The sequence below is a fragment of the Halorubrum sp. GN12_10-3_MGM genome, assembly GCF_005435235.1.
GTDB classification, from domain to species: Archaea; Halobacteriota; Halobacteria; order Halobacteriales; family Haloferacaceae; genus Halorubrum; species Halorubrum ezzemoulense.
In genome coordinates, this window is sequence record NZ_SGUB01000004.1 from 114,329 (window position 1) to 168,005 (window position 53,677).

Below are 53,677 nucleotides of genomic sequence, written 5' to 3' on the forward strand. Positions count from 1 at the left end.
CCGTGAGGAGCGCGTGCGAGGTCGCCGGCGCCACGCGCCGGCTGCCAGAGGGACCTTCGGTCCCTCGTTGGAGTCGCTGGCTCCCGGAGCGAAGCGGAGGGCGCCAGCGACGAGGCTGGGGAGGCGCGAGGTGCGGTGCTGTGCGGTGCGGGACTCAAAGGGGCAGCCCTGAGTGCGAAGCACGGAGACGCAAGTAGCGGGGCGCTACGCGCCGCGGGAAGCCGGCGGCGAAGCCACCGGCGACACCGCAGCGAAGGGGCGGTAGCGACCGACCGAGGAACACAGCGAGCCGCGCGAGCCCTCACGACTGGGGCTTTGGAGATGTTATCCGCGGTTCCGTCGGCAGCTGTTTATAAACGAGCGACCGAGCCACCCACCGCTATCGCCACACTGACGATCCCTCCGGTGAAACGCGCGGTTCCGTATTACTCGAACCGGTACGTCGCGCCGTCCGGGCCGTCCTCGATCTCGACGCCGACCTCGCCGAGCGCGTCGCGGAGCTCGTCCGCGCGCTCGTAGTTGCCCGCCTCGCGCTCGGCCTCACGGACGTTCAACACGAGTTCGACCAGCTCGCCGGCGAGGTCGACGTCGCCGTCGCTCGGCGACTCGAACTGGAGGCCCAACACGTCGCCGCCGAGCTCTTCGAACGCTTCGACCGCCTCGCGGAGGCCCCGGTAGTCGTAGGCGGCGTCTACGTCACGGGTCTCGTTCCCGTCATCGTCCCCCTCGTCGACCGCGTCCACGTGCCGGTTCACCGCGTCGGTGAGATCGAGGAGCGCCGCGGTCGCCTCCCGGAGATTGAGGTCGTCGTTCATCGCGGCCGCGAAGTCGTCGCGCGCGGTCGCAACCGCCTCGCGGAGGTCGTCGTCTTCGGCTTTCGCTCGGGCCTCGGTCGAGTCGAGCGCCTCGACGGCGCGGTCGTACGTGCGGGAGAGCCGCTCCCAGCGCTCCTCGGCCTCCCCGATCGTCTCCTCGGTGAGCGCCTGCTCGGAGCGGTAGGCGGCGCCGGCGTAGAACGTGCGGACGACGTTGACGCCGAGTTCGTCGAGGGCGTCCGGAACGGTCCAGAAGTTGCCGATCGACGAGGACATCTTCTCGCCGTCCATCTCCAGCAGGCCGACGTGGAGCCAGTGGCGCGCGAACGCCTCGCCGGTCGCCGCCTCGGACTGCGCGATCTCGTTCTCGTGGTGCGGGAAGACGAGGTCGCGCCCGCCCATGTGGATGTCGAGGGTGTCCCCGAGGTGCGTCGTCGACATCGCCGAGCACTCCACGTGCCACCCGGGCCGCCCCTCGCTCCACGGCGACGCCCACGTCTCGCCCTCGGGCGTCTCCGCGCCGTGGTCGTGTTTCGCGTGTTCGCGCGCCGCGGTCTCGCTCACGCCGTCGGCCTTCCACAGCGCGAAGTCGGCCGGATTCCGCTTCTCCGAGCGCTCGTCCGGCTCGCCCTGCGCTTCGAGCGCGTCCAACTCCTGGTTCGAGAGCTTCCCGTACTCGTCGAAGCGGGTCACGTCGAAGTAGACGGAGCCGTTCGACTCGTAGGCGTACCCCTCCTCGATCAGGGTCTCGACGAGGTCGACGATCTCCGGCACGTGCTCGGTGACGCGGGGGTACACCTCCGCCCGCCTGAGGTTGAGTCCGCGCATCGCGTCGAACGTCGTGGCGGTGAACGCCTCGGCCACGTCGCGTTCCTCGGTCCAGTCGTCGCGCTCGCCGACGCGGGCCGTGATCTTCTCGTTGACGTCGGTGACGTTCTCGACGTGGCGTACGTCGTAGCCGAGGTGTTCGAGCCACCGGTGGAGCACGTCCGCGTGGAACCACAGGCGGGCGTGCCCGAGGTGCGGGTCGTCCGACACCGTCAGGCCGCAGACGTACAGCGTGACGTCGCCGTCGGCCGTGAACTCGACGCGCTCGTCTTCCAGGGTGTCGGTAACGACGAGACTCATTACGAGACGGTTGCCGAGGTGAGCGTTTCAAATCGTCGGATCGCGCGAGACGACGACCACCCGCCCGACGCGGTCGGCGGGTCGATCGTGGACGCCTTCGGTGACTTGGCGGTGAACACCTCCAAAGCCCCAGTCGCGAGGCCGAAGTACGCTCGCTGTGCTCCTCACTCGGTCGCTCCGCTCCCTCGTTCCGGTGCTTGCGTCGCCTACGGCGGCCTCGCGACTGCCCCTTTGAGTCCCGCCCCACACCGCAACCGCACCTCACGCCTCCCCAGCCTCGTCGGCCTCCCTGCGGTCGGCCGACTCCCTCGCACGCGCTCCTCACGGCCGCCGCAGGCGGCCGCTCGGAGGCGCGCGCCACCGTAGTTCAATTTATACATCGACGACATTCTCCCTCACGCCTCCCGCGTCGTCCACTCCACCTCGTACCCCGCCTCGCGTACCGCCTTGAGGACGCGGTCGACGTGGGCAGGGCCGTTCGTCTCCACCTCGAAGACGAGGTCGGCGTCGCCGACCGGCAGGTCAGGTCGGCTGCGCTCGTGGCGCACGGTCCGGATGTTCGCGCGCTCCGCGCCGATCAGGGTGCTGATCTCCCCCATCGTCCCGGGCGTGTCGTCGATCCGGACGGAGAGCTCGATCAGCTGGTGGCGGTCGACGAGGGCGTGCGTCACCACCTCCTTCAGCGTCGTCACGTCGATGTTGCCGCCGCAGAGAAGCGGGACGACGGTCTCGCCGCCGAGGTCGAGATCGTCGACCGCCTCGTCGTTCAACAGGGCGGCCGCGGCGGTCGCGCCCGCGCCCTCGACCATCTGCTTCGCGCGCTCCAAGAGCAGGAGGATCGCGTTCGCCACGTCGTCGTCGCTCACGACGACCGCCTCGTCGAGGTGTTCGTCGAGGAGTTCGAAGGTGAGGTCGCTCAGCCCGCCGGTCGCGATCCCGTCCGCGATCGTGTCGGGTTCGTCGCGCGTCACGAGTTCGCCGGCCGCGAGGCTCTCCGAGAGCGTCGACGCGCCCTCGGTCTGAACGCCGACGACCCGCGTCTCGGGCGACCGGGCCTTGACCGCGGTTGCGACCCCGCCCGCGAGCCCGCCGCCCCCTACGGGGACGAGGACGGTGTCGACGTCGGGCACCTGGTCGAGCACTTCCAGGCCGAGCGTCCCCTGTCCCGCGACCACGTCGGGGTCGTCGAACGCGTGGACGAACCGCGTCCCGGGGTCGTCGGTCAGCGTCCGAGCGTGCGCCATCGCCTCGGGGAACGCGCTGCCCCGGAGGACGACCTCGGCGCCGTAGGCGCGGGTCGCCTCGATCTTCGCCGCGGGCGCTGCCTCCGGCATCACGATCGTCGCTTCGATCCCGGCGTCGGCCGCCGCGAGCGCGACCCCCTGTGCGTGGTTGCCCGCGCTCGCGGCCACGACGCGCTCGATCGGGACCTCCGCGGCGCGCTCTCCGGACCCGTCTATCGCCAGCGAGATCGCGTTGTACGCGCCGCGCGTCTTGAACGAGCCGGTGCGCTGGAGGTGTTCCATCTTGAGACGCACGTCGGCGCCGCACCGATCGCTCAGCGAGCGACTCCGCTCGACGGGCGTCCGCTGGACGATGTCGGTGCCGGCGAGCCGCTCGGCGGCGGCCTCGACGTCGTCGATCGCGACTGGGGACATAGCGGAGCCGTTCTCGGGGCCCCACGAAAAGGACTCGGTTACGGAACGCCGGTACCACCCACGGGTCCGCACCGCTTCGCGCCGACCCGCGCCCGCTATCGCTTCCCGAGCGCCTCCTCGAAGACGCGCTGCGCGCGCTCGTACCCTTCGTTCCGGTCGACGATCGGGTGCGCGTAGTCGGGCGCGAGCTCCTCGCGCTCCGCCCGCGAGAGGGTCGGCCAGTCGACCACCTTCCCGGACGGCACGTCCGAGAGCTCCGGGACGTACGCCTTCACGAATCGGGCGCCGTCGTCGTACTTCGACATTTGGCTCACCGGGTCGAAGATGCGCACGTCGACGGAGTCGGTGCCGGTGGAGGCGGTCCACTGCCACGCGCCGTGGTTCGAGGCGTAGTCGTGGTCGATCAGCTGCTTCGTGAAGTAGCGCGCGCCGCGCCGCCAGTCGATCAGGAGGTGCTTCGTGAGGAAGCTCGCGACCACCTGCCGCGGCCGGTTGTGGATGTACCCCTCCTCGTTCAGCTGTCGCATTCCGGCGTCGACGAGCGGGTAGCCGGTCTCGCCGCGCGTCCACGCCTCGAAGGCGTCGTCGTCGTCGCGCCACGCGATCTCGTTTGGGAACGACTTGTAGTTCGACACGGCGAGGTCCGGGTTGTAATACAGCAGGTGGTACATCTGCTCGCGCCACGACAGCTCGTACCGGTACTTGTCGACGTTGCGGCGCTCCCCGCCGGTCACGGCGTCGTACACGTCGCTCGCGCCCGCCCACAGCTCGCGGACCCCGATTGCGCCGGTCGCGAGGTACGGAGACATCCGCGAGACCGCGTGCGTCGGGGCCTCGACGGCCCGCGCGAGGTCGTCGCGGGTGTCGTTGTACGAGGTGATCCCGTAGTCGAGGAACTCGTCGAACCGCTCGCGGGCGGCCTCGTACCCCGCGTCGGGGAGGTCGATGTCGGCGTCGGGCTCGGGGACGGTCTTCCCGTCGCGCACGTCGGCCAGCGCGGCCGCGTCCGGCTCCGCGTACGGCCCGCGCTTCGGCACGGCCTCCCAGTCGCCGTGGAACTGGCTGTGGTTCGGATAGCGCGCCTCTAGCCGACCGGGGTCGACCAGCACGATGTCGGTCCGCGAGTCGGTGTCGACGCCTTCGCCGGCGAGCGCGTCCTCGACCGCCCGCTGTCGGTTCCGACGGGCCGCTCGGTACTGTTCGTTGTAGAACACCGCCTCCGCGTCGTATTCCGCGGCGAGGTCGACGAAGACCGCTTCCGGGTCGCCGGCGCGGACGATCAGGTCGCTCCCGAGTTCGCGGTACCGCTCCTCTAGTCGCTTCACGTGGCGGAGGAAGAACGCGCGCTGCCGCGCGCCGACCGTTCCGAGCAGGTCGGCGTCGTACACGAACACCGGCACGACTTCACCGTCCCGAGCCGCGGCGGCGAGCCCGGCGTTGTCCCGCGTTCGAGCGTCTCCTCGGTGCCAGAACAGGCGCATACGATCTCCAAGGGCGCCAGCGGATAGTGTCTGTCGCCGGCGTCTCGGCGCGCCGCCGTCCCCGCCTCCGCCAGTACGTTCAAGACGCTCCGTCACGAATCCTGACCTGTATGACCCGACGCGATCCCTTCGACGAGATAGAGGAACTGTTCGAGCGGATGGGCCGCGAGTTCGAGGAACTCGGCGGCACGCTGGAGGGCACCGGCCCCGAGGTCCCGCGGTTCCCGGGGGCCCGCGACGTCGACGTCGACGTGGTCGAAGACGACGAGGCGATCACCGTCGTCGCCGACCTCCCCGGATTCGACGCCGACGACGTGGATGTCGAACTGCGCGACGACGCGCTCGTTATCAGCGGGTCCCGCGAGGAGTCGAGCGAGTTCGATATCGCCGAAGAGGACGGTGCCGACGATCCGGACGACGGCGAGAGCGGTCCGGCCGACGTCCGCTACCACCGGCGCGAGCGCCGGCGCAGCTCCGTCTCCCGTCGGGTTCCGATCCCCGAACCCGTCGAGGCCGACGCGGCGGCGGCCTCCTTCGACGCCGGCGTCCTCACCGTCACGCTCCCCAAGCGCTCGCCCGACGACGACCGCGGGCACACGATCGACGTCAGCTGAGCCGCGCTCGCGTCGTCGGGTGTGACAGGGGGTGCGCCGCGGCCGGGATACCGGGATCCGCCACCGCCGCGAGATAGCACGCGTCAGTCGCTATTTAACACCTCACGGCTCCTCTCTGTCGGTATGAACACGACGAATCCCTTCGACGAGATCGAGCAGTTCCTCGGCCGCACCCCCCTCGGGGGCGAGCGGGCTCGGGGCCGCGACCTCCGGACCGCCGACATCGACGTCGCCGAGTACGCCGACGAGTTCGTCGTGATGGCCGACCTCCCGGGGTTCGATCGCGACGAGATCGATGTCCGAGTCCGCGACGACCGGCTCGCCATCGCCGCCGAGCGCGACGCGGAACGCGAGGACGCAGACCGGCGATACATCCGACGCGAGCGGCGCCACGAGTCCGTCACTCGGACCGTCGGCCTGCCGACGAACGCCCGTCTTGACGACGCCACCGCGACGTACCGGCACGGTGTCCTCACTGTAACGGTCCCGCTCGATGTCCTCGACGCGGACGAGGGACGCCGGATCGACGTGAACTGATCCGCCCGGCTCGACCCCTGCCTCTCCGCCGATGCTTTCTCCACGTACACCGTGCTATCGACTCACATGAACGACGGCGACCGCACGGCCGAACGACGCGACCTCGTGAGCGCGCTCCGACGGCGTCTCGACGTGAGCGAGCAGACGCTCTCGGCGATCGGAGCCGTCCCCCGCCACGAGTTCGTTCCCGAGGCGCATCGCGAGTCGGCGTACGCCGACCGGCCGCTCCCGATCGGCCACGACCAGACGATCAGCGCGCCGCACATGGTCGCACTGATGACGGATCTCCTCGACGTCGAGCGCGGCGACCGCGTCTTCGAGGTGGGGACTGGCTGCGGCTACCACGCCGCGGTCGTCGCCGAGGTCGTCGGCCCGGGGAACGTCCTCTCCGCCGAGCGGGTCCCGGAACTGGCCGCCGCCGCCCGCGAGCGCCTTGCCCGTCTCGGCTACGACGTGGCCGTCGCGGCCGCCGACGGCCGAGAGGCGTTCCTCGACGAGGCTCCGTTCGACGCCGCTTACCTCACCTGCGCGGCGCCCGAGGCGGTTCCGGACGCGGTTGTCGACCGTGTCCGGGCGGGCGGCCGCGTGGTCGCCCCCGTTCGCGAGGGTGGTCGCCAGCGGCTCGTCCGACTGACGCTCCGCGAAGGCGGGATCGACCGCGAGGACCACGGCGGCGTGCGGTTCGTCCCGATGCGATAGTCGGCCCGCCGAACGCACGGTTTTAGAGGACCGAGTCCCGAGACTGCGCATGGACGACGCGTCGCTCAGGGCGGACATGATCGAGGGGCTCGAACACCAGATCGGCGAGCCGATCGAGCCGCCCGTGCTGACCGCGCTTCAGCGCGTCCCGCGCGATCCCTTCGTCGACGACTCGCCTCGCGGCGGCGCCGTCGACGGCGACGACCCGCACTCGCTCTCGCTCCCGACGCTGGTCCGTCTCGTCACCGCGCTCGACGCCGCCGAGGGCGACTCGGTCCTCGTCGTCGGTGCGGGGATCGGCTACTCGGTCGCGATGCTCGCCGAGATCGCCGGCGCGCGGCGCGTCCACGCGGTCGACATCGACCGCGCCGCCGTCGCCGCCGCGCGGTCGAACCTCGACGCGGCCGGTTACGGGGCGGTCCTCGTCGACCGCGCGGACGGCGCCGACGGACTCCCCGCGTACGCGCCGTACGACCGGATCCTCCTCGAAACCGCCGTCGTCGAGCCGCCGCGTTCCCTCAGGGACCAGCTCGCGCCCGACGGGCGAATCGCCTACCCGCGCGGCGCCGGCGTCCAGACGGTCGCCGCGATCGAGCCGTCCGCCGGGGGTCCCGACGCGGGCGACGCCATCGCGTCCGGCGCCGGTACGGACGACGATCCGGCGCCTGACGGCTTCGAAACGGTCGAGACGCACGGGCCGGCGCGGCTCCAACCGATGCTCGTCGACGGCGAACAGCCCGGAACGGAACGGAACCGAACTCGGCGGGAGGACGCGGAGCGCGCCGAGCGCAGCCGGCAGCGACGGCACGGCTGGGAACAGGACTGGATCGACTGGGACAGCCGGCTTTAACCGACTCTCCTCCGCCGCTCGCGGCGTCACTCCTCGACGACGAGCACCTCGGTGTTCCCCCGCTCGTCGACGTAGTCGCCCTCCGCCGGCGGCTTGATGTCGATCGCGAGCGTCCCGTCGGCCTGATTCGGCCCGAGTTCCGGCTCGACGTCGACGGTCGCGACCCCGTCCTCGTTCGTCTTCGCGGTGACGACGCCGTCGATCTGCGCAGAGCCGCCCCGGACGATGACCGTCGCGTCCGCGATCCGAGAGCCGTCGGGGTCGACGACGGCGACGTCGACCGACTGCTCGCCGGGCGTGGTCACCTCCGGCTGGGGCTGCGCGTCGAGCTCCGTCGCGGCCAGCCCGTCGATGTCGCCGATCATCCCCATCATCACGCTGAGGCTGGCGACGCCGACGACGAGCGCGATGACGAGGCGGACCGGGAGCCCCTCGATCGCGCGGGTATCGGTGCTGAACGTCCGGCGGTTCGCGGTGCGCGAGTCGTGTGTTCGATCGGACATACGCCGCGCTGGCCGCGGTATCTGATATAAACGATCGGACGATCCGGGCGGCGCCGCGGCGGACGCCCGAGAGACGCGCCCGACGACCGGGACCCGATCCGGCTCCCGGCGCTTTTTGTCTGATGCCGAGGCCACCCGGCCGCGTGTACGTACTCGGCCGCGACGACGGGACCGACCGTACTGAGGGGGCTGACCGCGGCGACTGCGCCGACCTCCGTGACAGTGCTCACCGCGACGGTGACCGTCCGCCTCACACCGCTCGGATCGGCTCTTTCCTCGCCCGCGACGGCAGCGCCGGCGCTCCGGTCGGCGTCGACCTCGACCGCCCACACGCGGGCGTCGTGTTCGGGAAGCGCGGCACCGGGAAGTCGTACACCCTCGGCGTCCTCGCCGAGGAGCTGGCGGACGCAGGCGGTGTCGCCCCGGTCGTCGTCGACCCGATGGGCGTCTTCGCCGGCCTCGAAGCGGCCGGCGGACGGACCGTCGACCCCGCGGTCCGTCCCGCCTCGATACCGCCGTCGGCTTGGCCGAACCTCCTCGGCCTCGCCCCGGCGAGCGGCCCCGGAACCCTCGTCTGGCAAGTCGTCGCGGACGCGGTCGACGACGGATCTGGAGAGGCGACGGACCGTAACGCCGCGAGCGGAACGACCCCCTCGCCGTCGCTCGCGGCGCTCCGCGAGGCGGTCGACGCGGCCGACGCCCCGGCGGAGACGCGTCGCGCCGCCGCGAACCACCTCCGGCTGGCGGCCTCGTGGGGAGTCTTCGACGCCGATGCGCCGCCGGTCGCGTCGCTGGCGGCCGACGGCGACCCCGCGGTCCTCGATCTCGCCGGCGTGCCCGACGCCGCCGCGGCGGCCGTGGTCCGCGCTGTCGCTCGCGGGCTCTACGACGCGCGGATCGCGGGCGATCTCTCCCGGCTCCCGTGGCTGCTCGTCGACGAGGCGCACGCCTTCTTCGACGGGGTGGCCGACCCCGCGCTCCGGACGCTCCTCACGCGGGGCCGCGCGCCGGGCGTCTCGCTGGTCTGTGCGACCCAGCGTCCGGCCGCGCTCCCGAGCGTCGCCGTCTCGCAGTCCGACCTGCTCGTCTCCCACCGGCTCACGGCGGCGCGCGACGTCGAGCGACTGGCGGCGGCGGAGGCGACGTACCTCGCCGGCAACCTCGCATCGCGGCTTCCCGAGGGCGTCGGCGAGGCGCTCGTCGTCGACGACGCCACAGAGACGGCCCACACGGTCCGGATACGGGAACGCCGGACGCCGCACGAAGGCGAGAGTCCGCGCGCGAGCCGGCTATCGGACCCCGAACCGCACTGACGGGTCCAGAACGCACAAGCCGCCCCGGAAATACGCTAGCGCATGGACCGAACGCCGTACGGATTTCTCCTCGTCGCGGCCGGGGGCTTCCTCGGTGCGGTCGCCAGACACGCCGTCGACGCGGGAGTCGCCGGCGTCCTCACCGCGGCCTCGTCCGGCGACCGCCTCATCGCTCTCGGCGGCGTCCCGCCCGGCGCGGGGACGCTGGTCGCGAACGTCGTCGGCTCGTTCGCCCTCGGTCTCCTCCTGACTCGCGCGTCGAGCGACCGGGTCCGGCTGCTCGTCGGGACGGGCGCGCTCTCCTCGTTCACGACGTACAGCACGTTCGTCGCCGACGCCGTCGCGCTCGGAACGACCGCCGGCGCGGGATACGTCGCCGGTAGCTACGCGGCCGGATTCGCCGCGGCCGCACTGGGGCTCGCCGTCGGGAGGCGCCGGCGATGAGCGTCTCGCCGCTCCTCGCGACGGCGCTCGTCGGCGTCGGCGGTGCGCTCGGCGCGGCCGGCCGTCACGCCGTCGGGCTCCGTATCGAGGGGCGCCGGTCGGTCCTCCTCGTCAACACCCTCGGGAGCCTCGCCCTCGGAGCCGTCTCCGCCGCGCCGATCGGATCGGCGGCGACGCTGCTGTTCGGCGTCGGCTTCTGTGGCGCGTTCACGACGTTCTCCTCGTTCGCGGTCGGGGCCGTCCGGACGGCGAGCGAGACCGGTGTTCGCGCCGCCGCGACGCTCGCGGCCTCGAACCTCGCGGCCGCGCTGGCCGCGTTTGTCCTCGGTTCGTCTCTCGCCGTCGCGGTCGCCGGCTGACGGAGGCTCACGGCGGCCGGGCCGTTCCTCCCCGACAAGCGACAAGTACAGGCTCCCCCGGTTCCTATGCGAGTGCGTGACCGACACCGACCGCTCCGTCGACGGCGAGTCGACCGCTCCGGCCGACTCGGGTGGTCCCGCTGACGACGTTACCCCCGAGGACGTCCCCGACTTCGGCGACCTCTCGATCCTCCAGCGCGGGTTCGTCGCCGCCGCGCAGAACCCCTCGCGCGGGCTGCTGGTCGTCGGCCTCTTCGTGTTCGCGCTCGCCTTCTACGCCGCGTTCTGGCTGTCGTTCCCCGGCGCCGCCGGACTCCTCACCGCGATCGCGCTGATCGTCGTCGTCGTCGCCGCGGCCGTCTACTGGCTCCTCGACCGCCTCTCCCGCTGAGCGGCCCCTCGCCCGGATCGCTTTCGCCCGTTTCATTGGGAACGGCTCCCCTCGACGGTCTCACGGCCGCGGCTCGTAGAACCCGCGGAGCGGTCGACCGAACGCGGGGGCGAGCGTCGCCACCGCCTCGCCGACCAACACGTCGCGGTCGGCGAACGCCGGTTCCACCTGCGCGCCGAGCGCCACGTCGCCCGCGGCGTCGCTCTCTAGGTACCCGCGGACGGTGACGAACTCCCGCTCGCGCTCGACGACGTACCGGTCGCCGTCGATGAACGGCCCGTAGGTGTCCGGGTCGACGTCGTCGACGTACGACTCGTAGAAGTTCGCGGCGTGCTTCCGCACCGCGACCGGCGGCCCGTCGTGGCGCGCGACCGCCGGTCGCTCGGTCACCTCCAGTTCCGCGTACAGCGCGGCCCGCGTCGACTCGACGGCTGCGGCGCGCTCGGGCACCTCCCGGTCGCCGCTCCCCCCGTCGGCGTCGCTCCCCCCGCCGCCGTTCCTCGTTCCCGCTGCGTCGGTCATGGCGCGCGCTCGGAGCACGTCGAACCCGTGATCGTTGAGCCCGCCGACGATCCCGTCCAGCGATCGGCGGAGCTGCGGCCACAGCTGGTCGTCGACCACGTCCGGCGCGTCGAACACGACCGCGACCGGCGTCGTTCCCCGTCGGTCGAGATGCGCTCGCACTTCCTCGGGGTCGAGCGGTTCCGGTTCGTCAGGCTCGAAGAGCGCCTCGCTCGGGGCCGCGAGCAGCTCCCGCGCGTAGTGCTGGAAGCGTGCGAGGTTCGTCGCCGACAGGACCGCCGCGACGTTCCGCGTCGGGTCCGTCGGATCGACGACGACGAGGGGATCCTCGAACGTGCGCTCGGCGTGCCCCTCTGGGTCGAACTCCACCGGGGGGTGCCAGCTCCGCGCCGACTCGACGAGCGGGACGAACCCGCCGAGCTCCAAGACGAGCAACTCCGTGAGGTACCCCGAGAACCCCTCGGTGCGGAGGTCGCTGCCGTACGCGCCGATCCCCTTCAGGAACGCCTTCGCGAGCACCACGTCCGCGGCGAGGTCGTCGTCGAGCCGCGCAGAGAGGTACGCGTCGTGGAACGGGGTGCGGTCGACCGCGGAGACCAGATCCCCCGCCGTCTCCACGTCGTGACAGGGGACGAGGTCCACGTCGAACCCCTCGTAGTTCCCCTTCACGTACGGGTGTTCGGCGTACTCCTCGTGGCCGTCGGGGAGGACCGCGTGCCCGACCGCCAGCCCGTACTCCTCCAGCTCGGCGCGGTCGAGATCTGCGTCGAACCGGACGAACAGGTCGATGTCGCGGTCGCCCGCGACCCACGTGCCCCGCGCCGTCGACCCGACTTGGACCACGTCGGCGCCGACGGGGAGGTCGGCGATCGCCTCGTGGGTCCGGTCGGTCAGTGCCGTGGCCGCCGCTCGCAGTCGCTCCCGCTCTTCCGGCTCGGGAAGGACGCGCTCGCGGACCCGTGACAGCACCGCCTCCAGATCGTCCATACCGAACGGTCTCGCGGTCCGGCCGAAAACGTGTCGGTCGGATCGGCGGCGCGGCGGGCCGACGGAGCGCCGCCGCCGTCCCGCGGTCCGGCCCGTCGGCTTCCGCGCCGTCGGGCGGAAACGAAAGCCATATCAAAAGGACGCGAGTACCCGAAAACAGGCCGAAGTAGCTCAGTTGGTAGAGCGCCTCGCTGTTAACGAGGCGGTCCCAGGTTCGAGTCCTGGCTTCGGCGCCTCCCTTCGTACGTTTCTCGTCTATGCTCTCACCAGACCGTAGTCCTATTTTGCTCGTTTCCGCTCTGACTGAGTATGCCGAATCGAAGCGAGCAATTTGCTTCACTCGAGGAGCCACAGAAGCGCGGCCAAGCGGCCGAAGCGATCGTAACTGATACTTATCGAAGATGCTGGTGACACACAGATGACTATCCGGTACGAGCGGTCAAACATAACATATCAAAAACATCAATTGGCACGAGGATTACCATCTCAACGAAACATTAGCTTCGCTTGGTTCCAACCCGATAGGATAAAGAGGAACCGAGAGACAAATCGATCCGTGGCGGGCCTTTAGCTTAGTCCGGTTAAAGCGACTCGCTCATAACGAGTTGATCGCCGGTTCGAATCCGGCAAGGCCCATTCCGGTTTTTCACCGATTCCCCGCTGTATCTGGCCGTCTACTCCTGCTGGAGCGTCACGTCGGTCGCGGTCTCGTTCGCGGGGTCGTCGCTCACCGGACCCGACGTGTCCCGGATACCGGCGGTATCCGCGATCGCCGGCGAGATCCGTCACGGAGCGGTTAACGCGGGAGGGGCGCACGGTGCCCGAGCCGACGCGACGACGACTACTCCAGTAGCCCAACCAGTTCGTTCACGTCTTCGACCACGGCGTCCGCGCCGTTACCGGCGAACTTCTCGCGCCCCGCCTCGCCGGTGAGCCCGCCGGTGAGGACGCCAACCCCGTAGTAGACGCGCGTCTCGTCAGACTCGTCGGCGTTGCGTGCGGTCCGCACGTCGTCGAGGGTGTCGCCCGCGAACGCGACCCGCCCGGCGCCGAACCGCTCGGCGAGCTCGACGAGCGCCCGCGGGTGCGGCTTCCCCTCTTCCCAGTCGTCCATCGTGAACCGCCGGTCCTCGGGCACGTCGAGGCCGACGCGGTCCAAGGCGATGTCGGCCTCGGCCGCCGGCCGCCCGGTGAGGACGCCCACGTCGAACCGCCCGGTGAGGTCGGCGATCGTCTCGGGGTCGACGAGCGTCGGCTCGTCGTGGATGTACCCGTCGGCCTCGAACGGCGGCTCGCCCCCCTCTAACTCGCGGTACAGCTCGCTGCCGAGGTACAGCGCCTGAAACGTCTCGCGGAGCGCGTCCCGGTCCCACTGGTCGCGGACGCGGGCCTGTGCGACTCGCGGGAGGTCGCCGACGACCTCCTTGGCGGCGTCGAGCCCGCCCCCGAGCTCGCGGACGCGCTCGGTGAACTCGTCGACGTCCATCCGGAGCCCCTCGCGGCGGGCCAACACGAACAACGCCGCCGCGTCGGTCAGCTCCCAGTCGTTGTTGAACCCGCCGGCGTCCTTGAACGCCTGGACCGCGTCTGGGTCGATCGGCTTGCCGCAGACCCGGTCGACCGATTCGAGGATCGCCCGACGGTAGGAGTCCGCCACGTCGACCAACACCCCGTCGATGTCGAGGACGACTGCGTCGACCTGCATACGGGTACCCCCGACTGGCGCCCGAATGAACGTTCGGGTTCGCGGTCGGCGTCGCCGGTTCGAGCCGTGCGGCGTCCCGGCCGCCGGTCCGTTCCGTCACCGCGCGACGAACACGACAGTTCCCGACTCCGTCGACTTCCGAGAGACGTCCACGACCGGCTCCTCGAACCCGAGCGTGGTGAACAGGCAGGCGGCGCCGAGTCGCTCCGCGAGCGCGACGGTCGCCCGCTGTAGCTCCGCCGGGAGGTTCCGAGCGTACACGGCGTCGACGCCGCCGGGCGCGTCCGGAGCCTCGCCGGCGATCTCGTCGCCCGCGCCGATCCCGAGCGCGCTCTGCGCCGCCCGCTCGTCGTCGGCCGCGAGCGCCGTCACGTCCGCGGCGACGACGCGGAGCGTTCCCCCGCTCGGCGCCTGCCTCCCCGCCGCCGCGTCCTGCGCCGCCTCGCTCACTTCGATGTCGATCGCAACGACCTCGTGGCCCCGATCGGCGAGCGCACGGGCGACGCCCGGCCGGCGGCCGACTCCGACCTCGATCAATCGTTCGTACCGCCCGAGTGCGGCGACGAGCGCCCGCTCCGACGGGGGTGGTCGTACCACGGCGCGGCCTTTATGACCGCGGCGTTCAAAAGCGGTTCCATGCTCGTGGACATCGTCCCGGTCGGGGAGGTCACCCCCCGAGTGAAACGGGAGGCCTCCGGTGCGCTGCGTTCCGTATACGACTGCGACGTGACGGTCCACGACGATCAGCCGATCCCCGACTCCGCCTTCGAGGCAGATAGGGACCAGTACCGCGCCGAGGACCTCATCGAGACGGTCACTCGGGTCGGCGGCGGCGAGAAGAACATCGGCATCACGCCCGAGGACCTCTACTACCGCCGCCGGAACTACGTGTTCGGCCTCGCGTACCTCAACGGCAGCGGCTCCGTCATCTCCACGCACCGCCTCCGCACCTCCTCCGACGGCGGCGTCTCCACCAAGCCCGCGGTCGACGTGTTTGGCGACCGCGTCCGCAAGGAGGTCGTCCACGAGATCGGTCACACTCTCGGCCTGGAGCACTGCGACAACAGCAAGTGCGTGATGTCGTTTTCCCCGACCGTCCGCGAGGTCGACGTGAAAGAGGAGAACCTCTGTGGCACCTGTTCGCGGATCGTCCGCTGACGCGGCGCGACCGGCGTACCTTCCCCACGATCTGTCGCCCGATACCTCTCCGGTCGCCAATCCCTCTCCGATCGCCGGTAGACGTAAAGTCCGGCCCGCACAAGGGACGGGTATGGCCGCAAAGCCGGAATACCGCGACCGGCCGGACGTCGAGGTCGCGCTGCTCGACGCGCTCGTCGACCGCGGCGACGAGGGAATGACCGTCCTCGAACTGCGCGCGGCCGTCGACGCAGACATCGACGCCGTCGAGGAGGCCCTCTCGACGCTGAAGGAGGACTCGCTGATCACCGTCGAGTCCGAGGAGCACGTTCGGGTGTACGCCCACGAGAAGGTCGTTCCGGACCCGGAGGCGCCCGACGACGACCCCTCCGAGAGCCTCGTCGACGCGATCCGGGACCGACTCGGACTGTAGCCGTCGGAGACGGCGGCCTTTTGCCCCTCGATCGCCACCGTTCGACCATGACGCTCGTCTCCGGTACCCACGACGCGCACGGCGCCGCGTACCGCGACCGCGGCGGTCGCGAGGTCGTCGACCACTACGGGAAGCCCGTCCGCGTCGGCAAGGCGGTCCGAAACGTCGCGGGCGTGATCGAGATGGGGTACGGCGTCCTCGCCGTCAGGGGGAGCGACCGCGTCGAGTTCGTGGACAACGCCGTCTCGAACCGCGTCCCCGCCGAGGACGGCGAGGGAACGTACGCCCTCCTGCTCGATCCTCAAGGCGGGATCGAGACGGACATGTACGTGTACAACGCCGACGAGCGGCTGCTCGTCTTCCTCCCCCCGGAACGGGTCGAGTCGGTCGCCGCCGACTGGGCGGAGAACGTGTTCATTCAGGACGTCGCGATCGACGACGTGTCCGACGAGTTCGGCGTGTTCGGGGTTCACGGCCCGAAGTCGACCGAGAAGGTCGCCTCCGTCCTCGGCGGACCGGGCGCGCCGGAGGGGCCCCTCTCGTTCGTCCGCGGGTCGATGGTCGACGCCGGCGTCACCGTGATCGCGACGGACGCGCCGCTCGGCGAGGAGGGGTACGAGATCGTCTGCGCCGCCGCCGACGCGGGCGACGTGTTCGACACCCTGATCAACCGCGGGCTCAACGCCGCGCCGTTCGGGTACCGAACGTGGGACGCGCTCGCGACCGAGGCCGGAACGCCCCTCTTCGAGTACGAACTGGCGGGCACGGTCCCGAACGTCCTCGGCCTCCGGAACGCGCTCGACTTCGAGAAGGGGTGTTACGTCGGGCAGGAGGTCGTCTCGCGCGTGGAGAATCAGGGGCGACCGAGCCGACGGCTCGTCGGCCTCGAACTCGACGGCGTCGCCGAGGCGGTCGACGGCGTCGACCCGAACGCGGACCCGCAGGGGATCGACGCCGCGCTCCCCGCGTCCGGTGCGGCCGTCTTCGACGGTGACGAGGCGATCGGCGAGGTGACGCGGGCGGCCGTCGGCCCCGCGACGGACGTGCCAGTCGCGCTGGCGCTCGTCGGGTTCGACGCCGCCCTCGGCGAGGTCGCTGTCCGCGTCGACGGCGAGGAGAGTCCGGCCACCGCCGTCGACCTCCCGTTCGTCGACGGGAGCGCGCGGTCCGCGCGGCTGCCGACGTACCCCGAGGGACGCGCCTGAGGGTGAAGCGGAGCGGCGCCGCCCGTCACGCGACGAAGTCGACCGCCGAGTAGAGGCCGAACCCGAGCACGAACGCGCCGACGAGCGACCCGATCCACGCGAGGACCGTGTACCCCATCTTCTTCCGGCTCACGCCGGCGTCGCCCGCGGCGTAGCCCGCGCCGACGATCGCCGAGACGATGATCTCGTTGAACGACACGGGGATCCCGAACGCGACGGCGGTCTGCGCGATCGCGAACGACGGGATGAGCGCCGATATCGACCGTCGCGGCCCCATCGAGGCGTAGTCCTGCGCGAGCGCCTTGATCATCCGCGGCGCGCCGGTCCACGACCCGGCCAACAGCCCGACGCCGCCGCCGACGAGTAGCGCCCACAGCGGGACGCCGACCTCGCTGAAGATCGGGACGAGCGGGCCGATCGCGAGGCCGACCTGCGACCCGCCGGCCGAGAACGCGACGAGCCCGCCCATCGCGAGCAGGAACCGCCGCTGTGCCCCCTCGCGGTCGCGGCCGAGGTCCGCGTACACGGCGACCGAAACGAGCGCGGCGATCGCGACGCTCACCGCGGCGGGACCCGCGCCGCTGCCGCCCAGCCCCGCCCCGAGGACGCTCGCCACCGACGCCTGCTGGCCGGCGGGACCGAGCAGCGCGAACCCGACGTTCGCGAGGATCGCGCCGACGACGCCGGCGAGCGCGGCCGTGAGCGGTCGCTCGGGCAGCGACTCGCCGATGAGCATGCGCGCGACGCCGTAGGCGACGCCGCCGCCGACGAACGGCGTGAGCACCCACAGCGTCGCGATCTCGGCGTACTTCGGCCACGCCGGGTCGCCGCCGAGCGCGAGGCCGACGCCGACGACTGCGCCGGTGACGGTGAACGCCGTCGCGATCGGGTAGCCGGCGAACACGCCGACTGCGACCAGCGCGGCGGCCGTGACGAGCGCGACGATGGCCGCCACGGCGGTGAGCGTCACCCCGCCGATCAGTTCGGTGCCGACCGCCTCGGTCACGTTCGCGCCCTGGAGGATCGCGCCGAGGAGCCCGAGGACGCCGACGACGAGCCCGGCCCGCATCACGGAGATTGCGTTCGCCCCGACCGCGGGCGCGAACGGGGTCGAGCCCGACGACCCCGCGCCGATCGACCACGCCATGAAGAGGCTGGCGGCGGCGGCGACGAGGAGGGTCGCGGCGGTGGCGACGACCATCAGCGTCGCCCGTCGTTGTACCCCTCGTTCAGCCCCGCCACCGTGCGCCGGACGAGGAGGAACCCGAAGAAGAACAGCCCGAGAAGACCCACCAACAGGAGTACGAACAGCGGTTGGACCGGGAGCATACGCCTGAATCCGTCGGCACGCGGTTATAAGTTTCGAGCCGAACGGTCGCGTGACCCGGACGATTCCGACGCGTTCGGGCGATCGGATCCCGGTAACTAAAACGCGTTTTTGTCCCTCAGCCACGTATATGTCGATACCCCGACTACGTGTAATCGCGACCCCCCGCTTCGGCCCTCACGCTCGAACCCGCCGGCCGACCGCCGGCTGGTCGGACTCGCACCCGCTCCCTACCCAGTCCGGTATCCCCCTCCCCGGCCGACCAGCGACCGACAGCCGGCGCCCACATCCGCGTCGATCCGGGTCCTCCACCGCTGACACGACCGTCGGCCGGCCCGGCCGTCGGCGGGGCGTCGCGATCGGTCTCTGCCGACGCGACGGCGAGCCCGATCCGCTTCTCGTGATTCGCTCCCTTACTCGCGGCTCTCGGCCCCGATCCGGAACGTCTCGAAATCCTCCCCGTCCGGCGTCACCAGTCGCCCGTCCAGACCGTCTCCGGCCCCGTCGTCCACCGGACGCAATTCCGCGTGCGCCGGCCGGTTCCCGCGCGGTTGGGCGTGGCTGCCCGGATTCAGTATCGGGAGCCCGCCTGAGTCGTCGAACCGCGGCCGGTGGCTGTGGCCGCAGATCACGGCGTCGGCGTCGCGGCCGCGACCGAGCATGACGAGCCCCGTGTCGCCGCTGCGGTGTCGGTGCGTGACCGCGAACCTGACCCCCGCGTATTCGACGGTCCGAACCTCCGGGACGCGGTCGCGGATCGCGGCGTCGTCGTTGTTGCCGTAGACCGCCCGGAGGGCGGCGGTGGTCGACTGAAAAGCGTCTAAGACCGGCTCGCGGTAGAAGTCGCCCGCGTGGATCACCAGATCCGCCTCGCGGACCGCCTCCGCGGTCCGCCCCTGAAGCCTCGACTCCTCGCGTGCGTGCGTGTCGGAGACGACGACGAGCATACCGGGAGTCCGCGCCGGCGTGAGTTAAAAAGCGCGCTCGCCACGGTGGTGCGTGCCTCCGAGTGGCAGCCGAAGGCGGCCGCGAGGAGCACGCGCGAGGGAGCCGGTCGCCCGGAGCAGCGCGGAGGGCGACCGACGAGGCTGGGGAGGCGTGAGGCGCGGTTGCCGTGCGGGGCGGGGCTTCGGGGGTGTCCGTCGTCGCCCCGGACTCAACGACATGTAACCGAGCGGCTGGGCTTTGGAAGTGTTCGCCGTCGCTGGGTCGTCGGTACCGGATAAACAAGCGCCCGGAGACTCGAAACCGGTCTATCGCTACTCGTCCAGCGAGAGCGCCGCGAGCAGCGACTCCAACTGGACCTGTTCGTTGGCGCCCTCGGCGATCCGGTAGTCGGCCTCGCCGATGCGCTCCATGAGCCGCACCGCCTCGCGTTCGTTCAGGTCGAACTCCCAGACTGAGCGGTGGAGCTGGTCGATCACGTCGCCGCCGGCCATCCCCGTCTCCGTGAGCAGCGTGTCGAGCGTCGAGCGCGCGCGAGCGAAGTCGCCCTCCAGCGCGTCGGTCACCATCGACTCGATCTCCTCCGGGCGGGCGGTCGCCGTGATCGCGTACACCGCCTCCTCGTCGACCACGTCGCCCGTCGTCGCCGCCGCCTGAAGCGAGTTGATCGCGCGGCGCATGTCGCCGTCGGCCGCGTACACCAAGGCGTCGACTCCGGCGTCGGTCACCTCGATCGACTCCGCGGACGCGATCTCGCGGACCATCCCGCCGACCGCCTCGTCCGACAGCGGCGAGAACCGGAAGACGGCGCAGCGCGACTGGATCGGGTCGATGATCTTCGACGAGTAGTTACACGAGAGGATGAACCGGGTGTTGTCGGAGAACTGCTCCATCGTGCGGCGGAGCGCCGCCTGTGCATCATCTGTAAGGCTGTCGGACTCGTCGAGGAACACGATCCGGAAGTCGCCGCCGAACGACGAGCGCGCGAACCCCTTGATCCGGTCGCGGACGACGTCGATGCCGCGTTGGTCGGAGGCGTTCAGTTCGAGGAAGTTGCCGCGCCAGTTGTCCTCGCCGTAGATCTCGCGGGCGATGGCGGTGGCCGCGGTCGTCTTCCCGACGCCCGCGGGCCCCGAGAAGAGCAGGTGCGGCACGTCGTCCTGCGCGATGTAGCTCTGGAGCCGCTCGACGATCTCCGATTGCCCGTGGATGTCGTCGAGCGTCTGCGGCCGGTACTTCTCGATCCAGATCTCCCGGCCCGTCGCGGTCGCAGCCGGCTGCTCGTCGGCCTCGCTCATTGCCCGATCCGAGGGTCGGCGGGGTGATAAACGAACCGAGACCGGGCTCTCACTCCGCCCGCAGCAGCCGCTGGAGCTCGTACGCGAACACCCAGACTCCCATCAGCACGCCGACGGGGACGACCACCGCCGCGATCTCTCGCGACACCGGCAGTTCCGCGACGTCGATGAGCAGGTGCGTCGTCGTCGCCGCGATCTGCGCGAACAGCTCGTACTCCTCGCGGATCGCGTCCGTCAGCATCGACCCGACGACGAGGGTCACCATCGCGGCGACGCCGTGGACCGTCCCCCGGATATGTGGCATAGTCGTCATATCCGCGAGGACCGTCATCAGTGTTTCTCTCGTCGCTACATCCGCCGTCGGACCGCCTCGCGGAACGCGCTCGCCGCGTCGCCGCCGTCCTCCGCCTCTCGCAGGCGCCCCGTCGCGTCGGCGTCTACATCCGGCGCGAGGACGGCCGCCGCGGCGCCAGTCGCGACGGTCTCGGCGCGCCAGTCGACGTATCGCTCCCCGAGCCACGCTGGGAGGTCGGCGCGTAACACGGCGTTCCGCCAGGCGAACTCCCGAGCGCCCTTCAGGCCGAGCAGGGCCAACCGGTCGTCGAGGGGATCGAGCAGCCGGTCGACCCCGGCGATCCCGACCGCAGCGTACGCCTCGACGAGGACGTCCTGTACGGTCTGGACGAGCCGGGCGAGGATCGCGTTTATGCGGTCGTGGTCCTCGCGCTTGACATCGCGGTCCGGGTCGATTTCGACCTCACCGAGCGTGTACGTGAGGTCGTAGGTGATGTGCGCGTTGATCGCGAGCAGGGCGTCCTGCGCGACGAGCGACTCGCCGCGGACCGCGGCGGTGAAGGCGATCAGCCACGGTCGCGGGAGCGACTCGAACGCGCGGCGCTCGAACGCCGCCAGCGCCCGGCGGTAGCGCTCCGCGAAGGCGACGAGGTACGACGCGGCCCACTCCGGGTCGACGAACGCGCCGTCGTCGATCGCGGTCCGGACGGTCGCCGTCATCCGGCTGTACACCGTGAGAAACACCGCGCGCCGGTCGCCGCGCTCGCGGAGGTACGACTCGGTCCGCGCCAGCCGCTCGTCGACATCGGCGACGGACGCGAACGGGCCCGAGACGATCTCGAGGAGGCCCGGATCCGGCTCCTCGTCGGCTAGGGCCGCGGCCGCGCCGTCCGCCTCGATGTCGACTGTCCGTCGGATTCCGGCGAGCAGCGCCTCCGCTTCGTCGACGGTCGGAACGCTGGTGCGGATCGGGATCATCGTGACGGGACGGCGAACGCCGTCAGAACGTTCGGTACTCCGCCGCGATACAAGAGCGTTGCCGCCGGCTCCGGGGTCCGCCTACGCGAACTCGTCGATGAGTTCGGGCACCACGTCGAAGAGGTCGCCGACGATCCCGTAGTCGGCGATGTCGAATATCGGCGCGTTCGGGTCGGTGTTGATCGCGACGATCGTGTCCGACCCCTTCATGCCGGCGACGTGCTGGACTGCGCCGGAGATGCCGACCGCGATGTACACGTCCGGCGTGACGACCTTCCCGCTCTGTCCGACCTGCCGGTTCTTCGGCAGCCAACCGTTGTCGACGATCGGTCGAGAGGCGGACAGCGTCGCGCCGAGCGCGTCCGCGAGGTCCTCGATGAGCTCGATGTTCTCCTCCTCCTCGATGCCGCGGCCGACCGAGACGAGCACGTCGGCGTCCGCGATGTCGACGTCGCCGCCGCCGACCTCCTCGAAGCCGGTGACGCGGGCTCCCGACTCGGGGAGGTCGATGTCGGCCGTCTCGACCGTCGCGTCTCCGACGCCCTCCGCGGGCGGCCACTCGCCGCCCCGGACCGTGAGGACGAACCGGTCGCCCTCGACGTCGACCGTCGTCTCGACCTTCGAGCCGTACATCTCGCGGGTGACGGTGAGCCCGTCGTCGTACTCGATCCCGACCGCGTCGGTCACCAGCGGGACGCCGAGGCTCTCGGCGAGGGCGGGCGCGTAGTCGAGCCCGTTGACGGAGTTCGGCAGCACCACCGCCCCGGCGTCGACGCGGTCGGCCAGCGTCGAGGCCGCCGCTCGGTAGGCGTTGTGGTCGAACTCCTCGCCGTCGGCGACGGCGTGGATCGCGTCGACCCCCTCGCGGTTCAGCTCCTCCGCGAAGGCGTCGACGTCGCCCGCGACGACCGCCACGTGGAGGTCGACTCCCCGCGCGTCGGCGAGCTCTCGGCCGGCGGTGATCGCCTCGTACGAGACGTCGCGGAGCTCTCCCCGGCGGTGTTCGGCGGCGACGAGCACGCTCATTACGCGCTCACCCCCTTGTCACGGAGGACCTCGGCAAGGCGACCCGCGGACTCCCCGGCGTCCCCCTCGATGATCTCCGCGTCCGACTCGCTCTCCGGCTCGTACATCGAGGTGAGCGTCAGCGCGCTCTCGACGTCCTCGGCCGTCAGCCCGAGGTCGGACAGCGCCTTCACCGCTATCTCCTTCCGCTGTGCCTGCCGGATCCCGCGGAGGCTCGCGTACCGCGGCTCGTTGAGCCCGGTCTGGACGGTCAACACCGCCGGGAGGTCGACGTCGGTCAGCTCCTCGACCCCGCCCTCCAGCTCGCGGTGGACGTGGGCCACCCCCGCGTCCGCGTCGACGTCGAGGTCGTTGACGACCGCGGCGTGCTCGAAGCCGATCCGCTCCGCGAGCGCGACGCCGGTCGCGCCGAACCCGGTGTCGGCCGCCTGGACCCCCCCGAGGATCAGGTCCGGCTCCTCCTCCGCGACGACCGCCTCGAACAGCTCGACCTTCGAGGCGACGTCGGCGAACCCGCCGTCCAGCGCGTCGTCCCAGACGCGGACCGCGCGGTCGGCGCCCTTCGCGAGCGCCATCCGGATTGTCTCCTCCGAGCGCTCCGGCCCGACGGTGACGGTCACGACCTCGTCCGCGATCCCGGCCTCGGCCAGCTGGACCGCCGCCTCGACGGCGTAGTCGTCCCACTCGTTGAGATCGTACTCGAGGTCGGACTCGGCGATGTCGGTCCCCTCGATCGCGAAGTCGTCGTCCGCCTCCGCGACCTCCTTGACGGTCACCAGAACTTTCATGATCGTTACTCGGTCGCTCGCCCTGTAATGGTTTTCGGAACGGGCGAGGACGGACCGGCGGTTTCCGCTTCCGCGGGTCAGCGCTCGGCGCTCGAACGGGCGCTGTCGCCGCCGTCGCTGTCTCCTCGGTGTCGCCGCTTCCGCCTACTCCTCGCCGTCGCCGCCCGTCTCGTCCTCGCCGTCGGGCAGCGAAATGAGGTTCTCGCGGCCGAGTCGGAGCTTCTCGACGCGCCCCTCGTCGGCCATCGCCGAGAGCAGCTGCGAGACCTTCGCGTCCGACCACCCGGTCTCGGCGACGATGTCTGCCTGCCGCATCCGGCCGCCGTTCTCGTCGAGGAGCCGCTCGACGCGTTCCTCGTCCGAGAGCAGCGAGAGGTCCGGCCCGTCGTCGCCGTCCTCCCCCTTTCCGACGGAATCGCCGGGGTCGTCCCCCGAACCGTCGTCTTCCGGACCGCCGTCGCCGGCACCGATCGGCTTCCGGTCGGCGCCGCCGGGGTCCGCGGTCTCGGAGGTCGCGGCTGACTCGTCCGAGATGTCCTCCTCGGCGGTGATCCGGCGGTACCCGACGACGCTGCCGGCGATGAGCGTGGCCCCGAGCAGTATCGCGGCCGCCAGCATTCCCCACGGAGCGCCCGCCCCGGCGGGCTCGTACACGATCCGTACCGGGTCGCCGCTCTCGAACGTCTGGGGGCCCTCGATTATCACGTCGCCGTCGGAGAGCTGCGTCACGGCGGTGCTCGGCGTTCCGGTGACGGCGTACCCCTCCGGCGTCGCCACCTCCAGGGTCTGGCTCGCCTCGAGGCTACGCAGCCACGTCTCGTTGCCCGGCGTCGTCAGCGCGTCCCCGAGGATCAGGCTCTCGCCGTCCTGTGCGAGGAACTCGGTCCAGGTGAACCGCAGGCGGAACTCACCGACGGCGACGGCGTCTTCGGTGGCGACGTCGAACTCGCTCGGGTCCTCGTACACCTCGACCTCCCGCTCGACGCCCTCGATAGACATCGACCGGTCGACGGTGCGGCTCGCCTCCCGACGGAATCCCTCGAACAGCGCGGCGTTCGGCCCGATCTCGCCGCCGCGGAAGCGCTCGCCGGCCGTGCGGAACACGTCGGTCTCGTTCTCGTCGGCCAGCGAGTACCGCACCGCGACGGTCCAGTCGGCGCTCCGGTCCGGGTTCAACGCGAGTCGGATACGGGTCGTCGACGGCGAGGTGATCGCGTCGTCGGTCTGTTGGCGAACCGCTGATTCCCCGCCGAGAGACCCCCGAACGTCGGTCGAGCCGTCGAGCGGCCCGGCGTGGTTCGGGGCGACCTCCGCGTCGAGGGGAGAGGGGGCCGTCGTCGCGCCGGTGACCGCGCCGCCGGCGCTCGCGAGCAACGCGAGCGCGACGATCGCGACCAAGAACGCGCGCAGGGCGGGGTTCCGCATACGTCTCCGGCCACTCGCGCGCCGGGCAAAACGCTTTCCATACGCTGTTTTTCGACGGGAAACGCGGTCGAACTCCCACTCACGTCCGCGGCCGGACGCGCCGTCGACCGCGACACCGACCCGCACGGCGCCGGTGACCGACCGCAGTGGGTGGATTTTTTGTATCGCGGGGCGAACCAGCAGACGATGAGAGCCCTCCCGATCGCCGCGGTCGCGGTCCTGCTGCTCGTGGCGCCGGTCGCCGGCGTCGCCGGCCCCGGCGTCGCCGCCTCCGACGGCGCTTCGCCCGCCTCAGAGCCGGCGCGGCCCGCCGCCTCCGTCCCGCCTTCCGGCCCGGCGCAGTCCGTTGATCCCGTCTCGCCCTCCACATCCCCGTCACGGTCCGTCGATCTCGCCTCCTCGGCGGATTCCCCGTCGACCCCCAGCCAACTCGCGCCGCAGATCGAAACGGCGAACCTCACGCTCCGGACGCTCTCGACGCCGTCGGGCGCGGCGACGCGCGTCAGCACGTCCACCCGGGGCCCCGACCTCGGATCGTCGCTCGGGTTCGCGACCGCCGACGCCGACGCCGCCTTCGAGACGGCGGCCGTCGTCGACCGGATCGAGCGCACCGAGACGAACGTCGAGCGCCAACAGCAGATCCTCGCGGAGATCAACCGCGTCGAGCGCGCCGAGGTGGCGCTGTACAGCCGCCAGTCGGAGGCCTTCAGCTCGCACGCCGACGGCGAGATCACCGACCGCGAACTGCTCGACGAACTCGTCCGTGTGGCGGCGACCGCTAAGGAGTACGACGAGCGGCTCGACGCGATCGACGCGCTCGCCGACGCGACGGAGGACTTCAGCTCTCCCGGTCGGCTCGACGAGCTTCAGGTGGCGCTACAGGTGTACGAGGGGCCGGTCCGCGACCGCGCCCTCGCCATCGCCCGCGGGCAGTCCGCCCCGAGCGACATCTACGTCGCGTCGAGCCAGGGCGCCGTCGTGCTCGCGACCGTCGTCGAGGACGAGTACGTCCGCGAGGTCTTCCGCACGGGCCGCTGGGACCGCGGCGGCAGCGACATCTCGAACGACGCGGCCATCGAGATGACCGAGGCGGCCTACCCTGAGACGGCCGCGCTCCGCCAGCCCGACGCGTTCGGCGCGGGCTCGGTCCAGCGTATCACGATCCCGCACGAGTTCGGCACCCTCCAGACGTTCGTCAGCGGCGGGACGGAACAGGTGTTCGTCGAACACCAGCGGGTCGGCCTGACAGCGTTCCCCGACAGCGAACCGGTCACCGCATCCGGCGACGGGTTCAACGTCACCGTCGAGCGGACCTACCCCGGCGGCCCGGTGACCGTCACCGTCCTCGACGACGAGACGGGCGAACCGGTCCCCGATGTCACCGTCACGAAGTCCGTCGGCGGGGGAGACAGTCGGGCGATCGGCACCACCGACGGGGCCGGCGTCGTTCGGACGCTCTCGCCCGCCGAGCCGTACCGGATCACGGTCGTCGACGAGCCGTACGTCGTCGTTCTCGACGACATCGAACCCCTGACGACCCCGAGGCCGGTCGGCGACGAGTGACCGGTCGGCCGGATCGTCTCCGCCGGTCCGGACCGCCCGTTCCGGCCCGCGTTTCCGCCCCCGCTCGCCGCCGCCCGGGCCGACCCTTTTGTACGGAACCGCCGCAGGACCGCCGTGCCACCAGCCGCTCGTCGCCGCCGGGGAATGGCGCCCGTCGCGGGCGTGCTGCTCATCGCGATCACGGTCGTGCTGGCCGGCGGTGTCGCGGCCGCCGCGCTCGACGGTCCCAGCGCGACGGTGCCGCCGTCGGCGGTGCTGTCGCTGTCGGCGACCGACGATCGGATCGCGATCGATCACCGCGGCGGCGACCCGATCGACGTCTCGGCCGTGACGATCCGCGTCAGCATCGACGGCGAACCGCTCGACGAACAGCCGCCGCTCCCGTTCTTTTCGGCCGCCGGGTTTCACCCCGGGCCGACCGGTCCGTTCAACGCCGCCGGCGACGACACGCTGCGCGTCGGGGAGACGGCGACGTTCCGCGTCGCGGACACCAACGATCCGACGCTCGAACCCGGCCGGACGGTCACCGTCGACATCACGGCCGACGGGCAGCCGGTCGCGTCGCTGGAGGCGTCCGTCGAAGCGGGCTGAAGCGAGCGCGACGCGGGAACCGCGCTCTCACTCGGCGTCGGGCGCCGAGGGTTCCGCGTTGGCGGCGGTCGAACCCGACCCGTCGTCCGTTCCGTCGCCGCCGGGAACGCGAGCGACGGTCGTGATCGCTCGCGGACTCTGCGGCGTCGCCTGCTGGATGTGGTGTTCGTACTCCTCGTAGCCGGCGGCCTCGAACATCCGGTCGGCCTCGTCGGCGTCGTAGAACAGCATGATCGCGTCGGCCACCCGCTGGAGGATCGGGTTGTTCGGGTAGTCCGGACCGACGACGAGCACCTGTCCGCCGGGCTTCGCGACGCGGCGGAGCTCGCGGAGCCCCTCGACGGGATTCGGCCAGTACTCGATCGAGCCGGACGACCAGACCACGTCGAACGCGTCGTCGCGGAACGGGAGCCGCTCGGCGTCGCCGCGATAGAAGTCGACGCGGTCGTGTTTCCCGAACTTCTCGAACGCCTTCTCCATCTGGTGGACGCTCTGGTCGAGGCCGTGGACGTCGTCGGCGTGCTCTAACAGTCCCTCGGTGCCGAACCCGGTGCCGCAGCCGACGTCGAGCACCGTCGGGTCGTCGCCGAACTCCAGCCACGAGAGCGCCTCGGCGCGCATCTCCTCGTTCCAGTTGAAGCGGTTGATCTGGTCGTACACCTTCGAGAGGTACTTGTAGAAGAGCCGGGCGTTCGACTTGTCCTCGAGGATCCCCATTTACCGGTTCATTGGGCCGCCCGCCCCATAACGACACGGATCCGCGGTCGGCCGACGCCGGTTTCGGCGCCCGCTTCCGACCGTCTTTTCCGCCCGCCACCCGTTCCCTCGGGCATGAACCCGACGACGAGCGGCCGGTTCCGCGTCCACGACCGGCGCCAGCGGCCGGACATCGACGACGACGCGGCTCGGAGCGGCGTCGACGACGCCGAGGAGTTCGTCCTCGTCGAACTCGCCGACGAGCCGGTCGATCCGACGGACCCCGACGCCGCGGACCGGTACGACCCGCTGTACGCCACCGCCGAGGGATACGACGGCGACCTCGCGGACGCCGTCGACGCGCTCCGTCCCGGCTTCGTCGTCGACGCGACGCTGGCGTGGACCGACGGCTCCGCGCGATTCCGCGAGGTCGAGGTCGTCCGCGAGACCCGGTTCCGCTTCGCCGACGACGTGGAGGGGATGTTCGAGGCGGCCGTCGAGACGTGGCGACAGATCCGCGCGGACGGCGAGCCCGTCGGCTCGATCACGACCCGGTCGAACGACGGCGATCCGAACGGCGCGCTCTACCTCTTCGCCGATGCGCCCGGCAGCGACACCTTCGAGGAGGTCCGAACCGGGCGGCTCCCGATCGAACCGCTCGTCGCGCGGGTGAACGACTCGCGGGACGACGACGACCCGCGGGAGGTGTTCGTGCTGCGCCCCGCGGAGTACGAGTTCGTCGCCGTCTACGTCGTCTTCGACCGCGACGGCGTCCTCGCGCAGACGGTCCGCGACACCTACGACCTCGGGGTCGGCTTGGCCGCGGGGCTCGACGCGAACTACCCCGACGGCGACGGCGGGAGCGACTCCCCGGTTCTCGACGACGCGGGCGACTCGGACGACGACGACTTCGACGCCCTCGACCGCCTGTAGACGGAGCACCTGCGCCGTCGACGGCGCCGAACTACAGCCAGTCCGCGTCGGGGTCGACCCGGCCGGCCGGCGTCTCGCCGTTGAGGACGGCCGCCACGTCCGCCGCGCCGCTCCGGTTGAGGTCGTCCTTCGCCTCCTCGCTGTACCACGCCGCGTGCGGCGTGACGACCGTGTCGTCGCGCCCGACGAGTGGGTCGTCCTCCGGCGGTTCCTCGGCGAGCACGTCGAGGCCGGCGGCCTTGATCTCGTCCGCCTCCAGGGCGTCGAGCAGCGCGTCGGCGTCGACGACCGGACCGCGACTCACGTTGACGACGACCGAGTCCTCGTCGAGGCGCGCCAGCGCGTCAGCGTCGACGATTCCCCGGGTCGCGTCCGTCAGGGGGGCGTAGACGCCGACGTGGTCGGCCCGGTCGAACAGCGCCTCGAAATCGACCTCCTCGACGCCGTACTCGGCCATCTCGTCGGCACCGACGAACGGGTCGTACGCGACGAGGTCCGCGTCGAACCCGGAGAGCTGCTCGGCGGCGCGCTGCGCGATCGGCCCGAACGAGAGCAGCCCGATGGTCGACGCGCTCACGCGCCGGATCGGCGCGCCGGCCTCCCAGCTCCACCCGCCGCCCGCGACGGCGTCGTCGTACGGCTTCAGCGACCGCAGGCACGCGAGGAGCAGCGTCACCGAGTGCGTCGCGACCTCGTCGGTACAGTAGTCCGGGACGCGGGTGACGGTGACGCCGCGCTCCGCGGCCGCCTCCACGTCGATGTTGTCGACGCCGACCGCCGACCGGACCACGACGTCGAGGTCCGTGGCGTCGAGCGCCGCCTCCGTGACGGGCGTGTTGATGTCGGTGACAACAGCGTCGGCCCCCGAGGCCGCGTCGATCAGCCGCTCGGTCGAGCCCAGCTCCGCGACTTCGATCTCGACCGGCTCGTCGACCGCGTCCGCGAGCACCTCGCGGTACGTCTCCGGGTCTATCATCGGGAACGCGGACAGCACCAGTTTGGCCATACGCCTCCTCTCCCGCCGATCCACTTTACGACTGTCACTGACGCTGTCAGGCCTTCATACGTCCGTTTCGATCGTGTAGGATATCCTCTCCCCGTGTCGTCGAGGCTCGGTCAACGGGCCGCCCGTCCGCTTCGAATCGGCCTCGTCGCCCCCCGCTTCCGGGGGCCTCGGTCGCGTTCCGATGACTCTTTGCGGCCGCCGACCGTACGGCTACCCGTGAGCGAGGACAGTTCGAAGCCCCCGATGCTGGTTCTCCTTGAGTCGCTGTCGTTCTACCGCAACGTCCGAGTGGGGGCGGCGGCTGGCGCGCTGCTCGCGGTCCTGCTGTACCTCGTCAGGACCCTCGAACTGCTCGGCCCCGTGATCGACACGCGCGAGTACCCGCTTTTCGGACCGGACGTCTGGTTCCTCCTGCTGGCGTTCGTGCTGGCGGCGACCTCGGCGCTGTCGGTCGCGGTCGTCCTCACGATCGCGACCGCCGTCAGCGGCGCACGTGGCGCGGAGCGTCCGGAGTCATAGGGACCGCATCGGGCCGCCGCGAGAAGGGGGGCGATCGGAACCGCACCGACGATCGGAAGATCCCGTCAGTCGGCCGTACAGGAGGCCTCGTTCTCGTCGGCGGTGAACTCCTGAGCCGGCTCCGTGAGCTTGTAGAGGTTCTGCCTGGCGTCCGCGAAGTAGACGTCCTCGTCGACGACGCCGATCCCCTCGAGCCGTTCGAGCGCGTACCGGACGGTGCGGGCCGACAGCATCGACTCCTGGACGATCCCCTTCTGGGTCAACGGTCCGTTGTACTCGAGCACCTTGAAGACGAGTTTGGCGCTCGGCGGGAGGTCGTCGAGGCCCTCCGTTTGAGTTCCTTCCATCGTTACGATTCGAAACCGCACACGCTCATAAATGTTGATGGAGCATTGCCGCTGAACCGCCGCATACCGGAGATATACGCCGCTTTCCGCGGTACAAACCGGCAATATGGCCCTATTTCTCCCCGCTGGACTGACCAGTCAGTCAGCGATTCGGCTCGCGCGCGCCTCGGCCGGGGCGACGCGCGCCGGACCGACCCGGCGGATGTCCCCGCGGTACTCCCGTCGCGGTCGCGGCCGGCGGCGGGAACGAACGGCTTTTCACGGGCGCTCGCGGATCCGAAGGCATGAGCGACGACTCGGGCCTCTCCGACCACGCGCGCGGCGTGGTCGTCACGACCATCTGCTGTCTCGCCGGGATCGCCGCCGGCGTCGTTTCGGCCGTCTACGTCGGCACCGATCCGGCCTCCGCCGCGAGCACGACCGCGGTGTTCGTGCTCGGGGCGTTCGTCATCGCGCAGTACCCGATATTTAAAGCGGTCGGCGTCGGGGACTTCGGCGTCAAAGACAACCTCTACGTCGCGTTTCTCACGTTCACCCTCTGGTTCATCAGCTACACCGTCCTCCTGACGTCCGGCGTCGAACTGGGGGTCTGAGATGGCGGACGACAGTATCGCGGTCGTGGACCTCGACCGGTGTCAGCCCGACCGCTGTAACTACGAGTGTATGAAGGACTGCCCGCCCAACCGGACGGGCAAGGAGTGTATCACGGAGCGCGGCGAGGACGCCGAAGAAGGCGATCCGGACCAGATCCACATCTCCGAGGAGATCTGTCTCGGCGAGACGTGCGGCATCTGCGTCAACTCCTGCCCGTTCGACGCCATCGAGATCATCAACCTCCCCTCCGAACTCGACGACGACCCGGTCCACCGCTACGGCGACAACGCCTTCTCGCTGTACGGCCTCCCCACGCCGGAGCCGGGCAGCGTCACCGGTATCCTCGGTCCGAACGGGATCGGGAAGTCCACGGCCGTCCACGCGCTCGCCGGCGAGATGGTCCCGAACCTCGGCGACCACGCCGCCGACGGCGACTGGGAGCGCGTCCTCGACCGCTTCCGCGGCACCGGGATCCAGAGCTACCTCGAATCGCTCCGCGACGGCGACGTGACGGTCGCGCGCAAGCCGCAGTACGTCGACCAGATCCCGAACCAGTTCGACGGGAACACCCGCGAACTCCTGGAGCGGACCGACGAGCGCGGCGCGCTCGACGATCTCGTCGACCGCCTCAACATCCGCCCGGTGATGGACCAGGACATCGACTCCATCTCGGGCGGCGAGCTCCAGCGCGTCGCCATCGCGGCGTGCCTCGCACGTGACGCCGACTTCTACTTCCTCGACGAGATCACGCCGTACCTCGACATCGGCCAGCGGATGATCGTCGCCCGGCTCATCCGCGAGCTCGCCGACGACGACGCGGCCGACCGGTCGATGCTCGTCGTCGAACACGACCTCGCCATCCTCGACCTCCTCGCCGACACCCTCCACGTCGCGTACGGGGAGCCCGGCGCGTACGGGGTCATCACCGACCCGAAGTCGGTGCGGAAGGGGATCAACGAGTACCTGAAGGGGTACCTCGACAACGAGAACATGCGGATCCGCCCGTCGGCGATCACCTTCGAGGAGCACGCGCCGCGGGTCGCCTCCCGGAGCGAGACGCTGATCGAGTACCCGGACCTGCGGAAGTCGTACGGCGACGGCGAGTTCGAGCTCCGCGTCGAGGGCGGCGAGATCAACCGCTCCGAGGTGTTGGGCGTCGTCGGCCCGAACGGGATCGGGAAGTCCACGCTCGCGCAGCTGTTCACGGGTGACTTGGAGCCCGACGAGGGCGAGCTCGACTTCGCGCTCGACATCTCCTATAAGCCGCAGTACATCGACATCGACCAGCACATGCGGGTCGACGCGTTCCTCTCGTCGATCACCGACGAGTTCGGCTCCTCCTACTGGAACACCGAGATCGCCCAGCCCCTCCAGTTGGAGCGCGTGATGGAGCAGAACCTCTCGGATCTCTCTGGCGGGGAACGTCAGCGCGTCGCCATCGCGGCCTGTCTCTCCGACGACGCCGATCTCTACCTGCTCGACGAGCCCTCGGCCCACCTCGACGTGGAGCAGCGCATCCGGGCGACGACGGCGATCCGCCGGTACGCCGAAAACCACGACGCGACGGTGATGGTGATCGACCACGACATCTACATGATCGACCTGCTGGCCGACCGGCTGATGGTGTTCGACGGCGAGCCGGCCGAGCGCGGCCGCGCGGCGCCGCCGCAGGACATGCGCGACGGCATGAACGAGTTCCTCGCCGACCTCGAGATCACCTTCCGCCGCGACGAGCGCACCGGACGCCCCCGGATCAATAAGCCGGGCTCACAGCTCGACAGCCAGCAGAAGCGCGACGGCGAGTACTACTACTCCGGCTGATCGGAATCGACGTTCGCGGTCGCGCCCCGACGCCCGTCGATTCGCGGTATCGAAGCGATTAAGCCCGGAACACGCAAACGCCGGCACATGAAACACCTCATCATCCGCGGCGACCCCGACATCCGGAAGGACGCGGTGATCGAGCACGACGGCGAGGAGCTGGTCTGTTTCGGTATCAACGTCCAGGGGGGCTGGCACGGCCCGGACGAGCCCCAGCTATGGTGTACCGTCGGCACCGAGGACGAGCGCGACGCCTACGACAAACGCGAGTACGTCCCCCACTGGCTCGACGTCGAGACGGTCGACGCCGGGGACCTCGACGTGATCAAGGCGAAAGGCGACCTCTCCGTCTAACGCGCCGACCGCTTCTCGCCGGCGCTTCTACCCGTCTACCGGCGGGTCCGCCAGCCACGCCTCGATGGCGCCCGCCATCGCCCCGCGGCGGTGGATCGTCCCCGCCTCGGGGTCGACGACCGTGCTCTCGGTGCCGGGCGTCTCGCCGCCGTCGATCACGGCGGCGACCCCGTCGCGGACCCGGTCGTCGAGGTCGCCGAGGTCGGTGACGCTGCCGGTCCCGGAGACGTTGGCGCTCGTCGCCGTGAGGGGACCGGTCTCGGCCATGAGCGCCCGCGCGAGGTCGTGGTCCGGCACGCGGATCCCGACGCGGTCGCGGCCGGCGGTGAGCGCGTCCGGCACGCCGTCGCCGCGCTCGACGACGACGGTCACCGGCCCCGGGAGGAACGCCCGGGCGAACGCCACCGCCCGCTCCGTCGGGCGGGTGTGGCGGAGGGCGTCGTCGACGCTCGCGACGCCGAGCGAGAGCGGATTCGACCGGTCGCGGCCCTTCAGGTCGAAGACGCGCTCGACGGCGTCGGGATCGAGCGCGTCCGCGCCGAGCCCGTACACCGTCTCGGTCGGGTAGACGACGAGGTCGCCGCGGTCGACGGCGGCGGCCGCCGCGCGCAGCTCGTCGGATCGGTCCGGTCCGTCGTCGCTCGTATCGGCGGTCACGTGCGGCTATTCGGTGCCGAGTTGAAAAAGCGTGACGAGTGGACGTTGCCGCCCCCACCGACGCCCGCCGGGAGACGACGCGGCCGCGGAGCGCGAGGGTATCAGTCGACGAGGTTCGCGACCGCGTCGTCGATCGCCTCGGCGTCGGGGAACGCGGGGTGTTCGCCCGCGACCCACGCGTACTCGACGGTTCGGTCGGCGTCGAGGAGGAAGACGGCGGGACGACTCTCCGTGACCCCCGTCATGCCGTCGATGTCGTGCGCGAGGCCGTACTCCTCGATCACGCCCGCGCCCGGGTCAGAGAAGATGCGGACGCCGTCGCCGCGGTCGGCGAGCAGGCGCTTGTGGGCGTACGGCGTCGAGATCGAGACGCCGAGGACGTCGACCTCGTCGCTCCACCTGTGGTCGTCGACCGTGTTGTAGAGGTACGTCCCCTGAAACGCGCCGTCCATCGGGTGGAAGAGGAGGAGCGTCGGCCCGTCGACGACGTCGGCGAGCGAGCGGTCCTCCCAGTACTCGCCGTTCACGAGCGGGCGGGTGAAGTCGGGCGCCGCGTCGCCCTCCTCGACGTGGTCGGTCTCCGGGAGAGAGACGACGTCGAAGTCGGGCATCTCAGGCACCTCCCTCGGCGTCGACCGCGCGGCCGCCGTCGGCCGCCGCGTCGCCGTACGTGCCGCGGAGGTACTCGACGATGTTCGCGCTCTCGGACATCGTCACGCCCGTCTCGCGGTCGACGATCGCCGGGACGCTCCGCGCGCCGGAGACGCGCTTGACGACGTTGCGCTCCGAGTGCATCGGCTCGACGTATCGGGAGCGGTACGCCACGTCGAGTTCGTTCAGCGTCCGGACCACGCGCTCGCAGTACGGACACGCTTGGAGCCGGTACAGGGTGATCTGTGGCTCGGTCATGCCTCGCGATTCGCCCGCGAGACGGGTAATCGTGTCGGCAGCGGCACCCTCGGTGTCGGCGGATCCGAGTCGGCGACGATTCGGGGCACCGCGCGCACCGGTGGGCGCGTTCGGGTGCGCGGCACGGCGACCGTTTCCGCGGCGGTCGGGTCGCTTCCGGGTTAGTCGAAGGGAACGCTTTAATCGCGGGCCGACGGATGACAAACGAACATGGGCTTGTCGTCTAGTGCGCCGGTGGTCGATGTCCTCCAGATACCGATGCCGGGTCAAGAGGTCGTGACCGCCCTCGGTGTCGTTGCGATTATGCTTCTCATCGGGCTCTCGGCGTTCTTTTCCTCGTCCGAGATCGCGATGTTCTCGCTGCAGCAACACCGCATCGATAGCCTCGTCGACGAGGGGGTGACGGGGGCGAAGACGATCCGCGACATGAAACAGAACCCCCACCGCCTGCTGGTGACGATCCTCGTCGGGAACAACATCGTCAACGTGGCGATGACCTCCATCGCCACCGCGCTGTTCGGGATCTACCTCTCGCGGGGGCAGTCGGTGCTGGCGACGACCTTCGGGATCACGACGCTCGTGCTGATCTTCGGCGAGAGCGCACCCAAGTCGTACGCCGTCGAGAACACCGAGTCGTGGGCGCTGCGGATCGCCCGCCCGCTGAAGGCCTCCGAGTACGCCCTCTACCCGCTCGTCGTCCTCTTCGACTACATCGTCAAGGGCGTCAACAGCGTCATCGGCGGCTCGGCGGCCATCGAGTCGACGTACGTCACCCGCGACGAGATCCAGGACATCATCGAGACGGGCGAGCGCGAGGGCGTCATCGAGGAGGAGGAGCGGGAGATGCTCGACCGCATCTTCCGGTTCAACAACACCATCGCCAAGGAGGTGATGACGCCGCGGCTCGACGTCACCGCGGTCGCGAAGGAGGACTCCGTCGAGGAGGCGATCGAGACGTGTATCCAGGCCGACCACGAGCGCGTCCCCGTCTACGAGGGGAACCTCGACAACATCATCGGCGTGGTGACGGTGCGCGATCTGGTCCGCGAACTGCGCTACTCCGAGGGCCAGCCCTCCCTCGAGCGCGTCGTCAAGCCCACGCTCCACGTCCCGGAGTCGAAGAACGCGGACGAGCTGCTCGCGGAGATGCAGGAGAACCGCCTCCAGATGGTGACGGTCATCGACGAGTTCGGCACCACGGAGGGGATCATCACCTTAGAGGACATGGTCGAGGAGATCGTCGGCGAGATCCTCGAGGGCGACGAGGAGGCGCCGGTGGAGTTCGTCGACGACAACGTCGCGGTCGTCCAGGGCGAGGTGAACATCGACGAGGTCAACGAGATCCTCGGGATCGATCTCCCGGAGGGCGAGGAGTTCGAGACGCTCGCGGGCTTCGTGTTCAACCGCGCCGGGCGCCTCGTCGAGGAGGGCGAAGAGATCGAGTTCGACGAGATCCGGATCCGTATCGAGCGCGTCGACAACACCCGCATCATGTCCGCGCGCGTGACGGTCCTCGACGGCGACGCGGGGGCGGCGGACTCGAGCGCCCCGGTCGAGGCCACCGACTTGACCGACGAGAGCGAGGCGGCGGAGACGGACGGCGAGGGCGGGCCCGCTCGGAACGACGCGGAATAGTCGCGGCCTACGACATCTTCGGAGTTCGATGCGATTGTCTGTGGGTAGCTGACCGCGATTGTCAGTACGAACACCAGAAGATCCAGCCGTTCACTTATAAACAGCCATCACCGAAGCGGCGAAGACCACCGCCAAACCTCCTGCCGCACCACAGCCCCACGCCTCCCCGGCTTTCAAACGGCGTACGCGCGGGCGGCCGCGACGAGCGCCTTCCGGTAGTCGCTCTCCGAGGGGTCGTGACCGAGGTCCAGGAACCGTGCTTTGAACGCGTCCACGTCGACGGCGTCGGTGTCGCTGCCGGCCGCGCGCGCGAGGTCGTAGATGCGGTGGTCGGGACCAGCGATGTCGTGTCGCTCCACGAGGGCGAGCGCGAATGCGGCGTTGACGGCGGTGATCTCCGGGTCGGCGCCCGCCGTCACCGGCGGTGAACCGGTACGAGACACGTCGGGGCGGTCCGCGACCGCGGCCGCCAGCGTCGATTCGAGGAAGCCGAGGAGCTTGTTCGCGGGCGCCACCGAGAGCGTGATGTCGTCGGCGTAGATGTCTTTCATGTGGTTCGCGATCTGGTAGCAGTGCGCGAGCTTGCGGCGCTCGACCTTCTCACCGGAGAGACCGAGGTACAACGCCTCCTCCGTGGACTGAAGGTGCGAGGGGTGTCCCTCCTCGTACCGGGCCATGTGCGCGAGCTCGTGGATCGCCAGTTCGCGCGCCATCGCGCTCGTGGCGGCCCGCCGGGAGACGTTCAGGACGTGGTGGTCGTCGTAGTGGCCGGCCCACGTCCGCTCGTCGGGGTCCTCGCGGACCACGACGCGGACCGGCGCCTCCACGGAGCGCTCGGTTTCGAAGAGGTCCGCGGCGCCGAGAAACGGGTCGGGAGGAACGTCCCCCTGAACGCGAAGATCCATGCGTACAGTTCACACGGGTGGCGGCGGTAAGTCTCTTGCGCTCGCGGACCCGGTTCGCGGCGCGCCGGCGCCCGGTTCCGACGACGACTCTCGCCCTCCCTAGGCGACTCGTTCCTCTCGGCGACCGGCGTACGCTTTTGAGCCCTCCCGACGAACGTCGAACCATGCGCGTCTACGCGGCGTACGACGACGGGCTCCGGATCGTCGACCCCGCGACCGGCGCGGTCGAGACTCGCCTCTCCGGCCAGCGCGTCGACTGTCTCTCCGTCGCGGACCCCGGCGACGGCGCGGCGGGAGCCGGAACCCGCGGTCCGCGCGTCCTCGCCGGGACCTTCGACGCGGGGCTGTTCCGCTCCGTCGACGGCGGCGAGCGGTTCGCGGGCGCGGCCGCGTCGATGCTCGGTCCCGAGGGGTCCGGCCCGGACGCGGTCACCGCGGTCGCGACGAGCCCGCACGACCCCTCGGTCGTCTGGATCGGCACGGAGCCCTCGCGCGCGTACCGCTCCGTCGACGGCGGCGAGACGGCGGCACTGGTCGGCGGGCTGACCGACCTGCCCTCGGCGTCCGAGTGGTCGTTCCCGCCGCGACCCGACACGCACCACGTCCGGTGGATCGAACCCTGTCCCGCCGATCCGGACCGCTGGCTCCTCGGGATCGAGGCGGGTGCGCTCGCCGTGACGGCCGACGGCGGCGCGACGTGGACCGACCGCCCGCCGGGGTCGCGCCGCGACACCCACGCGATGGCGACGCACCCGGACGCCCCCGACCGCGTCTACGCCGCCGCCGGCGACGGCTTCGCCGAGAGCGACGACCGCGGCGACTCGTGGCGCGTCCGCGACGCCGGCCTCGACCACGGCTACGTCTGGGGGCTCGCGGTCGACCCCGGGGACCCGGACACCGCCGTGGTCAGCGCGGCCCGGGGCGCGACGGCCGCCCACCGCCGCGGCGAGGCGCACCTGTACCGCTACCGTCGCGGCGGGGAAGAGGAGGACGAGGGGACGGGGGCGACGGGCGACGCGGGCGCGTTCGAGCGCCTCGACGACCGCGGCGTTCCGACCGGGGAGGGGACGTATCGAGCGGTCCTCGCGGCCGGGCGGTCCGGCGGCGAGATCTGGGCGCTCTCGAACCGCGGGCTCTTCGTGACCCGCGACGCCGGCGACTCCTTCGAGCAGGTCCCGGTCGATCTCCCCGACCGCCCGGCGCGGGCGCTGGCGGTCGCTTGAGCAGCGAGCGAGGCGAAAAGCGACGAAACGCGGTCGAACGCCGTCGAAAGCAGTCAGTCACGGACCGCGCCGACGATCAGGTAGACGACCGGCGTGTCGAGGACGGCGATCGCGAGCTTCAGCAGGTACTGACCCAGTCCGAGCGCGAGCAGCGCCGGCGGGTCGAACACCGGCCCGACCCCGAGCAAGAGCGGGGCGGCGTAGAAGGCGACGCCGACGAAGATGGCGGTGTCTATCGCTTGGCTCGTGGCGGTCGAGCCGATGTTGCGGAGCCACAGCATTCCCTCGCCCGTGCGGTCGCGGATCGCGTGGAACACGAACACGTCCCAGTTCTGGCTCACGACGTACGCCAGCAGGCTGCCCGCGACGATGTTCGCCGCCGGTCCGAGCGCCGCCTGGAAGGCGGCGGACACCTCGGGGTCGACACCGGGCGCCGCGAGCGTCGACCACACCAGCGCTAACACGAGGAAGTTCGCGAGGAACGCGACGTTGACGACCACCTGCGTCGCGCGCCGGCCGTACAGCTCCGCGTAGCAGTCGGAGGCGAGGAACGTGAGCGCGTACGCGAGCGCGGCGCCGGGCAGCAGGATCTCCGCGCCGACCACCGGCAGCGCGAACGGGAGCGGCAGCGCGAGCACCTTCGCTGCGGTGAGCTGCGCGGTCCCGAGCGCGACCGTGAACAGCGTGATAAGCGCCACCGCCGCGACCGCCGTCCGGTCCAGCGGGTCGGTCCGGAAGGGCCCGTTCCCGCCGGCCGCCGTCCGACTACTCATCGGTCTCCCCCGTTGACTCGCTCCTCTCCAACCCCGCCGCCGTCGCCGGGTCGTCGTCGAGCCGGTCGTGGCGGGCGTCGATCTCGTCGAGCAGGTCGAGGGTCTTCCGGATCGACGCGCGCACCGCGTCGCTGCGGTTCACGAACTTCCCGTCGTCGCCCACGTGGTCGTCGAGGTCGGCAAGCAGCTCCGCCGGGATCTCGACGCTTATCTTCGGCATACTCGCGTCGTGGACGCCGGGTAGGGATGAACGTTATTATCCGGAGATTATCGAGAGAGTCCCGAAGTGCTCGACTCGACGTCCGGCTGCGCTGCCCGCCCGCCCAGAGCTCGTAAACCGCTACGTTGAAGTGGGTTTACGAGTCCGTTGAGTCATGGCAACGAACACGGAGTCCGTCGATCTCGTCGGCGACGAGGCGGCGACGAACCTCGCTCGCGCCGCGCTGTTCGCGGCGCTCGTCGGGGCGTTCGCGTACGTCTCCTTCCCGAACCCGCTCTCGGCAGGGGTACCGATCACGCTCCAAGTCCTCGGCGTGTTCCTCGCGGGGATCATGCTCGGCCCGGTGTGGGGGTCGCTCTCGATGGTCCTGTACCTCGCCGCCGGCGCGGTCGGCGCGCCGGTCTTCTCCGGCGGCACCGCGGGGATCAGCTACCTGATCGCCAGCCCGACGCTCGGGTTCCTCTGGTCGTACCCCTTCGCCGCGGGAGTGATCGGGCTCGTCGCCCACCGCGGGACGAGCCTCTCCGAGGTCGACGCGGTCCCGACGCCGGTCCTCGTGGGAGCGATGGTCGCCGGGACCGCGATCATCTACGGGTTCGGCACGGTTGGCTTCGCGGTGATACAGTACGACCCGTGGTACGCGTCGCTGTGGCAGGCGTTCCTCGTCTCTTCGCTCGCCTTCGTCCCCGTCGAGGCGGTCAAGATTGCCGCCGCCGTCGGCATCGTCAAGAACGACGCGATCGCGGCTGCCTGACCCGGCGTGATCGCCGTCAGCGACCTCACGCACGCGTTCGACGGGGCGGTCGCGCTCGACTCGGTCTCGCTCTCCGTCGACGACGGCGAGTTCCTCCTCGTCACCGGCCCGAACGGCTCTGGCAAGACGACGCTCGTCCGTCACTTCAACGGCCTGCTCTCGCCCACCGAGGGAGAGGTCCGGGTCAACGGCGTCCCGGCCGAGGCGGACCTCGTCGCGGCGCGGACGGCGGTCGGGATGGTGTTCCAACGCCCGGCGGACAGCTTCGTCGCCGCGACGATCGCGGCCGACGTGGCGTTCGGCCCCGAGAACCTCGGTCTGTCCCACGACGAGATCGACCGACGCGTGGCGACCGCCCTCGACGCGGTCAACCTCGCCGGGCGGGGCGACGAGCGGATCGACGCGCTCTCCGGCGGCGAGAAGGCCCGTGTCGCGGTCGCCGGCGCGCTGGCGATGGAGCCGGACCACCTCGTCCTCGACGAGCCGTTCTCGGGGCTCGACGAGCCCGCCCGTCGCTCGCTGCTGTCTCACCTCGCGTCGCTCTCGGCCGACGGAACGGGGATCGTCGTCGTCACTCACGACCTGCGCGGCCTGATCGACCGGTGTGACCGGGTGATCGCGCTCGCCGACGGGTCGATCGCGTTGGACGCCCCGCCCGAGGCGGCGCGCGCCGAACTCCCCGCGCTCGACGTCCACGTCCCGGCGAGCGAGCGCCTCGAGGGCGAGTCCGACACGCGATGATCGGCTACGTCCCCGGCTCGACTGTCGCGCACCGGCTCGACCCCCGGGCGAAGATCGCCGTTCAGGTCGCGTTCGCCGCCGCGGCGTTCGCGTACACGACCCCCCGCGGGCTCGCCGTCCTGTCCGTCCTCGCGCTCGCGGTCGCCCGGCTCGCGTCGCTGTCGCTCGCCGGCGTCGTCCGCTCGTTCAGGGTCATCCTCCCCTTCCTCGTCGCCGCGCCGCTCGTCGCGACGATCGAGCTGTCTCCGCCGGCGATAGACCCGGGAGCGGCCGTCTACCCGGCGCTGTCGAGCTACCGCGTGCTGCTCGTCGTCGTCGTCAGCGCGGCGTACGTCCGTACCACGACGGTCCGGGAGTCGCGCGCGGCGATCCAGCGGACCGTCCCGGGTCGCCCCGGCGTGTTCCTCGGCGTCGGCGTCTCGCTCGTCTTCCGGTTCCTCCCGGTTCTCCGGCGGGAGATCACGGCGGTCAGGGAGGCGTCGGCGGCCCGGCTCGGCACCGAACGCCCGCTCGTCGACCGGATCGAGCGCGTCGCCGTCGCGGGCGCGACCCGGACGCTGGGGCGCGCGGACCGCCTCTCCACGGCGCTCTCGGCCCGCTGTTTCGCGTGGAACCCGACGCTGCCGCGGCTGACGCTCACCCGGATCGACGCGCCAGCGCTGGCGCTCGCGGGAGCGCTGCTGGCGGCGGCGCTGTTTCGGGCCGTCTGAGCCGTCGTCGCTTGCGCGGACCGGGATCTCCCCCGCGGCGGGAGCCCTTCGATTCGCGCGAACGCCGCGCGGCGGCCGCTGCGCTGTGGCAAGTTTTAACCCGGCCGTATCCCGGTGATCGATCATGACTCCCTTACAGGCGGCCACCCGCGAAACCTTCTGGACCATCGGTCCGGTGGGGAAGGCCGCGTTCTACTGGCTCGCCGTCGTCGCGATCCTCGTCTTCCTATACGGCGTGTACGCGCGGTTCGCGGCGTACGCGCGCGGGAGCGAAGACCCGCGAGACCGGCTGTCGGACCTCCCCGGACGGGTGATCGGGGCGACGAAGACCGTCCTCGCGAACGAGAACCAGTTCGACGGGGACCTCTACACCGGCGTGATGCACACGTTCGTGCTGTGGGGGTTCCTCGTCCTGCTCGTCGCGACGACCATCCTCGGGATCGACATCGACCTCTACCGTCCGCTCACGGGCGAGTCCTTCTGGGTCGGCGACTTCTACCTCGCGTACCAGTTCGCCGTCGACGCGTTCGGCCTGCTGTTCGTCGTCGGCGTCGGCATGGCCGCGTACCGCCGCTACCGGCAGCGCGAGGGGCGGCTCTGGGGAAAACACACCTCCTTCGAGGACGACGCGTTCGTGTGGACGCTGTTCCTGCTCGGCGTCGGCGGCTTCGTCGTCGAGGGCGTGAGCATGGTCGGCCAGCCGGGGCGGGCGACCGAGACGGTGAGCTTCGTCGGGATGGCGCTCGCGACCGGGCTGGAGTCGGCCGGGCTCACGGCCGCGGGCGCCGAGGCGATATACGGCGTACTCTGGTGGAGCCACTCGCTGCTGGCGTTCGCGTTCGTGGCGTGGATCCCCTACGCAAAGCCGTTCCACATGATCTCGTCGTTCGCCAACGTCGTCGCCCGCGACGAGAAGGCGGGCGCGCGGCTCCCGAACGTCCCCGCGGACCTCGACCACACGAACGCGGAGTCGCTCGACGACTTCACGTGGAAGGAGCTGATGGACGGCGACGCCTGTACGAAGTGCGGCCGGTGTACCGACGCCTGCCCCGCCGACACGGTCGGGCGCAATCTCGACCCGCGGAACGTCATCCTCGATCTGAAGTCGTACCGCGAGTCGGTGAGCGACGACCCGGTGGCCGGCTCGGGCGGCGGAGGCGGTCCCGCGGCGACCGACGGCGGCACGGTCCCCATCGTCGCCGACGAGGGCGGCGTCATCGACGCCGAGTCGATGGAGTCCTGTATGTCCTGTATGGCGTGTATGGACGCCTGCCCGGTCGACATCGAGCACCTCACCTCCTTCACGAAAATGAACCGCCAGCTCGTCGACGAGGGGGCGGTCGACTCGAACCTCCAAGACGTGTTCCAAGACGTGATGCAGAAGGGGAACACCTTCGGCGACTCCCAGGCGACCCGCGGCGACTGGGCCGACGACCTCGACGGCGTCGAGGTCCCGGACGCCCGCGAGACCGAGGTGGAGTACCTCTGGTACGTCGGCGACTACCCGAGCTTCGACGACCGGAACAAGAAGGTCGCGCGTGCGCTCGCCCGCCTCTTCGACGAGGCGGACGTGTCGTTCGGCATCCTCTTTGACGACGAGAAGACGGACGGCAACGACATCCGCCGGATCGGCGAGGAGTTCCTCTACCTCGAACTCGCCGGCCACCACGTCGAGACGTTCGCCGACTGCGAGTTCGAGAACATCGTCTGTACCGATCCGCACTCCTACAACACGATCAAAAACGAGTACCCCGAGGTCGACTTCGCGGAGTTCGCGGACGACCCGATGATGCCGTTCGAGCGCGAGGAGCCGTGGAACGCTGACGGCGCGGTCGACGTGTTCCACTGGACGCAGGTGGTCGAGGAGCTGGTCGAGGCGGGCCGGCTCGGCCTCTCGGGCGACGAGCTGGACTACACCGTCACCTACCACGACCCATGTCACCTCGGCCGGTACAACGACGAGTACGAGGCGCCCCGCGAGCTCATCCGGGCGACCGGCGCCGATCTCCACGAGATGCCCCGGTCGCGGGACGACTCGTTCTGCTGCGGCGGCGGCGGCGGCGGACTCTGGACCGAACACGAGGAGGAAGTCAAGCCGAGCGAGGAGCGGCTCCGTGAGGCCGTCGAGGACACCGACGCGGGGGCGTCGATCGAGAAGTTCGTCGTGGCCTGTCCGATGTGTACGACGATGTTCGAGGACGGGCGGAAGACGGGGGACTTCGAGGACCAGATCGAGATCGTCGACGTGGCGGAGCTGCTGATCGAGGCGGTGGAGGTCGGATCGTAGCGTGGGGACTCGGTCCGTCGGAGCCGCCGGACCGAGACGCTCGCCGCGACCGCCGTCCCTACGCTCGCCGCGACCGCCGGTCCGTCGCCTCGTCCGTGCGCCGCAACAGCGCTCGCCCGGGGGCGCGGTCGCGGACCGGCGCGTCGCCGAGGTAGTCGACGAGCGCGTCGCGGAGCAGGGCGACGCCCTCGTCGTCGAGCGCCGCGCCCCGCTCTAACGACTCGATCGGGCGGTGGTACGGTGCCTCGTCGTCGGTCGCGCTCCGCGCGGCGTCGAGCAGTGCGGCGTGAGCCACCCACGCCTCCTCCCGGGAGGTCGTCGGCGCCGGCGGCCCGTCGGTCGTGGGAGGCGTCATTCGTCCGGGTTCTCCCGGTACGAGGACTTAAAACCACGTCCCGGTTTCGCCCCGATCCGGCGCCGAGGAGCCGCGCGCCGCCGTCTCTCCCCGCCGACCGTCGCTCTTCGGGAGTATATACTACTATATAGAATATGTGGAAGCATATAGCCGTACTGGGGAGTATGCGACACCACGTACCGTTCATAGCATACTACTTAACCGGAACTCGTCCACCCACACGTAATGGAGTCCAGTCACGACGCGGACGCAACGGGAATCACGCGGCGGAAATCGCTCGCGGCGATCGCCGGCGCCGGGGCGCTCGGTCTCGCCGGCTGTACGCAGAGCGGAGACGGCGGCTCGAGCGGCGACGAGCTCTCCGGTCCGATCAACATCGCCGGTTCAAGCACGGTGTTCCCGCTGATGAGCGCGGTCATGGAGGACTTCGCCGAGCAGCACCCCGGCGTCGACCCCGACATCAGCTCGACGGGGTCCGGCGGCGGATTCTCGAACTTCTTCTGTACGGGCGACACCGACTTCAACAACGCGAGCCGCCCGATCCAGCCCGAGGAGGAGGAGCTATGCGAGGAGAACGGCGTCGAGTACGTCGAGCTGATCGCGGCGACCGACGCGCTCACGGTCGTCGTCAACCCCGACGCCGACTGGATCGACTCGCTCACGACCGAGGAGCTCGCCCAGATCTGGAAGTCCGACCCCGTCCAGACGTGGGACGAGGTCCGCGACGAGTTCCCGAACGAGGAGATAAACCGCTTCGGCGCCGCCGACACCTCCGGCACGTACGACTACTTCATCGAGGCGATCCTCGAAGAGGAGGGCCACACCAGCGACTATCAGGCGACTGAGCAGGACAACACGATCGCCCAGGGCGTCTCCGGCGACCCGTACGCGATCGGCTACTTCGGCTTCGCGTACTACTTCCAGAACCCCGACCAGCTGAAGGCCCTCGGCATCGACGACGGCGACGGGCCGGTCGAGCCGAGCCTCGAAACTGCCTCGTCGGGCGAGTACACGCCGCTCTCGCGGCCCCTCTTCACCTACCCGTCGATCGAGTCGCTCGGCGAGGAGCACATCGCCGAGTTCGCCCGCTACTTCGTCGAACAGACGACGAACGAGGAGCTCGTCGCCAACGATGTCGGCTACGTGCCCGCCACCGAGGAGACGCAGGAGGAACAGATGCAGACGCTCGAAGACGCGATCGAGCAGGCGCAGGGCTGAGCCGGCGCGATGAACCGGTGTATTGATTTACGACAGCGTTCGATACCCCACCGTTCGTGACTGACAGCACAGAGAGTCCCGACCTGTCGCGGCGGGGCGGGCTCACACGACTGAAAGAGGGAACCTACGGCGGCCTGTTCGCGGCGTGTGCGGCGATAACCCTGCTCACCACGGCCGCAATCTTTGTCACGCTCCTGTCGGACGCGGTGGTGTTCTTCCGCTCGATCTCGATCGCCGAGTTCCTCACCGGCACCAACTGGAGCCCGAACCCGGCCGGCGGCGGGCAGGCGTTCGGCATCATCCCGCTTCTCATCGGGACGATCACGGTGACGATCACCGCGGCGTTCATCTCGATCCCGATCGGGACGCTCACGGCAATCTACCTCAGCGAGTACGCAACCCCGAACGCCCGGTCGATCCTGAAACCGCTGTTGGAGATCCTCGCGGGGATCCCGACGGTCGTGTACGGGTACTTCGCGCTCGTGTACGTCACTCCGGCGCTGAAGGCGACGCTGTTCCCGGAGATGAGCACGTTCAACGCCCTGTCCGCGTCGATCATGGTCGGGATCATGACGATCCCGATGGTGTCGTCGATCTCCGAGGACGCCATGAGCGCCGTGCCCGACGAGCTGCGGCAGGCCGGCTACGGGCTCGGCGCGACCAAGTTCGAGGTGTCGACCGGCATCGTCGTCCCGGCGTCGATCTCCGGGATCGCCTCCTCGTACATCCTCGCCGTCTCCCGCGCTATCGGCGAGACGATGATCGTCGTCGTCGCCATGGGCGCGCAGGCGCGGATGCCCGCGGTCCGGGAGGCGCTCTTCGGTATCCCCTTCGTCAACCCGGCCGACGTGCTCTTGGAGTCCGGGATGACCATCACCGTCGCGATGGTCCAGATCACCGGCGGCGACCTCACCGGCGGGACGCTCCCGTACAACTCCATGTTCGCGCTCGGCCTCGCGCTGTTCGCGGTAACGCTCGTCATGAACGTGATCAGTGATATCATCGCGCAACGCTACCGGGAGGAGTACTGATGGCGACCGACAACGCGAACGCGAACGGCTTCGGCGAGGTCAGTCGAGTCCGGGGAATCGTCTTCGAGTACCTGTCCCTGGGCGCGAGCGTGTTCGGCCTCGTCGCGCTCGGCGTGCTCCTCGTGTACGTCGCCATCGACGCCTTCGATCTCGCGAACGCGAGCCCGGAGTGGCTGCTGACGTACTTCCTCACGCTCGTCGTCCCGTTCCTCGCGTTCTGCCTGTACAGCGCGAGCGACCCGACCGTGACCCGACGCGCGCTCGGCGCGCTCGGCGGCGGCCTCGTCGCCGTCGCCGCGCTGTTCACCGCCATCGAGGCGCTCGTCGTGCCGATTCCGCGGCTCAACTGGCAGCTCGCGTACCTCTTCGTCGTCGCGGCCCCGGTCACCGCGTACCTCGCGTACGTCGGCAGCGGCGGCCGCGTCGGCGCGGTCGGCTTCGGACTCCTCGGGCGGCTGGTCGGCGGAGCCGCCGTCGGGCTCGCGGTCGGCACGCTGTTCCTCGTGTTCGACCCGCTGCTGTGGTTCCTCGCGTACACGCTCGGGGTCCTCCCGGCCGTCGGGCTGTACGCGTTCGGGCGGCGACGGTCGACGCCCCGAGCGCGGACCGCGGCGGCGCCGGTCGGCCTCGGCGGACTGGTCGCCGCGGTGTTCCTCCGCGAGGTGATCCCGACGTACCCGTCGGACCTGATCATCTACCTCTGGACGGTCGCCGTCCCGGTCGCGGTCGCGGGGGCGCTCCTCGTCGCCGACCGCCGGGGGCGCGTCGCCGCGGCCGCCGTCGGCGGCGTCCCGCTCGCCGCCGCGACTGCCGGGGGGTTCCTGGCGCCCGGCGCCGGGCTGCCCTCCCCGACGGTCCTCCTCGTGCTCGTCTCGACCGGCGTGCCGACCGCGGTGTACGTCTCTCGCGTCGTCGACGCCGGCGAGGGTCTCGCCGGCCTCGGGCTCCCGCTGCTCCTCGCCGCGGGCGCGGTCCTGGGCGCGCTGATCGTCGGAGCACTTGGCTTCCCGGCCCCCAACCCGTGGCTCGACGGGTCGTTCCTCACGGCGGCACCCTCTCGGACGCCGTCGGACGCCGGACTCTATCCGGCCATCGTCGGGTCCGTCATCATCATCGCGCTGGTCGCCGTGCTGTCGTTCGCGCTCGGGGTCGGCACCTCCGTCTTCCTGGAGGAATACACGCCGGGGACCGGGCCGCTCGGGACGCTGACGCGGATCCTCCAGGTCAATATCGCGAACCTCGCGGCGGTGCCGTCGGTCGTCTACGGGCTCCTCGGGCTGGGACTGTTCGCGAACCTCCTCGGGCTCGGCATCGGGACGGCGGTGACCGCGGCGCTGACGCTGTCGCTGCTCATCCTCCCGATCACGATCATCTCCGCGCAGGAGGCGATCCGGTCGGTGCCGGACGACCTCCGGCGCGGCTCCGACGCCATGGGCGCGACGCGCTGGCAGACGACGAAGAACGTGGTGCTGCCCGAGGCGATGCCGGGCATCCTCACCGGGACGATCCTCGCGCTCGGCCGCGCGATCGGCGAGACGGCGCCGCTGATCATGATCGGCGCGGCGACGACCGTGTTCAGGGCGCCGGACAGCTTGTTCAGTCGGTTCAGCGCCATGCCGATGCAGATCTACACGTGGGCCGGCTTCCCGCAGGCCGACTTCCGTTACGGCGTCGTCGCCGCAGGCGTTATCACGCTACTTCTCATCCTCGTCGGCATGAACGGGACGGCGATTCTGCTGCGGAACCGCGCGGAACGGGGGAGCTAACATGAGTAACACCACATCAGACGACTCGCTCATCACGACGGAGGTACAGGCGGACTCGAACGACGACAGCGCGGCGCCCGCCGCGGGCACCGCGGTGGCGGCGCGGAACCTGAACGTCTACTACGGCGACGAGCAGGCCATCGACGACGTGACGATGGAGATCCCCGAAGAGCGCGTCACCGCGCTCATCGGCCCCTCGGGCTGCGGGAAGTCGACGTTCCTCCGGTGTATTAACCGGATGAACGACATGATCGAGATCTGCCGCGTCGAGGGGGACGTGGAGTTCGGCGGCAAAAACGTGTACGACGCCGACGTCGACCCCGTCGCCCTGCGCCGGAAGATCGGGATGGTGTTCCAGAAGCCGAACCCGTTCCCGAAGTCGATCCGCGACAACGTCGCGTACGGGCTGAAGATCCAGGGGTTCGACGGCGACATCGACGAGCGCGTCGAGGAGTCGCTGAAGGGCGCCGCGCTGTGGGACGAGGTGAAAGACCAGCTGGACTCCTCGGGCCTCGAACTCTCCGGCGGGCAACAGCAGCGCCTCTGTATCGCCCGGGCCATCGCACCCGACCCGGAGGTCATCCTGATGGACGAGCCGACCTCCGCGTTGGACCCCGTCGCGGCCTCGAAGATAGAGGACCTGATCGACGACCTCGCGGAGGAGTACACGGTCATCATCGTCACGCACAACATGCAGCAGGCGGCCCGAATCTCCGACCGGACGGCCGTGTTCCTCACCGGCGGCGAGCTGGTCGAGTACGACGACACGGCGAAGATCTTCGAGGACCCCGAAGCGCAGCGCGTCGAGGACTACATCACGGGCAAGTTCGGATAACGTTCCTCGAAATTCGCCCGGGGATCCGGAACGGCCGCCGACGCGGTGCGGTCGCCGCGCGCGGCGGGCGCCGTCCGGCGGACTGACGCACCGACGGCCGGACCACCCGAGCGCTTCCGGAATCACTAATCGGCTCCGTGCGTACCGATCGCACGGTGACGATACTCTACGAGCTCATCGGCGACCAGCCGCTCGCCGTCTGGATCGCGCTCGGCGTGATCGGGTTCCTCCTGACGTGGAAGGGCGCGAACGTCGTCGAGTCCACGACCTCGAAGGTCAGCGACCACTTTGGCGTCTCGCAGGCGGTACAGGGCGGGCTGATCGTCGCGGCCGCCACGTCGTTCCCCGAGCTCGCGATCATCGTGATCTCCGTCTTGGTCCTCGGCGAGTTCGGCGTCGGCGCCGGGGCGCTCATCGGTACGGCGGTGTTCAACATCTTGGTCATCCCGGCCGCGGTCGCCATCACGAGCGGCGACACGGCGACGACGCAGGGGATCGTCTACCGCGACGCCATCTTCTACACCGTCGCGGTCCTCGCCCTCTTCGGCGTGATCGCCTTGGGCGTCCTCGGGACCGACGGGCGGGAGCTCGCCCGGATCTCCCCGCAGATGGGCGTCGGGCTGTTGGTACTGTACGGCGTGTACGTCATCCTGCTCGTCGGCGGCAAGAGCGGCGCGTCGGACCGGAAACGGGCCGAGTCGACGAACGTCCCGAAGCAGCTCGGCCTGTTCGCGGGCGGGCTGGCCGTCGTGCTCGTCGGCGTCGAGTCGATGATCGGCATGACGCTTCAGGTCGCCGACGCGCTCGGCGCGCCGCCGTTCCTGATCTCCGTGACCGTGCTCTCGGTGATGAGCTCGTTCCCGGACCTCCTCGTCGGCGTGAAGATGGGGCAGGCGGGCGACAAGCGGGCGGCGGTCGCGAACGTCTTCGGGACGAACACGTTCAACCTCGTCGCGGCGCTGCCGATCGGCGTCATCCTCGCCGGCGGGGTGTCGATCGGCTTCCTCACCTCCGTCCCGCTGCTTTTGTTCCTGTTTTACACGACGCTCGTCGTCGTGGTGCTGTCCGCGACGGACTTCGAGATATCGACCGAGGAGGGGTACGTCTTCCTCGCGATGTACGCGGTGTTCCTCGGGTGGATGACGACCGAGGCGCTCGGGGTCACCGCCTTCCTGACCGAGTCGACGCTCCGGACGATCGTCGGGTGAGCGGTTCGTGAGCCGGTCCGAGGCCGGCCACTGAGCGGACCCGCGGGACCGACTACTCAGTCAGAACGCGGACCTCGATGCCGTCGGTGTCGGTGACTACGATCCCGTCGTCGCGCTCGGCGACCGCAAACTCGGCGTCGCCCTCGGCCGCGACCGCGTCGAGCCGCGTTCGGACCGCGTCCAGCGCGGCCACGTCCGGAACGACCACCTCGAACCACGCCAGCCCGCGCCCGCCGGCCGGCGTCGTCCGCCCTCGCCACGTGTTCGCGCCGAGGTGGTGGTGGTAGCCGCCGGCCGCGACGAACCGGACGTCAGGGCCGCTCATCCCCGTCGCGAAGCCGAGTCCGTCGACGTACACCGCCTCGAACGCCGACAGCGAGGTCACTTCGAGGTGTACGTGACCCAGATCGGTGTCGGCGGGAGCGCGATCGACGAGGGCGGCGGAGCCGACTCCGCCGCCGTCGCTCCCGTCGCCGGCGGCCTCGGCGACTCCTTCGATATCGAGCGGTTCGGTCGCCATCCGCGCCGTTCCGCTCCCGGTGCGGGGCCACTCCTCCCGCGGCCGATCGCGGTATATCTCTACCCCGTTTCCCTCCGGGTCGTCGAGGTACAGCGCCTCGCTGACGAGGTGGTCGGAGGCGCCGTCGAGGCGCCACCCCTCCCGGACGCGCGCCAGCGCCTCGCCGAGCGCGGCCCGCGAGGGAACACGAAACGCGGTGTGGAAGAGCCCGGCGTCGCTCCGCTCTCGGTCCGGCGCGTCGGCGTCGCGTTCCAACACGAGCAGCGGGGCCCCTCCCGCCCCGAGCGTCGCGCGCCCGTCGTTGCGGTCGAGGACGGAGAGCCCGACCACGTCGCGGTAGAACGCGACCGCCTCGTCGAGGTCGGCGACCCGGAGCGCCCCGCGGCCGATCCGCGTTTCGGGCGGAAGGCCGCCTCCGCGGTCGCTCGCGGCGGTAGCGGAATCGCCGTCGTTGGTGTCGGTCACGAGACGATCTACGGTCGTCCGCGCGTTCAACGCGTCGGTGGCGGATCCGGATCGGAGGGGGTCCCCCGCTCGGACCTTCCCTATCTTCCGTTAGAATCAAGCGGGCACGTGACCCACCATGGGGCATGAGTGCCGAACAGCAGGAGCGGGCCGTCCGGTGTCTGGTCGCGAAGGTGGGGCTCGACGGCCACGACCGGGGCGCACACGTGATCGCGCGGGCGTTCCGCGACGCCGGCTTCGAGGTCGTCTACTCCGGGCTCCACCGGGCGCCCGAGGACATCGTTCAGGCGGCGGTTCAGGAGGACGTGGACGTGCTCGGCATCTCGATTCTCTCGGGCGCGCACAACACCTTGGTCCCGAAGGTGATCGAGGGGCTCGAGGAGTACGACGCGTTCGACGACACCCTCGTCCTCGTCGGCGGGATCATTCCGGACGAGGACGAGGACGACCTGAAGGAGCTCGGCGTCGCCGAGGTGTTCGGCCCCGGGACGCCGATGGAGGAGACGATCGAGTTCATCCGGAACAACGTTCCGGAGCGCGCGTAGATGGCCGGGCCGGACGCATCCGCGGTCGCCGACGCGCCGACGCTCTCCGAGGCGGACGCCGCGCTCGTCGAGGACCTCCTCGCGGGGAGCCACCGCGCCCTCGCCCGCGTGATCACCAAGATCGAGAACCGGACGCCGGGCTACCGGGCGATCGTCTCCGCGCTCCACGAGCACACCGGCGGCGCGGACGTGGTCGGGATCACGGGCTCACCCGGCGCCGGGAAGTCGACGCTCGTCGACAAGCTCGCCGCCGCCTACCGCGAGCGCGGCGACACGGTCGGCGTGATCGCGGTCGACCCCTCTTCGCCGTACACCGGCGGCGCCGTCCTCGGCGACCGTATCCGGATGGGGTCGAACGTCGGCGACATGGACGTGTTCTTCCGGTCGATGAGCGCGCGCGGTCAGCTCGGGGGACTCTCGACGGCGACCGCGGACGCCGTGAAGGCGCTCGACGCCTTCGGGAAGGACTTGGTCGTGTTAGAGACCGTCGGCGCCGGACAGAACGAGGTGGACGTGGTCCGCACGGCCGACACGGTCGCGGTGCTCGTCCAGCCCGGCTCCGGCGACGACGTCCAGACGCTGAAGGCCGGCATCCTCGAGATCGGCGACGTGTTCGTCGTCAACAAGGCCGACATGGACGGCGCACAGCGGACCGTCGCCGAGCTAGAGGAGATGGTCCACCGCCGCGAGGGCGGTACGACCGGACGCGACGCCGGCCACCACGGCGCGACCTCGACGGCCCCGACCGGCGCCGGGGGCTCGTCGTCCGATCACGGCGACGGCGACCGCGCGGGTGGGTCCGGACACAGCGGGTCCGATCCGCACGCGGGCGATTCCGACGGGTCGTGGACGCCCGACGTGTTAGAGACCGTCGCGAACACCGGCGAGGGCGTGGCGGCGCTGATCGAGACGTTCGACGCGCACGCGGCCTACCTCCGGGAGTCCGGTCGGATCGCGGCGACGGAGCGGCGCCGGTACGCCGAGGAGATCCGCACGCTCGTGCGGGCGGACGTGGGGTCGCTCGCGACCGCCGAGATCGAACGGCACGGCGGGATCGACCGGCTCGCGGAGCGCGTCCGCGACCGGGAGACGGACCCGTACGCGGTCGCCGAGGCGATCGTCGGTCCGATCGCCGACTGCGTCGACGAGGCCGCGGACGGCGACGCCGGCGACTGACGGGCGGTTCCCCGAACGCCCGGCCCGCTCCGAGGGGCGGTGTTCCGCCGCGTCCCACGAGTATAAGTCGCCAGCGAACCAACAGTTTGTATGAAGCTCAGGAACCTCCTCGGCGGCGCCGTCCTCGGCGTCGGCGCGCTCGCCGCGCTCAACACCGGCCTCCGCTACGAGGGCGAACTGGAGCCCCCGCTCGACGGCGACGACGGCCTCTTCCGCTGGCGCGGGATGGATGTCGCGTACACCGAGGCGGGCGATCCGGACGACCCCGACCTCGTGTTGCTCCACGGGATCAACGCCGCCGGTTCCTCCGGCGAGTGGCGCGCGGTGTTCGACGACCTGGCCGACGAGTACCACGTTGTCGCGCCCGACTTCCCGGGGTACGGCCGCTCCGACCGGCCGCCGCTCCGGTACTCCGCGGCGCTGTACGAGGACTTCGTTCACGACTTCCTCGCCGAGTT

59 protein-coding genes and 2 tRNA genes (1 of these 61 only partly in view) are annotated in these 53,677 nt (G+C 70.5%); 34 read left to right on the forward strand and 27 right to left on the reverse strand.

Annotated elements, in window-relative coordinates; genetic code table 11:
• Positions 1-425 precede the first annotated feature (425 nt).
• The 3 genes from cysS to EXE47_RS04965 form a co-directional block, all read right to left on the reverse strand.
• Entirely contained in the window at positions 426-1,943 is a 1,518-nt protein-coding gene (cysS, locus tag EXE47_RS04955) for a cysteine--tRNA ligase (RefSeq protein ID WP_089308030.1), read from the reverse strand.
• A gap of 395 nt (positions 1,944-2,338) precedes the next feature.
• On the reverse strand, positions 2,339-3,601 hold the full coding sequence (gene ilvA, locus EXE47_RS04960) for a threonine ammonia-lyase (protein ID WP_049931432.1): 1,263 nt from the start codon (positions 3,599-3,601) through the stop codon (positions 2,339-2,341).
• Between the two features lie 95 nt (positions 3,602-3,696).
• Complete coding sequence (locus EXE47_RS04965; protein ID WP_089308029.1) at positions 3,697-5,082, reverse strand: deoxyribodipyrimidine photo-lyase; 1,386 nt, start codon at positions 5,080-5,082, stop codon at positions 3,697-3,699.
• Between the two features lie 110 nt (positions 5,083-5,192).
• Between EXE47_RS04965 and EXE47_RS04970 the strand changes: the two genes are divergently transcribed.
• From EXE47_RS04970 to EXE47_RS04985, 4 genes are all read left to right on the forward strand, one after another.
• Positions 5,193-5,696: an Hsp20 family protein gene (locus EXE47_RS04970; RefSeq protein WP_086220424.1), complete on the forward strand. Its 504-nt coding sequence runs from the start codon at positions 5,193-5,195 to the stop codon at positions 5,694-5,696.
• A 123-nt stretch (positions 5,697-5,819) separates the two neighbouring features.
• The gene (locus EXE47_RS04975; RefSeq protein ID WP_089308028.1) at positions 5,820-6,233 is read left to right on the forward strand and encodes an Hsp20/alpha crystallin family protein; all 414 of its coding nucleotides are present in this window, start codon (positions 5,820-5,822) and stop codon (positions 6,231-6,233) included.
• 66 nt (positions 6,234-6,299) lie between these two features.
• Positions 6,300-6,932: a protein-L-isoaspartate(D-aspartate) O-methyltransferase gene (locus tag EXE47_RS04980; protein ID WP_049931436.1), complete on the forward strand. Its 633-nt coding sequence runs from the start codon at positions 6,300-6,302 to the stop codon at positions 6,930-6,932.
• A gap of 49 nt (positions 6,933-6,981) precedes the next feature.
• Positions 6,982-7,782 (forward strand): protein-L-isoaspartate O-methyltransferase, encoded by an 801-nt coding sequence (locus EXE47_RS04985; protein ID WP_089308027.1) that lies wholly within the window; start codon positions 6,982-6,984, stop codon positions 7,780-7,782.
• Positions 7,783-7,808: 26 nt separating this feature from the next.
• On the opposite strand, the gene EXE47_RS04990 is transcribed toward EXE47_RS04985, so the two are convergent.
• Positions 7,809-8,285, reverse strand: a complete 477-nt coding sequence (locus tag EXE47_RS04990) for an Ig domain-containing protein group 1 domain-containing protein (RefSeq protein WP_089308026.1) — start codon at positions 8,283-8,285, stop codon at positions 7,809-7,811.
• Between the two features lie 143 nt (positions 8,286-8,428).
• On the opposite strand from EXE47_RS04990, the gene EXE47_RS04995 reads away from it, so the two are divergent.
• From EXE47_RS04995 to EXE47_RS05010, 4 genes are all read left to right on the forward strand, one after another.
• Positions 8,429-9,598, forward strand: coding sequence for an ATP-binding protein (locus EXE47_RS04995; RefSeq protein WP_394338095.1), 1,170 nt, complete (start codon positions 8,429-8,431; stop codon positions 9,596-9,598).
• Between the two features lie 42 nt (positions 9,599-9,640).
• Positions 9,641-10,042, forward strand: coding sequence for a CrcB family protein (locus tag EXE47_RS05000; RefSeq protein WP_089308024.1), 402 nt, complete (start codon positions 9,641-9,643; stop codon positions 10,040-10,042).
• The gene (locus EXE47_RS05005) at positions 10,039-10,401 is read left to right on the forward strand and encodes a CrcB family protein (RefSeq protein ID WP_089308023.1); all 363 of its coding nucleotides are present in this window, start codon (positions 10,039-10,041) and stop codon (positions 10,399-10,401) included. Before EXE47_RS05000 ends, EXE47_RS05005 begins: the two co-directional genes overlap by 4 nt.
• Positions 10,402-10,477: 76 nt before the next feature.
• Positions 10,478-10,792 carry a hypothetical protein gene (locus tag EXE47_RS05010; RefSeq protein ID WP_049931442.1) on the forward strand — a complete coding sequence of 105 codons (315 nt, stop codon included), beginning with the start codon at positions 10,478-10,480 and terminating at the stop codon, positions 10,790-10,792.
• A 60-nt stretch (positions 10,793-10,852) separates the two neighbouring features.
• Here EXE47_RS05010 and cca read toward each other — a convergent pair whose 3' ends face one another.
• Positions 10,853-12,301: a CCA tRNA nucleotidyltransferase gene (gene cca / locus EXE47_RS05015; protein WP_086216291.1), complete on the reverse strand. Its 1,449-nt coding sequence runs from the start codon at positions 12,299-12,301 to the stop codon at positions 10,853-10,855.
• 160 nt (positions 12,302-12,461) lie between these two features.
• On the opposite strand from cca, the gene EXE47_RS05020 reads away from it, so the two are divergent.
• Together EXE47_RS05020 and EXE47_RS05025 are read left to right on the forward strand one after the other, a co-directional pair.
• Positions 12,462-12,534, forward strand: a tRNA-Asn gene (locus EXE47_RS05020).
• A gap of 328 nt (positions 12,535-12,862) precedes the next feature.
• Positions 12,863-12,937: transfer RNA gene (locus EXE47_RS05025), tRNA-Ile, on the forward strand.
• A 205-nt stretch (positions 12,938-13,142) separates the two neighbouring features.
• Here the strand turns inward: EXE47_RS05025 and EXE47_RS05030 are convergent.
• Together EXE47_RS05030 and EXE47_RS05035 are read right to left on the reverse strand one after the other, a co-directional pair.
• Entirely contained in the window at positions 13,143-14,006 is an 864-nt protein-coding gene (locus EXE47_RS05030) for a TIGR01548 family HAD-type hydrolase (protein WP_089308022.1), read from the reverse strand.
• Positions 14,007-14,102: 96 nt separating this feature from the next.
• Positions 14,103-14,603 (reverse strand): UPF0146 family protein, encoded by a 501-nt coding sequence (locus EXE47_RS05035; RefSeq protein WP_089308021.1) that lies wholly within the window; start codon positions 14,601-14,603, stop codon positions 14,103-14,105.
• Between the two features lie 39 nt (positions 14,604-14,642).
• Between EXE47_RS05035 and EXE47_RS05040 the strand changes: the two genes are divergently transcribed.
• From EXE47_RS05040 to EXE47_RS05050, 3 genes are all read left to right on the forward strand, one after another.
• Entirely contained in the window at positions 14,643-15,164 is a 522-nt protein-coding gene (locus EXE47_RS05040) for an archaemetzincin family Zn-dependent metalloprotease (protein ID WP_049931446.1), read from the forward strand.
• Between the two features lie 112 nt (positions 15,165-15,276).
• Positions 15,277-15,576, forward strand: coding sequence for a DUF6432 family protein (locus EXE47_RS05045; RefSeq protein WP_049931447.1), 300 nt, complete (start codon positions 15,277-15,279; stop codon positions 15,574-15,576).
• A 47-nt stretch (positions 15,577-15,623) separates the two neighbouring features.
• Positions 15,624-16,781: an aminomethyltransferase family protein gene (locus EXE47_RS05050; RefSeq protein WP_049931448.1), complete on the forward strand. Its 1,158-nt coding sequence runs from the start codon at positions 15,624-15,626 to the stop codon at positions 16,779-16,781.
• 25 nt (positions 16,782-16,806) lie between these two features.
• Here the strand turns inward: EXE47_RS05050 and EXE47_RS05055 are convergent, their stop codons facing one another.
• The 9 genes from EXE47_RS05055 to EXE47_RS05090 all read right to left on the reverse strand — a co-directional run bounded on the left by EXE47_RS05055 (position 16,807) and on the right by EXE47_RS05090 (position 24,862).
• Complete coding sequence (locus EXE47_RS05055) at positions 16,807-17,982, reverse strand: inorganic phosphate transporter (RefSeq protein WP_049931449.1); 1,176 nt, start codon at positions 17,980-17,982, stop codon at positions 16,807-16,809.
• On the reverse strand, positions 17,982-18,110 hold the full coding sequence (locus EXE47_RS19180; protein ID WP_254921732.1) for a hypothetical protein: 129 nt from the start codon (positions 18,108-18,110) through the stop codon (positions 17,982-17,984). The genes EXE47_RS05055 and EXE47_RS19180 overlap by 1 nt, the downstream gene beginning before the upstream one ends.
• Positions 18,111-18,521: 411 nt before the next feature.
• Positions 18,522-19,055, reverse strand: a complete 534-nt coding sequence (locus EXE47_RS05060; protein WP_089308020.1) for a metallophosphoesterase — start codon at positions 19,053-19,055, stop codon at positions 18,522-18,524.
• A 312-nt stretch (positions 19,056-19,367) separates the two neighbouring features.
• The gene (locus EXE47_RS05065; protein WP_086219969.1) at positions 19,368-20,351 is read right to left on the reverse strand and encodes a replication factor C small subunit; all 984 of its coding nucleotides are present in this window, start codon (positions 20,349-20,351) and stop codon (positions 19,368-19,370) included.
• A gap of 49 nt (positions 20,352-20,400) precedes the next feature.
• On the reverse strand, positions 20,401-20,655 hold the full coding sequence (locus tag EXE47_RS05070; protein ID WP_176450635.1) for a hypothetical protein: 255 nt from the start codon (positions 20,653-20,655) through the stop codon (positions 20,401-20,403).
• A 44-nt stretch (positions 20,656-20,699) separates the two neighbouring features.
• The gene (locus tag EXE47_RS05075; protein ID WP_089308019.1) at positions 20,700-21,623 is read right to left on the reverse strand and encodes a DUF5995 family protein; all 924 of its coding nucleotides are present in this window, start codon (positions 21,621-21,623) and stop codon (positions 20,700-20,702) included.
• A gap of 81 nt (positions 21,624-21,704) precedes the next feature.
• The gene (locus EXE47_RS05080) at positions 21,705-22,649 is read right to left on the reverse strand and encodes an electron transfer flavoprotein subunit alpha/FixB family protein (RefSeq protein WP_086215921.1); all 945 of its coding nucleotides are present in this window, start codon (positions 22,647-22,649) and stop codon (positions 21,705-21,707) included.
• Entirely contained in the window at positions 22,649-23,437 is a 789-nt protein-coding gene (locus tag EXE47_RS05085) for an electron transfer flavoprotein subunit beta/FixA family protein (protein ID WP_049931454.1), read from the reverse strand. The genes EXE47_RS05080 and EXE47_RS05085 overlap by 1 nt, the downstream gene beginning before the upstream one ends.
• A gap of 144 nt (positions 23,438-23,581) precedes the next feature.
• Positions 23,582-24,862 (reverse strand): hypothetical protein, encoded by a 1,281-nt coding sequence (locus EXE47_RS05090; RefSeq protein ID WP_089308018.1) that lies wholly within the window; start codon positions 24,860-24,862, stop codon positions 23,582-23,584.
• A 186-nt stretch (positions 24,863-25,048) separates the two neighbouring features.
• Here EXE47_RS05090 and EXE47_RS05095 point away from each other — a divergent pair, with 186 nt between their 5' ends.
• Both EXE47_RS05095 and EXE47_RS05100 read left to right on the forward strand, forming a co-directional pair.
• Complete coding sequence (locus EXE47_RS05095; protein WP_049931456.1) at positions 25,049-26,425, forward strand: hypothetical protein; 1,377 nt, start codon at positions 25,049-25,051, stop codon at positions 26,423-26,425.
• A gap of 144 nt (positions 26,426-26,569) precedes the next feature.
• Positions 26,570-27,016 carry a type IV pilin gene (locus EXE47_RS05100; RefSeq protein ID WP_086215919.1) on the forward strand — a complete coding sequence of 149 codons (447 nt, stop codon included), beginning with the start codon at positions 26,570-26,572 and terminating at the stop codon, positions 27,014-27,016.
• Positions 27,017-27,043: 27 nt separating this feature from the next.
• On the opposite strand, the gene EXE47_RS05105 is transcribed toward EXE47_RS05100, so the two are convergent.
• Entirely contained in the window at positions 27,044-27,733 is a 690-nt protein-coding gene (locus EXE47_RS05105) for a methyltransferase domain-containing protein (RefSeq protein ID WP_049931458.1), read from the reverse strand.
• 114 nt (positions 27,734-27,847) lie between these two features.
• Here EXE47_RS05105 and EXE47_RS05110 point away from each other — a divergent pair, with 114 nt between their 5' ends.
• Positions 27,848-28,645 (forward strand): DUF6663 family protein, encoded by a 798-nt coding sequence (locus EXE47_RS05110; RefSeq protein ID WP_086215918.1) that lies wholly within the window; start codon positions 27,848-27,850, stop codon positions 28,643-28,645.
• Positions 28,646-28,676: 31 nt separating this feature from the next.
• Here EXE47_RS05110 and EXE47_RS05115 read toward each other — a convergent pair whose 3' ends face one another.
• Complete coding sequence (locus EXE47_RS05115) at positions 28,677-29,651, reverse strand: C-terminal binding protein (protein ID WP_086215917.1); 975 nt, start codon at positions 29,649-29,651, stop codon at positions 28,677-28,679.
• A 243-nt stretch (positions 29,652-29,894) separates the two neighbouring features.
• On the opposite strand from EXE47_RS05115, the gene EXE47_RS05120 reads away from it, so the two are divergent.
• Positions 29,895-30,170, forward strand: coding sequence for a hypothetical protein (locus tag EXE47_RS05120; protein WP_049931522.1), 276 nt, complete (start codon positions 29,895-29,897; stop codon positions 30,168-30,170).
• 65 nt (positions 30,171-30,235) lie between these two features.
• Here the strand turns inward: EXE47_RS05120 and EXE47_RS05125 are convergent, their stop codons facing one another.
• Positions 30,236-30,517 carry a helix-turn-helix domain-containing protein gene (locus EXE47_RS05125; RefSeq protein WP_049931461.1) on the reverse strand — a complete coding sequence of 94 codons (282 nt, stop codon included), beginning with the start codon at positions 30,515-30,517 and terminating at the stop codon, positions 30,236-30,238.
• A 284-nt stretch (positions 30,518-30,801) separates the two neighbouring features.
• Here EXE47_RS05125 and EXE47_RS05130 point away from each other — a divergent pair, with 284 nt between their 5' ends.
• The 3 genes from EXE47_RS05130 to EXE47_RS05140 all read left to right on the forward strand — a co-directional run bounded on the left by EXE47_RS05130 (position 30,802) and on the right by EXE47_RS05140 (position 33,286).
• Positions 30,802-31,110, forward strand: coding sequence for a hypothetical protein (locus tag EXE47_RS05130; protein WP_086215915.1), 309 nt, complete (start codon positions 30,802-30,804; stop codon positions 31,108-31,110).
• 1 nt (position 31,111) lies between these two features.
• The gene (locus EXE47_RS05135; protein ID WP_137708073.1) at positions 31,112-32,932 is read left to right on the forward strand and encodes a ribosome biogenesis/translation initiation ATPase RLI; all 1,821 of its coding nucleotides are present in this window, start codon (positions 31,112-31,114) and stop codon (positions 32,930-32,932) included.
• Positions 32,933-33,019: 87 nt separating this feature from the next.
• Positions 33,020-33,286, forward strand: coding sequence for an HAH_0734 family protein (locus EXE47_RS05140; RefSeq protein ID WP_049931464.1), 267 nt, complete (start codon positions 33,020-33,022; stop codon positions 33,284-33,286).
• A gap of 27 nt (positions 33,287-33,313) precedes the next feature.
• On the opposite strand, the gene EXE47_RS05145 is transcribed toward EXE47_RS05140, so the two are convergent.
• From EXE47_RS05145 to EXE47_RS05155, 3 genes are all read right to left on the reverse strand, one after another.
• Complete coding sequence (locus tag EXE47_RS05145) at positions 33,314-33,943, reverse strand: L-threonylcarbamoyladenylate synthase (protein WP_049931465.1); 630 nt, start codon at positions 33,941-33,943, stop codon at positions 33,314-33,316.
• 101 nt (positions 33,944-34,044) lie between these two features.
• Positions 34,045-34,554 (reverse strand): redoxin domain-containing protein, encoded by a 510-nt coding sequence (locus EXE47_RS05150; RefSeq protein WP_137708074.1) that lies wholly within the window; start codon positions 34,552-34,554, stop codon positions 34,045-34,047.
• Position 34,555: 1 nt separating this feature from the next.
• Complete coding sequence (locus EXE47_RS05155; RefSeq protein WP_089308014.1) at positions 34,556-34,852, reverse strand: glutathione S-transferase N-terminal domain-containing protein; 297 nt, start codon at positions 34,850-34,852, stop codon at positions 34,556-34,558.
• A gap of 210 nt (positions 34,853-35,062) precedes the next feature.
• Here EXE47_RS05155 and EXE47_RS05160 point away from each other — a divergent pair, with 210 nt between their 5' ends.
• The gene (locus EXE47_RS05160; protein ID WP_094552624.1) at positions 35,063-36,487 is read left to right on the forward strand and encodes a hemolysin family protein; all 1,425 of its coding nucleotides are present in this window, start codon (positions 35,063-35,065) and stop codon (positions 36,485-36,487) included.
• A 173-nt stretch (positions 36,488-36,660) separates the two neighbouring features.
• Here EXE47_RS05160 and EXE47_RS05165 read toward each other — a convergent pair whose 3' ends face one another.
• A complete protein-coding gene (locus EXE47_RS05165) occupies positions 36,661-37,392 on the reverse strand; it encodes a DUF5781 family protein (protein ID WP_086215909.1) in 732 nt (243 codons plus the stop codon).
• 164 nt (positions 37,393-37,556) lie between these two features.
• On the opposite strand from EXE47_RS05165, the gene EXE47_RS05170 reads away from it, so the two are divergent.
• Positions 37,557-38,615, forward strand: coding sequence for a hypothetical protein (locus EXE47_RS05170; protein ID WP_137708075.1), 1,059 nt, complete (start codon positions 37,557-37,559; stop codon positions 38,613-38,615).
• 53 nt (positions 38,616-38,668) lie between these two features.
• Here EXE47_RS05170 and EXE47_RS05175 read toward each other — a convergent pair whose 3' ends face one another.
• Together EXE47_RS05175 and EXE47_RS05180 are read right to left on the reverse strand one after the other, a co-directional pair.
• Positions 38,669-39,388, reverse strand: coding sequence for a queuosine precursor transporter (locus EXE47_RS05175; protein ID WP_049931471.1), 720 nt, complete (start codon positions 39,386-39,388; stop codon positions 38,669-38,671).
• Positions 39,381-39,608 (reverse strand): type II toxin-antitoxin system ParD family antitoxin, encoded by a 228-nt coding sequence (locus tag EXE47_RS05180; protein ID WP_086215908.1) that lies wholly within the window; start codon positions 39,606-39,608, stop codon positions 39,381-39,383. The genes EXE47_RS05175 and EXE47_RS05180 overlap by 8 nt, the downstream gene beginning before the upstream one ends.
• A 154-nt stretch (positions 39,609-39,762) precedes the next feature.
• Here EXE47_RS05180 and EXE47_RS05185 point away from each other — a divergent pair, with 154 nt between their 5' ends.
• The 4 genes from EXE47_RS05185 (at position 39,763) to EXE47_RS05200 (ending at position 44,100) form a co-directional block, all read left to right on the forward strand.
• Entirely contained in the window at positions 39,763-40,362 is a 600-nt protein-coding gene (locus tag EXE47_RS05185; protein WP_049931473.1) for a biotin transporter BioY, read from the forward strand.
• Positions 40,363-40,368: 6 nt separating this feature from the next.
• Positions 40,369-41,103: an energy-coupling factor ABC transporter ATP-binding protein gene (locus EXE47_RS05190; RefSeq protein ID WP_049931474.1), complete on the forward strand. Its 735-nt coding sequence runs from the start codon at positions 40,369-40,371 to the stop codon at positions 41,101-41,103.
• On the forward strand, positions 41,100-41,813 hold the full coding sequence (locus EXE47_RS05195) for an energy-coupling factor transporter transmembrane protein EcfT (protein ID WP_049931475.1): 714 nt from the start codon (positions 41,100-41,102) through the stop codon (positions 41,811-41,813). Before EXE47_RS05190 ends, EXE47_RS05195 begins: the two co-directional genes overlap by 4 nt.
• A gap of 124 nt (positions 41,814-41,937) precedes the next feature.
• Positions 41,938-44,100, forward strand: a complete 2,163-nt coding sequence (locus tag EXE47_RS05200; protein ID WP_089308009.1) for a (Fe-S)-binding protein — start codon at positions 41,938-41,940, stop codon at positions 44,098-44,100.
• A 58-nt stretch (positions 44,101-44,158) separates the two neighbouring features.
• Here EXE47_RS05200 and EXE47_RS05205 read toward each other — a convergent pair whose 3' ends face one another.
• The gene (locus tag EXE47_RS05205) at positions 44,159-44,455 is read right to left on the reverse strand and encodes a hypothetical protein (protein ID WP_049931477.1); all 297 of its coding nucleotides are present in this window, start codon (positions 44,453-44,455) and stop codon (positions 44,159-44,161) included.
• A gap of 225 nt (positions 44,456-44,680) precedes the next feature.
• On the opposite strand from EXE47_RS05205, the gene EXE47_RS05210 reads away from it, so the two are divergent.
• The 5 genes from EXE47_RS05210 (at position 44,681) to EXE47_RS05230 (ending at position 50,513) form a co-directional block, all read left to right on the forward strand.
• Positions 44,681-45,673, forward strand: a complete 993-nt coding sequence (locus EXE47_RS05210; RefSeq protein ID WP_089308008.1) for a PstS family phosphate ABC transporter substrate-binding protein — start codon at positions 44,681-44,683, stop codon at positions 45,671-45,673.
• 56 nt (positions 45,674-45,729) lie between these two features.
• The gene (gene pstC, locus EXE47_RS05215) at positions 45,730-46,704 is read left to right on the forward strand and encodes a phosphate ABC transporter permease subunit PstC (protein WP_089308007.1); all 975 of its coding nucleotides are present in this window, start codon (positions 45,730-45,732) and stop codon (positions 46,702-46,704) included.
• Positions 46,704-48,470, forward strand: coding sequence for a phosphate ABC transporter permease PstA (gene pstA / locus EXE47_RS05220; protein WP_137708076.1), 1,767 nt, complete (start codon positions 46,704-46,706; stop codon positions 48,468-48,470). The genes pstC and pstA overlap by 1 nt, the downstream gene beginning before the upstream one ends.
• A 1-nt stretch (position 48,471) precedes the next feature.
• Complete coding sequence (gene pstB, locus EXE47_RS05225) at positions 48,472-49,305, forward strand: phosphate ABC transporter ATP-binding protein PstB (protein ID WP_049931481.1); 834 nt, start codon at positions 48,472-48,474, stop codon at positions 49,303-49,305.
• Between the two features lie 155 nt (positions 49,306-49,460).
• Positions 49,461-50,513 (forward strand): sodium:calcium antiporter, encoded by a 1,053-nt coding sequence (locus EXE47_RS05230; protein ID WP_137708077.1) that lies wholly within the window; start codon positions 49,461-49,463, stop codon positions 50,511-50,513.
• Between the two features lie 52 nt (positions 50,514-50,565).
• Here EXE47_RS05230 and EXE47_RS05235 read toward each other — a convergent pair whose 3' ends face one another.
• Positions 50,566-51,498 carry a VOC family protein gene (locus EXE47_RS05235; protein WP_049931483.1) on the reverse strand — a complete coding sequence of 311 codons (933 nt, stop codon included), beginning with the start codon at positions 51,496-51,498 and terminating at the stop codon, positions 50,566-50,568.
• Positions 51,499-51,623: 125 nt separating this feature from the next.
• On the opposite strand from EXE47_RS05235, the gene EXE47_RS05240 reads away from it, so the two are divergent.
• The 3 genes from EXE47_RS05240 to EXE47_RS05250 form a co-directional block, all read left to right on the forward strand.
• On the forward strand, positions 51,624-52,043 hold the full coding sequence (locus tag EXE47_RS05240; protein ID WP_049931484.1) for a cobalamin B12-binding domain-containing protein: 420 nt from the start codon (positions 51,624-51,626) through the stop codon (positions 52,041-52,043).
• Positions 52,044-53,219, forward strand: coding sequence for a methylmalonyl Co-A mutase-associated GTPase MeaB (meaB, locus tag EXE47_RS05245; protein ID WP_049931485.1), 1,176 nt, complete (start codon positions 52,044-52,046; stop codon positions 53,217-53,219).
• A gap of 90 nt (positions 53,220-53,309) precedes the next feature.
• On the forward strand, positions 53,310-53,677 hold the 5' end (the start) of the coding sequence (locus EXE47_RS05250; protein ID WP_086215902.1) for an alpha/beta fold hydrolase. 586 nt of this gene lie beyond the right edge of the window; the window shows 368 of its 954 coding nt (coding positions 1-368); it begins with the start codon at positions 53,310-53,312; its stop codon lies off the right edge, out of view.

Excerpts from the sequence above, each read along its gene's own strand:
- cysS (WP_089308030.1), bottom strand. The coding sequence starts at position 1,943 with ATGAGTCTCGTCGTTACCGACACCCTGGAAGACGAGCGCGTCGAGTTC.
- ilvA (WP_049931432.1), bottom strand. The coding sequence starts at position 3,601 with ATGTCCCCAGTCGCGATCGACGACGTCGAGGCCGCCGCCGAGCGGCTC.
- EXE47_RS04965 (WP_089308029.1), bottom strand. The coding sequence starts at position 5,082 with ATGCGCCTGTTCTGGCACCGAGGAGACGCTCGAACGCGGGACAACGCC.
- EXE47_RS04970 (WP_086220424.1), top strand. The coding sequence starts at position 5,193 with ATGACCCGACGCGATCCCTTCGACGAGATAGAGGAACTGTTCGAGCGG.
- EXE47_RS04975 (WP_089308028.1), top strand. The coding sequence starts at position 5,820 with ATGAACACGACGAATCCCTTCGACGAGATCGAGCAGTTCCTCGGCCGC.
- EXE47_RS04980 (WP_049931436.1), top strand. The coding sequence starts at position 6,300 with ATGAACGACGGCGACCGCACGGCCGAACGACGCGACCTCGTGAGCGCG.
- EXE47_RS04985 (WP_089308027.1), top strand. The coding sequence starts at position 6,982 with ATGGACGACGCGTCGCTCAGGGCGGACATGATCGAGGGGCTCGAACAC.
- EXE47_RS04990 (WP_089308026.1), bottom strand. The coding sequence starts at position 8,285 with ATGTCCGATCGAACACACGACTCGCGCACCGCGAACCGCCGGACGTTC.
- EXE47_RS05000 (WP_089308024.1), top strand. The coding sequence starts at position 9,641 with ATGGACCGAACGCCGTACGGATTTCTCCTCGTCGCGGCCGGGGGCTTC.
- EXE47_RS05005 (WP_089308023.1), top strand. The coding sequence starts at position 10,039 with ATGAGCGTCTCGCCGCTCCTCGCGACGGCGCTCGTCGGCGTCGGCGGT.
- cca (WP_086216291.1), bottom strand. The coding sequence starts at position 12,301 with ATGGACGATCTGGAGGCGGTGCTGTCACGGGTCCGCGAGCGCGTCCTT.
- EXE47_RS05030 (WP_089308022.1), bottom strand. The coding sequence starts at position 14,006 with ATGCAGGTCGACGCAGTCGTCCTCGACATCGACGGGGTGTTGGTCGAC.
- EXE47_RS05040 (WP_049931446.1), top strand. The coding sequence starts at position 14,643 with ATGCTCGTGGACATCGTCCCGGTCGGGGAGGTCACCCCCCGAGTGAAA.
- EXE47_RS05045 (WP_049931447.1), top strand. The coding sequence starts at position 15,277 with ATGGCCGCAAAGCCGGAATACCGCGACCGGCCGGACGTCGAGGTCGCG.
- EXE47_RS05050 (WP_049931448.1), top strand. The coding sequence starts at position 15,624 with ATGACGCTCGTCTCCGGTACCCACGACGCGCACGGCGCCGCGTACCGC.
- EXE47_RS05055 (WP_049931449.1), bottom strand. The coding sequence starts at position 17,982 with ATGGTCGTCGCCACCGCCGCGACCCTCCTCGTCGCCGCCGCCGCCAGC.
- EXE47_RS19180 (WP_254921732.1), bottom strand. The coding sequence starts at position 18,110 with ATGCTCCCGGTCCAACCGCTGTTCGTACTCCTGTTGGTGGGTCTTCTC.
- EXE47_RS05060 (WP_089308020.1), bottom strand. The coding sequence starts at position 19,055 with ATGCTCGTCGTCGTCTCCGACACGCACGCACGCGAGGAGTCGAGGCTT.
- EXE47_RS05065 (WP_086219969.1), bottom strand. The coding sequence starts at position 20,351 with ATGAGCGAGGCCGACGAGCAGCCGGCTGCGACCGCGACGGGCCGGGAG.
- EXE47_RS05070 (WP_176450635.1), bottom strand. The coding sequence starts at position 20,655 with ATGCCACATATCCGGGGGACGGTCCACGGCGTCGCCGCGATGGTGACC.
- EXE47_RS05075 (WP_089308019.1), bottom strand. The coding sequence starts at position 21,623 with ATGATCCCGATCCGCACCAGCGTTCCGACCGTCGACGAAGCGGAGGCG.
- EXE47_RS05080 (WP_086215921.1), bottom strand. The coding sequence starts at position 22,649 with ATGAGCGTGCTCGTCGCCGCCGAACACCGCCGGGGAGAGCTCCGCGAC.
- EXE47_RS05085 (WP_049931454.1), bottom strand. The coding sequence starts at position 23,437 with ATGAAAGTTCTGGTGACCGTCAAGGAGGTCGCGGAGGCGGACGACGAC.
- EXE47_RS05090 (WP_089308018.1), bottom strand. The coding sequence starts at position 24,862 with ATGCGGAACCCCGCCCTGCGCGCGTTCTTGGTCGCGATCGTCGCGCTC.
- EXE47_RS05095 (WP_049931456.1), top strand. The coding sequence starts at position 25,049 with ATGAGAGCCCTCCCGATCGCCGCGGTCGCGGTCCTGCTGCTCGTGGCG.
- EXE47_RS05100 (WP_086215919.1), top strand. The coding sequence starts at position 26,570 with ATGGCGCCCGTCGCGGGCGTGCTGCTCATCGCGATCACGGTCGTGCTG.
- EXE47_RS05105 (WP_049931458.1), bottom strand. The coding sequence starts at position 27,733 with ATGGGGATCCTCGAGGACAAGTCGAACGCCCGGCTCTTCTACAAGTAC.
- EXE47_RS05110 (WP_086215918.1), top strand. The coding sequence starts at position 27,848 with ATGAACCCGACGACGAGCGGCCGGTTCCGCGTCCACGACCGGCGCCAG.
- EXE47_RS05115 (WP_086215917.1), bottom strand. The coding sequence starts at position 29,651 with ATGGCCAAACTGGTGCTGTCCGCGTTCCCGATGATAGACCCGGAGACG.
- EXE47_RS05120 (WP_049931522.1), top strand. The coding sequence starts at position 29,895 with ATGCTGGTTCTCCTTGAGTCGCTGTCGTTCTACCGCAACGTCCGAGTG.
- EXE47_RS05125 (WP_049931461.1), bottom strand. The coding sequence starts at position 30,517 with ATGGAAGGAACTCAAACGGAGGGCCTCGACGACCTCCCGCCGAGCGCC.
- EXE47_RS05130 (WP_086215915.1), top strand. The coding sequence starts at position 30,802 with ATGAGCGACGACTCGGGCCTCTCCGACCACGCGCGCGGCGTGGTCGTC.
- EXE47_RS05135 (WP_137708073.1), top strand. The coding sequence starts at position 31,112 with ATGGCGGACGACAGTATCGCGGTCGTGGACCTCGACCGGTGTCAGCCC.
- EXE47_RS05140 (WP_049931464.1), top strand. The coding sequence starts at position 33,020 with ATGAAACACCTCATCATCCGCGGCGACCCCGACATCCGGAAGGACGCG.
- EXE47_RS05150 (WP_137708074.1), bottom strand. The coding sequence starts at position 34,554 with ATGCCCGACTTCGACGTCGTCTCTCTCCCGGAGACCGACCACGTCGAG.
- EXE47_RS05155 (WP_089308014.1), bottom strand. The coding sequence starts at position 34,852 with ATGACCGAGCCACAGATCACCCTGTACCGGCTCCAAGCGTGTCCGTAC.
- EXE47_RS05160 (WP_094552624.1), top strand. The coding sequence starts at position 35,063 with ATGGGCTTGTCGTCTAGTGCGCCGGTGGTCGATGTCCTCCAGATACCG.
- EXE47_RS05165 (WP_086215909.1), bottom strand. The coding sequence starts at position 37,392 with ATGGATCTTCGCGTTCAGGGGGACGTTCCTCCCGACCCGTTTCTCGGC.
- EXE47_RS05170 (WP_137708075.1), top strand. The coding sequence starts at position 37,557 with ATGCGCGTCTACGCGGCGTACGACGACGGGCTCCGGATCGTCGACCCC.
- EXE47_RS05175 (WP_049931471.1), bottom strand. The coding sequence starts at position 39,388 with ATGAGTAGTCGGACGGCGGCCGGCGGGAACGGGCCCTTCCGGACCGAC.
- EXE47_RS05180 (WP_086215908.1), bottom strand. The coding sequence starts at position 39,608 with ATGCCGAAGATAAGCGTCGAGATCCCGGCGGAGCTGCTTGCCGACCTC.
- EXE47_RS05185 (WP_049931473.1), top strand. The coding sequence starts at position 39,763 with ATGGCAACGAACACGGAGTCCGTCGATCTCGTCGGCGACGAGGCGGCG.
- EXE47_RS05195 (WP_049931475.1), top strand. The coding sequence starts at position 41,100 with ATGATCGGCTACGTCCCCGGCTCGACTGTCGCGCACCGGCTCGACCCC.
- EXE47_RS05200 (WP_089308009.1), top strand. The coding sequence starts at position 41,938 with ATGACTCCCTTACAGGCGGCCACCCGCGAAACCTTCTGGACCATCGGT.
- EXE47_RS05205 (WP_049931477.1), bottom strand. The coding sequence starts at position 44,455 with ATGACGCCTCCCACGACCGACGGGCCGCCGGCGCCGACGACCTCCCGG.
- EXE47_RS05210 (WP_089308008.1), top strand. The coding sequence starts at position 44,681 with ATGGAGTCCAGTCACGACGCGGACGCAACGGGAATCACGCGGCGGAAA.
- pstA (WP_137708076.1), top strand. The coding sequence starts at position 46,704 with ATGGCGACCGACAACGCGAACGCGAACGGCTTCGGCGAGGTCAGTCGA.
- pstB (WP_049931481.1), top strand. The coding sequence starts at position 48,472 with ATGAGTAACACCACATCAGACGACTCGCTCATCACGACGGAGGTACAG.
- EXE47_RS05240 (WP_049931484.1), top strand. The coding sequence starts at position 51,624 with ATGAGTGCCGAACAGCAGGAGCGGGCCGTCCGGTGTCTGGTCGCGAAG.
- meaB (WP_049931485.1), top strand. The coding sequence starts at position 52,044 with ATGGCCGGGCCGGACGCATCCGCGGTCGCCGACGCGCCGACGCTCTCC.